Consider the following 54,992-nt stretch of genomic DNA (forward strand, 5'->3'; position numbering starts at 1 on the left):
GCGCGGCGGGGGGTGGGGGGGGGGGGGGGCGCGCCCCCGACGTCATAGCAGCGGGGGGGCCCCCCCCCCACGAGCCTCCGGGCGCCGCAAACCCGCGACGCCGGAGGCGGCGCCAATAACACAGCCTCAGAGCGCCGCAAACCCGCGACGACGAAGTCGGCGCCAAAAGACACAGCGCGCCGTACGCTTCCATCCGTGCAGAAGGTCCTCCGCCTCGACCTAGTCAGTCACGGTATGACCGAAGCGATGCGCAAAGCCCGATTCCCGGTGGATGAGCCGCTGACCGAGGCGGGCCGCCGGGCCGTCGCCGCATTCGGGCGATTACACGCGGCCCGCGTTCTCACCGCACCGGAACGACGGGCCGTAGAAACCGCGGCGCTGCTGGGACTGCTGGGCGATGAGGACGATCGGCTGCGCGACCTGGATGCCGGCGCCTGGCGCGGTGGGGAGTTGATGTCGGTGCCGCAGGACGAGCTCTACGCCTGGCTGACCGATCCGAAGTTCCGCGGCCACGGCGGCGAGGCGGTCGTCGATGTGGTCGAGCGGACCCGGGAATGGCTCGACGATATGGCCACCCAGGGCGTGCCGACCATCGCGGTCACCCATCCGGCGGTGATCCGCTCGGCACTGCTGGTGACCCTCGATGCGCCCTCGAAATCGTTCTGGCGCATCGATATTCCGCCGGTCAGCATCACCCGCCTGCACTATCGCGGGGAATGGACGCTGCACTTCCGGACATAGCCGACCGCACCAGCATGCCCACCGCCTCGGTGATCAGGCGCGCGGACAGCGACGGGTCGACCGCCCGCTGAATACCCAGTCCGAGCCCCGCGCTCAGCATCAGCGTGGCCGCGTCCTCGGCCGGTAGCGGCAGGTTCACCCCGAGATCGCCGGCGAGGGTGCCCAGCTGCGCGGCGACCATGCCCCGGACGAGGCCGAGGCTGGATACCAATTCGGTCTGCAGCGCCGGATCGTCGCGGGCGACGATGGCGAATTCGAATTCCAGCATCGTCCAGCCCACGTCGCCGAGGGTGCGCTCGGCCCAGCCCTCCAGCCGCGCGAGCCGTTCCTCCAGCGTGCCCGCGGGCCGCATCAGCTCGGTCACCTCACCGAACTTGGTCTCGTGGATGAGCGCCAGCACCTCGAGGCAGAGCTGCGATTTGGTGCGGAAGTTGGAGTAGACCGCGCCCTTGGAGTACCCGGCCTCCTCGGCGACCCGTTCCAGGCTGGTCCGGGCATAGCCCTCGGACAGGAACAGCTCGCGTGCGGTGTCGAGCAGTTCCGCGCGGGTGCGGGCCTGACTTTCGGATCGGGTCAGTCGTGCCATGCACGGATTCTATGTACGGCCGGATTTCGGATACCGGCGGTATTCGAACCCTGCTACTGTGCGAAACCATGAGTAACGGCAATGGGGCCATCCGGCGCGGGCTGGCGATCGGCTGCGGCGGCACCGTCGGCGGGGCGTGGATCGTCGCCGCGCTCGCCGGGGTGCGCGATGTGCTGGAGTGGGATCCGCGGCAGGCCGATGTCCTGATCGGCACCTCGGCCGGTGCGGAGCTGGTGACCATGCTCGGCAGCGGGATCGGCGTCGACGAGCTGATCGCGATGCAGCGCGGCACCGTCACCGATCCGGTGCTGCTGCGGCATCTGCGCGACGAGCCGGGCAGATTCCCGCCGTTGCCGCGCCCGCGCCTCGGCGCGCCGCGACAGTCCGTGCGCACGTTCGCCGCCGGCGGCATCCGGACCGGACAGCGGCTGCTCACCGCGGGCAGCGGACTGCTGCCGGAGGGCGGCGGCGATGCGGGCTGGCTGCAGCGGCTGGCCGACGGGGTCGCGCCGGGGCGCGACTGGGTGGCCCACCCCGCGACGTGGCTGGTGGCGATGGACTATGACACCGGCGAGCGGACGGCATTCGGATCGCCGGGCGCGCCCGGCGCGAGTCTCGGTGCGGCGCTGCGGGCCTCATGGGCCGTCCCGGGCTGGTACCCGCCGGTGACGATCGCGGGCCGCCGCTATGTCGACGGCGGTGCGGCCTCCACCGCCTCGGTGGATCTGCTGGCGTCGGCGGGGCTGGACGAGGTGGTGGTGCTCGCACCGATGGCCTCGACGGGACGGTTGCGGGCCGCCGGGCCGGGGCATCTGCTCGAGCGGCAGCTGCGCAATCGGATGAGCGCCCGCCTCGACAGCGAGATCGAGCGGTCGCGCGCCGCCGGAACCAAGGTGCTCCGAATCGACGCCACCGCAGCCGATCTCGCGGTCATGGGCCCGAACTTCATGGATGGCCGTCGCCGTCTGGACACCTTCGAACACAGTCTGCGCAGCACCCGCCGCGCGGTCGAGCAGGGAGCATTCGCGTGAGTATCTTCGGAAATGGTTATCCGGCCATCGATCTGGCGGGCAGTCGCGTATTGATCACCGGTGGCGGCCGCGGTATCGGCCAGGCGACGGCGGAGCTGTTCGCGCGCAAGGGTTCCGAGGTGGTCATCGCCGATGTCGATATCGACGCGGCGCGGGCGGTGGCGGTGGCCCTGAGCGGACGCGCCGTCGAACTCGATGTGCGGGCCCGCGATCAGTGGGACAGGGTCGTCGCGGATCTGGGCCGGGTCGACATCCTGGTCAACAATGCCGGGGTGATGCCCGCGGGCCCGTTCCTGGATGAGCCGGATGTGGTGGGGCACACCACGATCGATGTGAACGTCTGGGGCCTGATCCACGGTATGCGCGCGGTGGCGCCCGCGATGATCGAGCGCGGCCGCGGGCATGTGGTGAACGTCGCCTCTCTCGCGGGCAAGATCCCGGTCCCCGGGCTGGCGGTCTACAACGCGAGCAAGTTTGCCGCCGTGGGCCTTTCGGCGGCGACCCGCCTGGAATTCGCCGATCACGGCGTGAGCGTCAGCTGCGTGCTGCCCTCGGCGGTGCGTACCCGCCTGTCCTCAGGCCTGTCCCTCGGTCACGGCATGCCGACCGTCGACCCCGAGGACGTGGCCGCCGCCATCGTGAAGACCTGCTATACCCGCCGCGCCGAAATCGCCGTCCCCCGCTACCTCACCCCCGTCGACATGGCCCTGGCGGCCACACCCGAACCCGCGCTCCGCTTGTTCCGCCGCCTGCTCGATGGCGACCGAGCCCTCCACCCCTCCGACGAGAAAACCCGCGCCACCTACGAATCCCAGGTCCGAGCCATCAGCGAGCGCCTCGAACCCTGACCTCTTCCTTGTTCCTCGTCCCGGGCGCCCCAGCGCCCGGGACGAGGATCTCGCTCAGCCGAACTGAATCCCCTGGGCCAGAGGCAATTCGGAGGAGTAGTTGATCGTGTTGGTAGCCCGGCGCATATAGGCCTTCCATGAATCGGAGCCGGATTCCCGCCCGCCACCGGTCTGCTTCTCACCGCCGAAAGCACCGCCGATTTCGGCCCCGGAGGTGCCGATGTTGACGTTGGCGATGCCGCAGTCGGAGCCGTCGGCGGCCAGGAAGCGCTCGGCCTCGCGCTGATCGGTGGTGAACACGGCCGACGAGAGGCCTTGCGGCACACCGTTGTGCAGTTCGACGGCGGTGTCGAAATCGGAGTAGGTGAGCACGTAGAGAATGGGTGCGAAGGTCTCCTCGCGGACCACCTCGGTCTGCGCGGGCATCCGCACGATCGCCGGGCGCACATAGAAGGCATCCGGCCCGCCCGCCTCGACTCGCTCACCGCCGCAGATCAATTCGCCGCCGTCGGCGACCGCGCGAGCGATCGCCTTCTGCATGGCGTCGTAGGCGCGCTCGTTGATCAGCGGACCGACCAGCACCCCGTCGTCGAGCGGATTGCCCACGTTCAGTTGGCGATACGCCTTCTCGATGCGCTCCACCAGCGCGTCCACCACATCGGCATGCGCGATCACGCGCCGCAGCGATGTGCAGCGCTGTCCGGCGGTACCGGCGGCCGAGAAAACCACACCCCGCGTGGCCAATTCGAGATCCGCCGAGCGCGTCACGATCGCGGCGTTGTTACCGCCCAGCTCCAGCAGGCAGCGGCCGAACCGCGCGGCCACCCGCGGCGCGACGATCTGGCCCATCCGCACCGATCCGGTCGCGCTGACCAGCGCCACCCGCTCGTCGTCGACCAGCCGCGCACCGATATCGGCCGCGCCCTGCACGAGCTGATGGATTTCGGGATCGGCGCCCACCTCGGCCGCGGCCCGGCGCAGCAGCGTATGACAGGCCAGCGCGGTCAGCGGCGTGGTCTCCGAGGGCTTCCACACCACGGTGTCGCCGCATACCAGCGCCAGCGCGGTATTCCACGACCACACGGCCACCGGGAAGTTGAATGCCGACAGCACCCCGACCACCCCGAGCGGATGCCAGGTCTCCATCAGCCGATGGCCCGGCCGCTCCGAGGGCATGGTGTATCCGTACAGCTGACGCGACATCCCGACCGCGAATTCGCAGATGTCGATCATCTCCTGCACCTCGCCCCGGGCCTCCGGGCCGATCTTGCCCGCCTCCAGGGTCACCAATTCGCCCAGCTGGTCGAGGTGTTCGGTCAGCAGTTGGCCCAGCCGGCGCACGACCGCGGCACGCTGCGGCGCGGGCACCGTGCGCCAGCCGCGAAAGGCGTTGGCGGCCTTGGTGACAGCGGTATCGACCTCCTCGGCCGTACTCGGCGTCAGGGTCGCCAGCTCACCGCCGGTGATCGGCGTGCGGGCCGGCAGCGGTCCGGGCGCGGGCGGCTGCGCGCCGAGCTCGCGCAGAAGTTGCTCTGCGCGGGCGCGCAACTGGTCGGTGCGGGGTGCGGTCACTGCGGGTGTCATCCATTTCTCCATATGAGATTCGCAAGGTCCGAGGTGATGTTCCGGCCACGAGTTCGAGTCGCTGAGTTAGCCTTCGCTGATGGCGGATGCACCGGCGAAAGCCGCTCTGGACGAGATCGATCGACTGCTGATTCGTGAGCTGATGGCCGACGGGCGGGCCACGCTGTCGAATCTGGCGGAGAAGGCCAACCTGTCGGTGTCCGCCGTGCAATCCCGGGTTCGGCGACTCGAGGCGCGCGGGGTGATCCGAGGTTATACGGCGAAGGTCGATCCGGAGGCGCTGGGACAACTGCTGTCGGCATTCGTCGCCATCACTCCTCTCGACCCGTCCCAACCCGATGATGCCCCCGCCCTCCTACAGCACATCCCCGGCATCGAGGAATGCCACTCGGTAGCCGGCGACGAGAGCTACATGTTGTTGGTGCGGGTGGCCTCGCCGCGTCACCTCGAGCAACTGCTGCAGGAGATCCGTGCGACCGCCAACGTCCGAACACGCAGCACGATCATTCTCCAGACATTCTACGACAGATGAGCTCAGATCGTTACTTTTTACGGTCATACCGTAGCCAAGACGTAAATATTTGCGTATCGTCGTCTGTGTGACCCTCGAACTGGAGCGCCCGGGGGTAGTTGCAGAAGCGACGCCGGTCACCCCCACTCGCGTACACGAAATCCTGTCAGCGAACATCCTCGCCGACGGTTTCGACCTAGTGCTGGACCTGCGCAGATCGCGCGGCCGGCGGCTGGTCGACGCCCGTGACGGCACCACCTACCTCGATATGTTCGGCTTCTTCGCCTCCTCGGCGCTGGGTATGAACCACCCGGCCCTCACCGAGGACGAGGAGTTCCGATCCGAGCTGGCGACCGCGGCGATGAACAAGCCCAGCAACTCCGACGTTTACACCGTGGAGATGGCCCGCTTCGTCGATACCTTCGCGCGGGTGCTCGGCGATCCCGCGTTGCCGCATCTGTTCTTCATCGATGGCGGTGCGCTGGCGGTGGAGAACGCGCTCAAGGCCGCCTTCGACTGGAAGAGCCGGCATAACGAGATGCACGGCCGCCCAGCCGAACTCGGCACCAAGGTGCTGCATCTGACGGGCGCCTTCCACGGCCGCAGCGGCTATACGCTGTCGCTCACCAACACCGACGAGGTCAAGATCGCCCGCTTCCCGAAGTTCGAGTGGCCGCGGATCGATACCCCGTATCTGGCCGACGGTGTGGATATCGAGGAGGCCGAGCGCCGGGCGCTGGCGCAGGCGCGCGCGGCCTTCGACGAAAACCTGCACGATATCGCCTGTTTCATCGCCGAGCCGATTCAGGGCGAGGGCGGCGACCGGCACTTGCGACCGCAGTTCCTGCGGGCCATGCGAGAGCTGTGCCATGAGCACGACGCGCTGTTCGTCCTCGACGAGGTGCAGACCGGCGCCGGGATCACCGGCACCAACTGGGCCTTCCAGCAGCTGGACGTGCAGCCCGATATCGTGGCCTTCGGCAAGAAGACCCAGGTCTGCGGCATCATGGCGGGCGGTCGCCTCGACGAGGTGCCCGACAACGTCTTCGCGGTGAGCTCGCGACTGAATTCCACCTGGGGCGGCAATCTCGGCGATATGGTCCGGGCCCGCCGGATCTTCGAGGTGATCGAGCGCGACGAATTGGTCGCGCGCACTGCCGAACTCGGCACGTATCTCCTCGGTCGGCTCGAGGAGTTGGCCGCCAAGCATTCCGAGGTCAGCGAGCCGCGTGGGCGCGGGCTCATGTGCGCGATCACGCTGGAATCGGCCGAGCTGCGCGATGCGGTGATCACCGAACTGCGCGAGCGGGAGCGGGTGCTGATCCTGGGCACCGGCGAGCGTGGTCTGCGGTTCCGCCCGCCGCTCACCGTCACCACCGAGGAGCTCGACGAGGCGATCGCCGCGCTCGATCGGGTGCTGAGCTGATCGTCCGCCCTATTCGGGGATAACGGACATTCGCCGACGAATGGTTCGTTCTGCCTCGGCGTGTCGCGGGTTCCGGTTCGTCCTCGAGCCGGAACCCGGACTATTCACTTCAACCAGGCGATGACATAGCCGCGCGGTTGCTGTGAAAGCTGTTGTGGCGCACCTACGATCGCTGCCATGTCAACGTGCCCCTTCGACTCCCCGTGCGGGTGCGCCGCGTGAGCGCGCGCCGCGCACGTCTCGCAGTCGTCCTCGTCCTCGTTGTACTGACCGGTTGTGCCACGGGCGGTCCGGCCTCGAAGTCGCACCATGCCCCGGCCGGATCCTCGGTCGCCACGGCCTCGGGCGCACCCGAGCCGGTTGCGGCCAATGTGCTGCCCGGTATGCCGCCGCTGCTGTCGGCCACCGATGTCTACGCCGGCACGCGGGAGCTGAGTCCGGCCGTGGCCGACCATTTGCCCCTGGTTTACGTGCCCAACAGTGAATCGAATTCGGTCAGCGTGATCGACCCGGCCACCTTCCGGGTGGTCGACACCTATTCGTCCGAGGGGCGTGAGCCCCAGCACGTGGTCCCGTCCTACGACATGCGGACGCTGTATGTCACCAACGATCTGCCGCTCGGCAGCGGCAGCCTGCTGCCGATCGATCCCCGCACCGGCAAACCCGGCGATCCGCTGCCCGTGCGCGACCCCTACAACATGTACTTCACCCCGAACGGTAGGTACGCCCTGGTCGTCGCGGAGGCGGATAAGTCGATCGACCTCTACGACCCGCACACCTGGGAGCAGGTCGGCGCGATCGCGGTGCCCGACTGCGCGGGCGTCGACCATATGGATTTCACCGCCGACGGCCGATTCGCCATGGCCAGTTGCGAATTCGCGGGCGAGATGGCGGTGCTCGACATCGCCGGATCGCGGCTGGTGGAGATGGTGGATCTGCCGGGCACCCATCACGGCGCGGGCATGCCGCAGGATGTGAAGCTCTCCCCGGACGGATCGACCTTCTACGTCGCCGACATGATGGCCGACGGCATGTACACCTTCGACGCGAAGACCTTCGCCAGTACCGGCTACATCCCGACCGGTAAAGGGACCCACGGGCTCTATGTGACCCGCGATTCCCAGCAGATGATCATCACCAACCGCGGCGAGGGCACGCTGTCGGTCTGGGATTTCGCCGAGAAGAAGCTCGTGCGCAAGTGGGAGATCCCCGGCGGCGGCAGTCCGGATATGGGCAACATCTCCGCCGACGGCCGAGTTTTCTGGGTGTCGGGACGATACAACGGCGAGGTGTACGCAATCGACATCGTGGACTGGAAACTGTTGGCGCGCATACCGGTTGGAAGCGGACCGCATGGTTTGACGGTGTGGCCGCAACCGGGTCGCTACTCCACCGGACATACCGGTGTCATGCGCTGAAACTCTTGGTGCGCACCGGGTTTCACCAGGGGTTTTCTACCGGCGAGTAGCCGATGGCGGTACTCGCCGGTAGCCCCCACTGGAATTCTCACCGCGCCCGCGCACTGACTACACTCCGGGGCATGACGAGTGTCCAGCAGCAGCCTCAGCCGGGTTCGGCGGGCGCCCCCGACGTCCACACCACCGCTGGGAAGCTGGCCGATCTGCGCAACCGCATGGACGAGGCCAAGCACCCGATGGGTGAGGCCGCGGTCGACAAGGTCCATGCCAAGGGCAAGCTGACCGCGCGGGAGCGGATCCTCGCACTGCTGGACGAGGGCTCGTTCGTGGAGCTGGACGCGTTGGCCCGGCATCGCAGCGTCAACTTCGGTATGGAGAGCAACCGCCCGCTGGGCGACGGCGTGGTGACCGGTTACGGCACCATCGACGGCCGCGACGTCTGCATCTTCTCCCAGGACGCCACCGTATTCGGCGGCAGCCTCGGCGAGGTGTACGGCGAGAAGATCGTCAAGGTCATGGATCTGGCGGTCAAGACCGGCCGCCCGCTGATCGGCATCAACGACGGCGCGGGCGCACGCATCCAGGAGGGTGTGGTCTCGCTCGGCCTCTACGGCGAGATCTTCCACCGCAACATCCAGGCCTCCGGCGTGATCCCGCAGATCTCGCTGATCATGGGTGCGGCCGCGGGTGGGCACGTGTACTCCCCGGCGCTGACCGACTTCGTCATCATGGTCGACGAGACCAGCAAGATGTTCATCACCGGCCCGGACGTCATCAAGACCGTCACCGGTGAAGAGGTCACCATGGAGGAGCTGGGCGGCGCCCACACCCATATGGTGAAGTCGGGCACGGCCCACTACGTGGCCTCGGGTGAGCAGGACGCGCTGGACTACGTCAAGGATCTGCTGAGCTATCTCCCCAGCAACAACCGCGCCGAGCCGCCGCGCTTCCCGGCCACCGATCCGATCGAGGGTGCGATCGAGGAGTCGCTGACCGAGGAGGATCTCGAGCTCGATTCGATCGTCCCGGATTCGCCGAACCAGCCCTACGACATGCACGAGGTCATCCGCCGGCTGCTCGACGACGACGAATTCCTCGAGGTGCAGGCCGAGCGTGCGATGAACATCATCATCGGGTTCGGGCGTGTCGACGGCCGCAGCGTCGGCATCGTGGCCAATCAGCCGACCCAGTTCGCGGGCTGCCTCGACATCGACGCCTCGGAGAAGGCCGCGCGCTTCGTGCGGACCTGTGATGCGTTCAACGTCCCGATCATCACGCTGGTCGACGTGCCGGGCTTCCTTCCGGGCACCGGCCAGGAATACAACGGCATCATCCGCCGCGGTGCGAAGCTGCTCTACGCCTACGGCGAGGCCACGGTCGGCAAGATCACGATCATCACCCGCAAGGCCTACGGCGGCGCCTACGACGTGATGGGTTCCAAGCATATGGGCGCCGATGTGAACCTGGCCTGGCCGACCGCCCAGATCGCGGTCATGGGCGCCTCGGGCGCGGTCGGATTCGTCTATCGCAAGCAGCTGTCGCAGGCGGCCGCCGACGGCGCCGATGTCGACGCGCTGCGGCTGGAGCTGCAGAACGAATACGAGGACACCCTGGTCAACCCGTATGTGGCGGCCGAGCGCGGCTATGTGGACGCGGTCATTCCGCCCTCACATACCCGCGGGCAGATCGTGTCGGCACTGCGCCTGCTCGAGCGCAAGATGGTCACCCTGCCGCCGAAGAAGCACGGCAACATTCCGTTGTGATCCGACGATATGCGCGGTATGGGGGCACACTGCGATGTGAGGTGTTCAACACATCATGCCGCGCACTGAACTACTCATCCGAGTGAAGATGGAAGTAGGGGCGCCCGTAATCGAGCGCCGCAACGAATACTGTTTGCGGGATCTCCGCCGCGTTGCGGAGGCCGCGAACGCCGAACCTTCGAGAGGTTCGGCACCTGGACAGGAGGAGCTGGCGCTGTGACGGCTGTGGCTGATGAAGAAGTATTGCGCGCCGCCGAGCTGGATCTGTCGGTCGACGATCTCGTCGCGATGGAGCCGCTGGTCGCCGATACCGAATCGCATGCGGGACCCGTCGTCCGGATCCTGAAGGGCTCTCCCACCGACGACGAGATCGCCGCTCTGGTGTGTGTGCTGGCGGCGGCCGCCGCGAGCGCCGACGCGTCGGCACAGGATCAGGGCCCGGCGGACCTGTGGGGACGGCCCACATTCCTGCACCGCGGTGCGTCGCCGTTCTCGCCCTATTCCTTCCCGTACCTGTCGCATCTACGCGACTGACGTGACGGGATTCGTACTCGCCTCGGCCTCGCCCGCACGGCTTCAGGTGCTGCGCTCGGCCGGGCTGGATCCATTCGTCCGGATCTCCGATGTGGACGAGGACGCGGTCGCCGCGGCCCTGCCCGCCGGCACGTCTCATGAGGGCGTGGTGGTCGCGCTGGCCGTGGCCAAGGCCGAATCGGTGGCCGCCGCCCTGATCGCCGAGCGGGCCGATGTCATCGCCGATTGCGTTGTGGTCGGCTGTGATTCGATGCTGCTGGTCGATGATGTGCTGCAGGGCAAGCCGCTGACCGCCGAGGTCGCGCGGGCGCGCTGGGCCGTGCAGGCCGGGCGCAGCGCGGATCTGCTGACCGGGCATTGTGTGCTGCGGTTGCGGGACGGGCGGATCACGCGGATCGCGCACGACTGCAGTGGGACCCGGGTGCATTTCACCAAACCGCAGCCCGAGGAATTGGACGCCTATATCGCCACGGGCGAGCCGCTGCAGGTGGCGGGCGCATTCACCCTCGACGGCCGTGGGGGCTGGTTCGTCGACGGGCTGGAGGGCGATCCGTCGAGCGTGATCGGGATCGGGCTGCCGCTACTGCGTCGACTGCTTGGCGACGTGGGCCTCTCCGTTGCGCAGCTGTGGGTCCGCGGTGCGCAGCTGGGGAGCGACGCGACCGCCTGACGGTGTCGGGATCCGCGGTTCGCCCGTTTCGGGCGGCGTATCCGGCATGGTCGCGGGATCGGGCACCAGCATGCGCTGCAGGGCCTCGAGCCGCGCGACGCACAGTTCGGGCTCCACGAACGGATGCAGCCGCACATTCACCGCGTCCCGGCCGCCGTTGCGGTCGATCACCTCGCGCATCAGACCCAGATGAACGCCGCAGACGACCTCGGAGTGGGTGCGGGCCAATTCCCGCAGCGGGCAGGCGGTCATCCGGATCATGACCTGCTCGTCGGTCTCCGAGGAGGCGTCGCGTTCGGGGGCGAAGCCGAGTTCGGACATCATCGTCATGGTGACGTCCTTGGCATCGTCGAGCGAGGCGATCGGCTGTTCCATCGACTCGAGTTTGGCGCCCCAGGCCCGCCCGGCCGCGATGGCCGCATCCGAGCGGCGACGCGGATCGCTGCCGAGCTGATCGGCCAGCACCTGGGCCAGATCCTGATAGCCGACCGATCGCTGGACCGCGGTGTAGCCGATGCGCGGGCGGCCGCGACCGCGTGGCGGCTGCTGGAATTGGCGCACCAGCGATTCCCGGGTCAGCACATCGAGGTGGAAACGCACGGTGGTTACGTGCTGCCCGGTGACTCTGGCGAGCTCCTGGGCATCGAGAGGCTCGCTGGCGCCACGTAGGATCGCGAGCAGGCGCCGTCGTGGCCAAGAATCAGACATAGCTCACCCCTCCTCCCGGGAGACTTTATCGGATGGGGGTGCGACTTATTCGCTCTTCACCCGATTCGTGATGTGGAAGCGGTTGCTGTGCGGTTCCCCACCTACGATCGGTGTGGAACCGCCGACTCACAGTGAAGGACCGACCATAGTGCCAGTCGCCCCGGACCCTCATCAATCCTTTGACGCCCACGCATATCCTCACCGACTTGTAACCACAGAGTGGCTGTCGGCAAACATCGGCGCGCCGGGGCTCAAGATCGTGGAAGCGGACGAGGACATCCTCCTCTACGACATCGGCCACGTCCCCGGTGCCATCAAGATCGACTGGCGGGCCGAGCTTACCGACCCGAGCACCCGAGATGTGGTCGACGGCGCCCGTTTCGCCGAATTGATGCGAGCAAAGGGTATAGGGCGAGACGACACTGTGGTGATCTACGGAGACAAAGGCAACGGCACCGCCGCCGCCGCGCTCTGGGTATTCGATCTTTTCGGGCATCCCGACGTGCGATTACTCGATGGCGGACGCGATGCGTGGATCTCGGAAGAACGCGACACCACCTTCGAGGTGCCCGATATGGGCCTGGGTGAATATCCGATCATCGCGCGCGACGATCGCACGGCGCGGGCATTCCTCGACGAGATCCGCGAGCGGCTGCATTCGGGCGGCGAGGCGCTGTTGGATGTCCGTGTGGCCGAGGAGTATTCGGGCGAATTGGACAGAATTGCCGATCGACCGGAGGAACAGTCGTTGCGGGCCGGGCACATTCCCACGGCGGTGAACATTCCGTGGACCTACGCGGTGAGCGGTGACGGCCGGTTTCGGTCCCGGGCGGAATTGGATCGGATCTACGAGCAGTTCCGCGATGCCGGGGAAACGATCGTCTACTGCCGCATCGGTGAACGTGCGGCGCATACCTGGTTCGTGCTCACCGCTTTGCTGGGTCTCGGTAATGTCCGCAATTACGATGGTTCGTGGACCGAATGGGGCAATGCCGTCCGCACTCCGATCGTCAAGGGCGCTGAACCCGGCGAGGTGCCGGAACCGTCGCGTCCGGCGGCCAGCACCGCGTAAAGTGCGGAGCGCGAACGCGGGGGACATGTTGTCCGTAGCACTGGTCGGGACTACTGTTCAGTAGCCCCTAGCCCGTTTCGGAGTCTGTTGGCAGACTGCCTACACTCGCTCCAGACGAAACATGTCCACAGCACAGGAGGCTCAGTGCCCAGCCACGCCAGCGCGCAGATCACGAAGGTTCTGATTGCGAATCGGGGCGAGATCGCGGTGCGGGTGATCCGGGCCGCGAAGGATGCCGGTATCGCGAGTGTCGCGGTGTACGCCGAACCCGATGCGGATGCGCCCTTCGTGAAGCTTGCCGATGAGGCGTTCGCGCTCGGTGGTCAGACCTCGGCCGAGTCGTACCTGGTGTTCGACAAGATTCTGGATGCCGCGCGGCGTTCGGGCGCGGACTCGATTCATCCCGGGTACGGGTTCCTGTCGGAGAACGCCGATTTCGCGCAGGCCGTGATCGATGCCGGTCTGATCTGGATCGGGCCGAGCCCGCAGTCGATTCGGGATCTGGGTGACAAGGTGACCGCGCGGCATATCGCCGGGCGGGCCGAGGCGCCGATGGCGGCGGGCACGAAGGATCCGGTGAAGGATTCCTCCGAGGTCGTCGAGTTCGCGCGGAAATACGGTGTGCCGGTGGCGATCAAGGCCGCCTTCGGTGGCGGTGGCCGCGGTATGAAGGTCGCGCACACGATCGAGGAGATTCCGGAGCTGTTCGAGTCGGCCACGCGTGAGGCGACCGCGGCGTTCGGGCGGGGCGAATGCTTCGTGGAGCAGTATCTGGACAAGGCGCGGCACGTCGAGGCGCAGGTGCTGGCGGATCAGCACGGCAATGTGATCGTGGCCGGCACCCGTGACTGCTCGCTGCAGCGCCGGTTCCAGAAGTTGGTCGAGGAGGCGCCCGCGCCGTTCCTGAGTGATGCGGTGCGCGCCAAGATCCACGAGTCCGCCAAGCGGATCTGCCGTGAGGCCGGGTATTACGGTGCGGGCACCGTGGAGTATCTGGTGCAGGGCGAGACCGTGTCGTTCCTCGAGGTGAATACCCGCCTGCAGGTCGAACATCCGGTGACCGAGGAGACCTCGGGCCTGGACCTGGTGCGCTGGCAGTTCCGTATCGCCAATGGCGAGGAGCTGACCATTACCGAGGATCCCACGCCGCGTGGGCATTCCATCGAGTTCCGGATCAATGGTGAGGACGCGGGTCGTGGCTTCCTGCCCGCACCGGGCCCGGTGACGGTGTACAAGGAGCCGGCCGGTCCGGGCGTGCGCATGGATTCGGGTGTGGTCGAGGGCAGCGTGATCGGCGGGCAGTTCGACTCGATGCTGGCCAAGCTGATCGTGACCGGTGAGAACCGCACCCAGGCGCTGGAGCGCGCGTCGCGCGCGCTGGCCGAATACGAGATCGAGGGCTTGGCGACGGTGTTGCCGTTCCATCGGCATATCGTGACCAATCCGGCGTTCGTCGGCGATGGCACCAAGTTCGACGTCTACACCAAGTGGATCGAGAACGATTGGGACAACCCGATCGAGCCCTATACCGGTGGTCAGCCGATCGAGGACGAGGACGAGGCGCCGCGGCAGAAGGTCGTGGTCGAGGTCGGCGGCCGTCGCCTCGAGGTATCGCTGCCGGGTCAGTTCACCGTCGGTGCGGGCGCGGCCGGTGTGGCCGGGAACGGTGCCGGTGTGATCCGTAAGAAGCCCAAGCCGCGTAAGCGTGGTGGTGCGGCGGCGGGTGCGGCGTCGGGTGATGCGGTGACCGCGCCGATGCAGGGCACCGTGGTCAAGGTCGCGGTCGAGGAGGGCCAGGCCGTCGAGGCCGGTGATCTGATCGTGGTGCTCGAGGCCATGAAGATGGAGAATCCGGTCAACGCGCATAAGGCCGGTGTCGTCACGGGCCTGTCGGTACAGGCCGGGGCCGCCATCACGCAGGGCACCGTGCTCGCCGAAATCAAGTAAGCACAAGCGTTTTCGCTCCGGGGCCCGTCCGCGCATTCGAGCGGACGGGCCCTCGGCTTTCTATTCATCGTCCCCGCGATGGTGGCCGCGGTGCTCGCCGGGCTCCTCGTTCTCGCCCTTCCTCTCGCTCTCGCCCTTCTTCGTGATGCCGGGGATGCCGGGAATCTGGAACGGCGGGGTGCCGAAACCCGGCGGCACCGGAATGGTCAATCGCGGCAGGGTGGTGGGCGCGGTGGTCTCCGGCGGTTCCTCGGTGGTGGGTCCGACGACGGCGGGCGGGACGTGCGTCGTCGTCGGCCGGGTGCCGCCGCCCCGGGGCAGTAGCGCGGTACCGAAGGCTATGACCCCGAGCAGGACGACCGCGGCGGCCACGATCGCGGCCACTCGGGCGATCGGAAATCGTTGCGGTGCGGCCGTTGCGGGAGCCGCATCGCGTCGCGGCTCGGGGGTGGACATCACCCTGGTCGGCCGCGGCGCGGGGGCGTGCTGGGCGCGGGTGGGTCCGGCCGCCGATGCGCCGCGGACGGGCGTTGAGGTGCGCGTCGGCCCCGCCGCCGGTGCGCCATGGCCGGGCATCGGCAGGGCTCGGGTGGGACGTGGCCTCGGGGGCGGCGATTCGACGATCGTCCGCGATCGGATCGCACCGGCCGGTTGGGGGGATTCGAGCAGCGGTGGCGTGCGCGAAACCGGTTGGGCCATACCGATTGCCGCGCGGGCCGCGGCCGCCAGCTCGCCCGCGCTCTGATATCGGTCGTCGGCCTCCTTGGCCATGCCGCGGGCGATCACCTCGTCCAGCGCCTCGGGCACCTCGGGATCGACGGCCGTGGCGCGCGGCGGATCCACCCACAGGTGGGCGTGCAGCTGTTGTACCGGATCGGTATCGCCGAAAGGCCTGTTCGCGGTGAGACATTCGTAGAGCACGCAGGCCAGCGCGTAGACGTCGGAACGGGAATCGGCATGTCCGGCGAAGCGCTCCGGCGCCATATAGGCCAGCGTGCCGACCGTGAAACCCGTTGCGGTGATGGTGGTCTGGTTCGATGCGCGGGCGATCCCGAAATCGATCAGATAGGCAAACCCGCTGGCGTGCACGATGATGTTGGCGGGCTTGACATCTCGATGGATCAGCCCGGCCGCATGCGCGGCGTCGAGCGCCTCGGCGATCTGCGAGATCAGGTCCACCGCCGCGGGCGCGCCCATCGGCCCACCCCGCAGCCGCCCGGCCACATCGAGGCCCGGAATGTAGGCCATGGCCAGGAACAGCCGGCCGTCTTGTTCGCCGAAACCGTGGATCGGCACGATATGCGGATCGTCGAGTCCGGCCCCGATCCGCGCCTCCCGCTCGAATCGTCGTCGATAGTCCGGATCCTCGGCCGCGGTGATCGACAGGATCTTCAGGGCCACCGTGCGTCCGGTGTCGTCGTCGTGCGCGCGCCACACCTCGCCCACCGAACCGCGTCCGATGAGCCCGTCGAGCCGATATCTGCCGAACCGCCGTGCCACCACCCGACGACCCTAAACCGGCCACGTGCGGCGGAACCAGTGCGCGGTCGCTAGTCTCGATATATGGCTGATTCACCCGACGTCCGCATCGGCACCACCGAGCGCGAGGATGCCATGAAGCGGTTGTCGGATCATTTCGCCGCGGGCCGGCTGTCGGTCGCAGAATTCGACGAGCGCAGCGCGGTGGTCGCGAACGCGGTGACCCGCGGTGATCTGGTGCGGGTGTTCACCGATCTGCCCGAGCCGGTGACCGCGACCCCGGCTCCGCCGCCGGCACATCCGAAGGGCGACCGCCCGGAATTCGGCGGCCCGGTGATGGGTCTGATCGTGATCGTGGCGCTGGTGCTGTTCTTCACCACCCACACCTGGCTGTGGTTCCTGCTGATTCCGGCGTCGGGCGTCCTGTTCGGGGCCTCGCAGCAGCACAATCGCGACCAACGCCGCCGGGAGCGCCGGCAGCGCCGCCGGGGGGTGTAGATGGAACCGGTCGAGATCAACGCGGGCAGTTGGTATCTGCGCGCCCTGCGTGCCGATGAGCGCATCGACGATCGGCCCGCACTGGCCACCGGAGGCATCGACGATCCGGAGTATGTGGCGCGCCGCACCCGCGAATGGGCCGAGTCGACGCGATATTCGTGGGCGGTCTGCGAGCCCACCACCGCGGAACTGGTCGCCGAGATCGTGGTGACGCCGAATCCCGATGGCACGGCCGATCTTTCCGGCTGGGCGCGCGAGGGCTACGACGACGCACTGGAAATCGGACAGGCCGCGGTGCGGCGTTTCGTGGCCGGGGCGCTCGGGCTGCAACCCGTCTGAGTCGAATTCGATTGTCCTGATAGCACTTTCGAATACGTGCGTCAATTGATTTGATTCCGAACGGAAAATAAATCACTGTCGCCTGCGCATGGTCCGGCGTTACCGTGGAGACCTCCGAGCGCAGGGGAGGCGCATGATGTGGAAATGGAGTAGGACCGTCGCGGAAAGAGCCGCGGCGGCTACGTGGAACGGCTGGCAGCACCGCGAACTCGCGCCGACCGTGCTCGACCCGGAGTCGTGGCGCGAGCCGGCCAAGGACGATCCGCGCGAGGACGTCCTGTTCGTAGTGCGGACGCTGTCACTGGTCCGCTGAGGTCGGTAGTAGCCTGCGGTGGTGCATAGGCCACCTTTGGATGCCGAACGATTGCGACGCGCCGTCGCGGACTCACCGGATCTGTCGTTCTTCACCCGTCTCGACGTGGTGGAGTCCACCGGATCCACCAACGCCGATCTGATCGGGCACGCCGGCGATCCGGATTCGGATCGCCGGGTGCTGATCGCGGAGGCGCAGGAGCGCGGCCGCGGCCGGCACGAGCGCCCGTGGGTGAGCCCACCGCGGGCTCAGCTGTCGATGTCGATCCTGGTGCGGCTGGGCGGAATCGCCCCGGCCGCACTGGGCTGGCTGCCGCTGCTGACCGGTGTCGCGGTGGTCGACGGCGTGCGCGCCGCCAGCGGTCTGCAGGCAAATCTGAAGTGGCCCAACGATGTTCTGATCGACGGACGCAAGGCCGCGGGCATCCTCGCCGAGGTGGCCGCGAGCGGTGCGGCGCCCGCGGTGGTGATCGGAGTCGGACTCAATGTGAGCCTGGTCGAGTCCGAACTGCCTGTCCCACACGCCACCTCGCTGGCGCTGGCCGGTGCGCCCGATGTCGATCGGACCGAACTCGCGCTCTCGCTGCTGCGCGAATTCGCCCGGCACTTCACCGCATGGGAGACCGCCGGCTGGGAGGTCACCGGCCTGGCGCAGGAATACCGAAAGCGTTGCGGCACACTCGGAACCGAGGTTCGCGCGGAACTTCCGGGTGGCGAGGTGCTCACCGGGATCGCGACCGATGTGGACGACCACGGTCGCCTGCTGATCGGCGACCGGGCCGTATCGGCCGGTGATGTGACGCACCTGCGCGCCGGATATTGAGTTACAGCGAGGCCATTTCGCGCGCGGCCTCGCGGGCCAGCAGTCGATCGCGCTGCTCCTCGAACTTGACGACATCGCCCGCGAGCTTGTCCAGATAGGCGGCGAGCTGTTCGCGGGACCGTTCGCCCTCCGGGCCGAAGTCGTTGCGCTCGAAGATGTTCCAGATCTTGAGCACGGGCGCGATGACCTCTTCCAGATGCTGGCGCAGATCGTAGATGCCGTGCTTGGCCATCAGCACGCCGTTGCGGCGGAAGTTGGGCATGCCGTATCCGGGCATGGTGAAGTTGGTGACGATCTCGGTGATGGCCCGCAGGGCCTGATCCGGCGCCAGATCCAAGGCGGCGCCGCAGGTGGTGCGGTAGAAGATCATGTGCAGGTTCTCGTCGGCGGCGATGCGCTGCAGCATTCGGTCGGCGACCGGATCGTTGCAGACGCGGCCGGTGTTGCGATGGCTGACGCGGGTGGCCAGCTCCTGGAAGGTCACATAGGCCACCGAATGCATGAATCCGCCCCAGCCCTCTGGATGCTGGACGCCGTTGGTCATATGGATCATGCGTGCCTGTTCCAGGGCGACCGGATCGACACCACGGGTGACCGTGAGGTAATCGCGCATGACGATGCCGTGCCGGTTCTCCTCGGCGGTCCAGCGGCCGACCCAGGTGCCCCAGGCGCCCTCCTGGGAGAAGTTCTCCGCGATCTCGCGGTGATAGGAGGGCAGGTTGTCCTCGGTGAGCAGATTGGTGATCATCGAGACCTTCGCGACCTCGCTGAGCCGCGATTGCGTCGGATCCCAGTCCGCCCCGCCCATTGCGGCGAAGTTGCGGCCCTCGTCCCAGGGGACGTAGTCGTGCGGGTGCCACTCCTTGGCCATCGACAGATGGCGGTTCAGATTCTGTTCCGCCACCGGTTCGAGTTCGGTGAGGATTTGCAGCTGAGTCAGTTCCTTGGTCACGCATGCCTCCGCTCGATACGAATCGACAGGGAAATGCCTGGTCGGACTTGGTGTTGCGATGCTGCGGGAAAGCCGTGGCGATACGCCTGTGACCGGGAACCATGGCGTTCGCTGTGGTCATTGTCGCATCCGCGGACGGTAGGGTTCGCATATGGGCTATCCGGAGGAGCTGCTCGCGCCGGACGAGCAGTTGCTACTGCATCGTCATCCGCACTGGAAGATGTTGTTCTGGCCGGCGGTCACCTTCGTCGTCGCGAGCGCCCTCGCGGGTTTCGCCGGGGGGCTGTCGTGGAAACACATCGAGGGCAGCGCGCACAACGTCGTCCTGATCGCCATCGCGGTGGTCTGGGCGCTACTGGTCCTGTGGCGCTGTGCCGGACCCGTGATCCGTTGGAACTCAACACATTTCATCATCACCGACCGCCGTGTCCTGATCCGCCAGGGCGTGCTCACCCACACCGGCATCGATATCCCGATGAACCGCATCTCCAGCGTCCAGTTCCGCCACGGCCTGTTCGACCGCATGCTCGGCACGGGCACCCTGATCATCGACGCCGCGTCCGGCGACCCCCTCGAATACGACGACATCCCCCAGGTCCAGAAGGTCCACGCGCTCCTCTACCACGAGGTCTTCGACAACCAGCAGTCCTACGACCCCCGTCGAGAGAGTGGTCACCACAACCAGCCCGACCGCCGCTGACACCGCTCGATCAGGCCGGCCTGAGAGGTTTGCGGCGCGGGGGGGGGGGGGGGGGGGGGCGGGGCCCCCCCCCCCCCCCCCCCCCCCGGGGCCCCCCCAAACCCCGCGCCGACGCAGTCGGCGCCAATCAACACAGACATATCTCGCAGGTGCGTAACCTTGGGGCGTGACCGCCGTATTACTGGCCGAAGACGACGAGGCCATCGCCGCCCCGCTGTCCCGGGCACTGGGGCGCGAGGGTTATTCGGTAACCGTGGAGAGCTTCGGCCCCGCGGTGCTGCAGCGTGCGCTCGAGGGCGAACACGATCTGTTGATCCTCGATCTCGGGCTGCCCGGCATGGATGGGTTGGAGGTGTGCCGGCAGGTGCGGGCGCGCGGCGCCGATCTCGCGGTGCTGATGCTGACCGCGCGCACCGATGAGGTCGACTTCGTCGTCGGACTCGATGCCGGGGCCGATGACTATGTGGGCAAACCCTTTCGGCTCGCCGAGCTGCTGGCCCGGGTGCGAGCGCTGTTGCGGCGCAGCGGGATCGGTGACGAGACGGTCGATATCGGCGGCGTGCGACTGGAGCCGCAGGCCCGCCGGGTGCTGGTCAACGGGCACGAGGTGAACCTGGCCAACAAGGAATACGAGCTGCTCAAGGTCCTCATCGATCGGGCCGGGCAGGTGGTACCGCGCGAAACCATCCTGCGCGAGGTATGGGGCGACGCCGATCTGCGCGGCTCCAAGACCCTCGATATGCATATGTCCTGGCTGCGGCGGAAGATCGGCGACGAGGGCCCGGTGGCCGAGCGTCGCATCGTCACCGTGCGCGGCGTCGGCTTCCGGTTCAACACCGACTGACGGCATGCGGCGACGGATACTGCTGTCGATGCTGGCCGCGCTCACCTTCACCACGGTGGTGCTCGGCATCCCGCTGGCCTACACCGCCTGGCAGTGGGTGGCCGACATCACTCGAAACGACCTGCGCGCCAGGCTGGATCGGATGTCGGTGGAGATCGTCTCGCAGGAGCGCGAGGACGGTCTGGTGCACGGCACCCTGGATCTGCGTTCGGTGCGGCCGCTGATCCCGCCGGGCGGGCGGCTCACGATCATCTATCCGACACCCGAGGACGCCGCGCTGCGGGTCGATGCGGGCGTCTCCCATCTGAACGATCCGGTCATCGAATCGCTGGCGATGGGCACCTCGGGCTCGCTGCGCCTCGAGGTGCCGGCCGGGCCCATGCATTCCATGCAGCGCCAGGCCGTCGGCGCGGTCGCGCTGGTGGCGCTGGCCTCGCTGGCCGCGGGTGCGGCGGTGGCCGTGGTGACCGCTCGCCGGGTCGCCGATCCACTGCGCGATGTCGCCGCCCGCGCGGCCCGGCTGGCGACCGGCGATTTCCGATTGGATTCCACCCGGCACGGCATCACCGAACTGGACCGGGTCTCCGATGTGCTGGATTCGGCGGCCGTGGAGATCGCCGGGCGACTACAGCGCGAACATGCCCTGGTGGCCGATGTCTCCCATCAGTTGCGCAGCCGGTTGACCGCGGTGCGGCTGCGGCTGGACGAGCTGTCCACCCATACCGATCCGGCGGTCGTGCACGAGGCGGAAGAGGCGATGGCTCAGGTCGATCGGCTCACCGCGGCCATCGACGAATTGGTCCGCGCCTCGCGCGACGAGAACACCGCCGACCGCGATCCGGTGCCGGTGGTCGTCGAATTGCGCGGGGTCGTCACCGAATGGCGGCATCCGTTCGCCGAGGCCGGTCGCCGCCTGATCCTGTCCGGTGATCCGATGCTGCGCGCCCCGGTGAGCGGATCGCGGCTGCGGGAGGCGGTGGCGGTCCTGGTCGACAACGCCCTGATGCACGGCGGCGGCGACTGCACGATCTCGGTCCGCACGGTCTACGGCGGCCCCGACCGCGAGCCGCTGGTCGCGGTCGAGGTGGCCGACGAGGGCGAGGGTGTCAGCGACGATCTGGCCCCCCACATCTTCGACCGCGGCTTCTCCGGCGCGGGTTCGACAGGCGTCGGCCTAGCCCTGGCAAGAGCCCTGATCGAGGCCGACGGCGGCCGCCTGGAACTACAACGCCGTCGCCCGGCCCTGTTCGCGGTCTTCCTCGGCAACCCGTCCCCGAACCGATCCACCCTCAACACACCCACCACCACCGGCGAACCTCGCTGAATCCGCCAACCTGAGAGGTTTGCGGCGCGGGGGGGGGGGGGGGGGGGGCGGGGCGCCGCCCCCACGAGGGAGCCACCGGGGGGCCCGCCAGCTCGCACCGGGGGGCGGCTCGTCGTTCGGGTGCCGCTGCGCAAGCGACGAAGGAGCAAGCAGCGGTGCCCGAACGACGAGCCTCCGGGCGCCGCAAACCCGCGCCGACGAAGTCGGCGCCAAAAACTCAGCTGCGCTGTTCTTCCTCTTCGTAGAGTTCCCCTAATTCCCCGACCAGGGAATCGATCTCATCCGGAAATACCCAGCGGCGCATGGCCCAGAATCGGAACACCATCTGCAGGATGTTGCCGATGATGAAGGCGCTGAAGAAGTCGGCGAGGTTCTCGGCCAGCAGGCTGACATCGGGCACCTGCAGATGGAAGACGTAGCGCGACATCCACAGCGGCACATTGCTGAGGAGTACGCCGACGCCGCTGACGACGAAGAACAGCAGCGCCTCGTGATGGCGTTCGCGCCCGCCGCGACCCTTGAACGACCATTCCCGGTTCAGGATGTAGGACGCGATGACCGCGATCACGCCGGAAATGATCTTCGCGGTGATCGGCTTGGACGACAGAACCGTCAGTTTCAACAGGTAGAAGATGCCGCTGTCGACGATGAACGTGGACGCACCCACGATCGCGAACTTGATCAGTTCGTGATGGCGATATGCGAGGTCGCGTAGTGTTTTGGGCAGGACGCTGACCACGTCGTCGACAAATGACACGGACCGAGTCTACGTCGCTCGTTATCCGGGCAACCAACCCGCGTGCGTCCGCGAAGTCGAAGGCATGACAACATAGTGGCCCGTGACCACCCGTTTCTTCGATTTGTCGGGCATGCCGACTGTGACCATGATCGGTGGCGGACAGCTCGCTCGGATGACCCACCAGGCTGCCGTCGCATTGGGCCAGCGGCTGCGGGTGCTCGCCGAACGTCCCGATGATCCGGCCGCCCAGGTGACGCCCGAGGTCGTGCTCGGCGCGCATACCGATCTGGCCGCCCTGCGCAAGGCGGCCGTCGGCTCGCACGCGCTGACCTTCGATCACGAGCAGGTGCCCACCGAACACCTCGAGACCCTGGTGGCCGAGGGCGTGAACGTGCAGCCGCCGCCGCGGGCCCTGGTGTATGCCCAGGACAAGCTGGCCATGCGGCGCAAGCTGGCCGAACTCGGCGTGCCGGTGCCGCCCTTCGCCGCCGTCGAATCCGTCTCCGACGCGGTCGCATTCGCTGACGAGCACGGCTGGCCGTTCGTGCTCAAGGCCGTGCGCGGGGGCTACGACGGGCGCGGGGTCTGGATGATCGATGATCGCGCCGAGGCCGATACCGTCATGACCGATCAGCTGGCGCACGGCGTGGTCCTGATGGCCGAGCAGCGGGTGGATCTGAAGCGGGAGCTGTCGGCGATGGTCGCGCGCTCGCCGTTCGGTCAGGCCGCGGCCTGGCCGGTGGTGGAGACCGTACAGCGCGAGGGCCAGTGCGCGGTCGTCATCGCGCCCGCCCAGGATCTGCCGAAGGAGCGGGCCGTCGAGGCCAGCGGGCTGGCACTGCGGCTGGCGGCCGAACTCGGTGTCACGGGCGCGATGGCCGTGGAGCTGTTCGAAACCCACGCCGGCGAACTACTGGTCAACGAGCTCGCGATGCGTCCGCACAACTCCGGGCACTGGGGTATGGACGGCGCGGTCACCGGCCAGTTCGAACAGCATCTGCGGGCCGTACTCGACTATCCGCTCGGCGACACCAGCCCGCTGGCCCCGGTGACCGTGATGGCCAACATCCTCGGCGCCGACGCGGCCCCGGAGATGTCGATGGACGAGCGGCTGCATCATCTGTTCGCCCGCATGCCGCGCGCGCGGGTGCACCTGTACGGCAAGGGCGAGCGCCCGAAGCGCAAGATCGGGCATATCAACATCCTCGGCGACGATGTGACCGAGGTCCGCGAGCAGGCGGAGCGGGCGGCGCACTGGATGTCGCACGCGGTATGGACCGACGGATGGGATCACCATGAATGACAACACGACAGCGCGGGTCGGCCTGATCATGGGCAGCGACTCCGACTGGCCGACCATGGAGGCGGCCGCGGAGGCGTTGGCGGAGTTCGGGATTCGCTTCGAGGTCGGCGTCGTCTCCGCCCACCGCACCCCCCAGCGCATGCTCGACTACGCCCGCGAGGCCGCCGACCGCGGCATCCAGGTGATCATCGCGGGCGCGGGCGGCGCCGCCCATCTGCCCGGCATGGTCGCCTCGGCGACCCCCCTGCCGGTCATCGGCGTCCCGGTCCCCCTGAAGTACCTCGACGGCATGGACTCCCTGCTGTCCATCGTCCAGATGCCCGCCGGCGTCCCCGTCGCCACGGTCTCCATCGGCGGCGCCCGCAACGCGGGCCTCCTGGCCGTCCGCATCCTCGCCACCACCGACCCCGAACTCCGCTCGGCCATGCGACGTTTCCAATCCGACCTGGAGAAACTGGTCCTGGAAAAGGACAACGCCCTGCGCACCCGCTTACTCGGGTGAGCAGCCGCGCTGGGTGAGTTCGTCGTCGGCCGACCGGCTCGCGGTCTCGGGTCCTCGCTACGGTGGCATCGTGTCCCACGACGACTTGGTCAGTGCCCGTGTCAGTGCGGAGGCCGCCCGGTTCAAGTTGACCGTGGTGGATCATGCCCTGCGGTTGTTCGCCGAGCAGGGGTATGAGGCGACCACCGTCGACGAGATCGCCGAGGCGGCGGGGATCTCGCGGCGGACCTTCTTTCGGCAGTTTCGGTCGAAGGAGGATGTGGTGTTCGCCGATCATGAGGCGCAATTGGCGGCGGCTCGGGCGTATTTGGATGGGGTGCGCGGGGATCCGTGGGACGCGGTGTGTGCGGCCGTGCTGGGGGTGTTCGAAAGGTTCACGCAGACACGGGAATTGGCGGCGCGGCGGTATCGGGTGGTGCGGCAGGTGCCGGCGCTGCGGGATCGGGAGATCGTCACGGTGTTCCGGTACGAGCGGTTGTTCACCGACTATCTGCGCTCGCAGGTGGGCGATGCGGCGGATCTGGTGCTGATCCAGTTCACCGCGGCGGTGACGGCCACGCACAACTATCTGCTGCGGCGCATGGTGCGCGGGCAGTCGGAGGCGAGCGCGGCCGATCTGCGCGCGGCCCTGGCGGCGATCCCGCGGCCGGGCCGGGCGAGCGCGGATGAGCTGGTGGTCGCGGTCTTTCCGCGGAACATGCCGCCGCGGCAGATCGCCGATCTGCTCGCGCATCGGCTCGGTAATCTGTGAGCGGCATCACAATCTGCTAGTTGGCACTCAGTGCCAAGTGAAATGTCGGACATAGGCACATGTGGTCGCGATGCTGCGGCGTATACTTCCATAATGAATGGCACTGAGTGCCGACATGCCGGAGATTCGCGGTCCCTGCCGGGACCTGCTGATTGAAGCAACCGACGACCAGGAGTGGAACCCATGGCGGGCAACCCCGATTTCGACCTGTTCAAACTGGACGACATCCATCACGAACTGCGCGAGGCCATCCGCGGTCTGTCCGAGAAGGAGATCGCCCCGCACGCCAAGGACGTCGACGGCCAGGCCCGATTCCCGCAGGAGGCGCTCAACGCGCTCAACGCCGCGGGCTTCAACGCCGTGCACGTGCCCGAGGCCTACGGCGGCCAGGGCGCGGATTCGGTGGCCACCTGCATCGTGATCGAGGAGGTCGCCCGCGTCTGCGGTTCGTCCTCGCTGATCCCGGCGGTCAACAAGCTGGGCACCATGGGCCTGATCCTCAACGGCTCCGAGGAGCTCAAGCAGACGGTCCTCGCCGATATCGTCGACGGCAAGATGGCCTCCTACTGTCTGTCCGAGCGCGAGGCCGGTTCGGATGCCGCGAGCATGCGCACCCGCGCCCGCCGCGACGGCGACGACTGGATCATCAACGGCTCCAAGTGCTGGATCACCAACGGCGGCCAGTCCACCTGGTACACCGTGATGGCCGTGACCGATCCGGACAAGGGCGCCAACGGCATTTCGGCGTTCATGGTCCACTCCGATGACGAGGGCTTCGTCGTCGGCCCGCTCGAGCATAAGCTCGGCATCAAGGGTTCGCCGACCGCCGAGCTGTACTTCGAGAACTGCCGCGTCCCCGGCGACCGGATCATCGGCGCGGAGGGCACCGGCTTCAAGACCGCACTCCAGACTCTCGACCACACCCGCCCGACCATCGGCGCGCAGGCCGTCGGCCTGGCCCAGGGCGCGCTCGACGCCGCGATCGCCTATACCAAGGATCGCAAGCAGTTCGGCAAGGCCATCGCCGATTTCCAGAACACCCAATTCATGATCGCCGATATGGCGATGAAGGTGGAGGCCGCGCGCCTGATGGTCTACACCTCGGCCGCCCGCGCCGAGCGCGGCGAGAAGAACCTCGGTTTCATCTCCGCCGCGGCGAAATGCTTCGCCTCGGATGTGGCCATGGAGGTCACCACGAATGCCGTCCAGTTGTTCGGCGGCGCGGGTTACACCACCGACTTCCCGGTCGAGCGCATGATGCGCGACGCCAAGATCACGCAGATCTATGAGGGTACGAACCAGATCCAGCGGCTGGTCATGAGCCGCGCCCTGCTCAGGTGATATTTCGCGCGTAGGCGGGATGCTCGGGCAGGTCCGATTCCTCATCGTCAGGCCGTCCCCAGGCCGTCGAGGAGCACAGGCCGCCCGAGCACTCCGTCCACCGCAGTGCGCGCCCGGTCGTAGCTGTCCGGCACCAGGTGCGTGTAGATCTTCAGGGTGAAACCCGGATCGCTGTGCCCGAGGAATTCGGCCAGTTCCTTGATCGAACATCCGTTGGCCAGCAGCATCGACGCGAAGAAATGCCGCAGTGCGTGCATGCCATCGATCCGGTTCCGGTACTCCAATCCGGCGGATCGAAATGCGTTCTGCCACACCACCTTTGTGAAGGTATCTCCCCGGTACAGCCGTCCGCCGTCACCAGTCGCCAACAACCGAACCGTCACCGGCGGACCGTCCGGGCGACCCCACGGCAACGTCACCGGCACTGCGGGATACCGTTCGAGATGACCATCAACGGCCGTGATCATGCTGTCTGCCGCCGGAACCGCACGAGTCTTGCCGCCCTTGGGCAACGCGAACATCATCACGCCCTTCACGGTCTTGATCTGGCGCTCCACCCGGAATTCCTGTGCATCGCGATCGATGTCGTCGGGGGAGTAGCCCAGGATCTCGCCTTGCCGAAGTCCCGCACCCGCACCGAGTTTCGTGGCGATCCGAAACCGGCCCGGTAACGCCGATTCGACCGCACGCAACCGCGCCTCCGGCCAGACGACCACTTTCGGACTGCGGCTCACCGGCCGCGGCACCGACTTCACCTTGCACGGATTACGGCGAATAATCTTGTCGTCCACAGCCGAATCGCAGATCGAAGACACGATCGTGAAACACACTGTTTTGTAATTCTCCGACAGGCCAGCGTCCGCCAGCTTGCCGAGCCACTCCCGAATCGTGGCCGGTTGCTCGATCACAGTGAACGGCTTGTCGCCCAGCACCGGATAAATCTGCTGATCCAGGCGACTACGCAACGCCTCCCGGGTGGCCGGATCATCCGACTGCACCTTCAGCCACGTGTCACCCTGTTGCCGAAACGTCTTCTTCGCCGCGCGAGGATCGACGTAGGTGCCCTGCCGTTTATGCGATTCGACCTCGATCAGGAAATCGTCGGCCCGTTTCTTCTGCCGATCCGGGAACGACGTAGATCGTTCCGCACCATCCGGATCGACGTAACGCACGCGATAACGAAGCCCCTTGCCGTGCAACTCGGTTGGTTCCATCACCGGCTTGCCGCGACCATTCAGAACTACCTCATCGGTGGCCTTGTCGCGCTTGGCCCGATACCAGCGATCTTCGACGTGTCCCATCAGGCCGCCTCATCACCAGCGGCGAACCATGCCCGCAGCTTCACTGGGTCGTATCGCAGGTGACGGCCCACCTTCTTCACAGGCGGCCCCTCACCGAGCCATTTCCACTGGTAGAGAGTCTTCACCGGAACATCGAGGAAGTACGCAACCTCTTCCGGTGTCCACATCCGATTCTCGGGTAGATCCATCGTCGCCCCCCTACGCCGCATCTTGAGTTGCCGAACTTTCTTGCGCCCCAGCCGGATTGGCAGCCATCCGGGCTCTCAGATACTCCGCACGCCACACAGACCGGCGAGAGATCGCGCCCATGATCAGGTACTCACGCAGAGGGCGTTGCTTGTCCCCGGGCTCGACTGGAGTGACCTTCAGATGCGAGGTGTCCGGCTTGACGATGCCGACCGCGGCCAGCATCTGCCGAACAAACTCCACCCGATCGGCCCGGTGATCCGGAAGCGTCTTACCCGACCAACGCCGCGACACCAGCACACGGCGGCCGGGCAGGCCGAGAGTGTCGCGGCGATGGGCTTTGCCCTTGCAGCGGCCGGGGACGGTCTTGTCGCTGGCGCCGCGGGGCACGATGCCGTATTCCAGCCACACCGGACACTGCGGTGAACACGGCACATGCTGCAACGCGGCATGCAACCGGTCGTAATGCTCAGCAGCCCGGTCCGAGCGCGGTTCGACGATTTCGCTGATCGACTTCACCAGGTACTTGGTGACGTAGCCGATGGTCTTGCCGGCCTTCTCCGCGATCACGCCCTGAATGTGCTTGCGGTCCATCTGCTCCCCGAACCGCACCACATGTGCGGGTTGCCGCTGCGGGGCATCCAGCGCGGTATCCCAATCGGTGAGCGGTTCACCGGTTATCGGGTCCACGAACGCGGCTCTGCGCCTGTCCCACACCGGCTGATGGCCGCCGCCGTAGATACGGTTCTCTGGATCGAAGTACGGCCACCACACCTGGTGATACGTCGCCGCGGTCACCTGGCGAAGAATCTCCCGCGAGACCGCGCCACGAATCAGGATGTGCAGGTGCGGGGCACCGCGCAGCTGTGGTTCCACCGTCGCGAAATACTGCACGTCCCAGCCGACCGCGCGGCGCAGGTTCTGAATCCAGCGGTCCACCAGCTTGGAGAAGAACACGATGTCGCGTGCCTGTGTGGTGTAGTCGTAGCCGCCCGGGTTCACCGGCGACCCGTCCGAGCACGGCTTGCCCTTCTCGTCGGTGGCGCCGTCGGTGTTGATCCGCCCGTACGAGGGCATGGTGAGGGTGACGAACATGCTCGGCCGGTACAACTCCGCGAACACCTTGCCGAGCGTGCGACGCTCCACCTTGCGCCGGGGCAGATTCGGGGCGTCCTGCCGCCTGCGAGTCGAGCGCCGACGCCGATCTTTCGCGGTAGCGTCCACGGCCGGGAGACGACCACGCAGACCGGTTTCCCGCAACTCCCGGTCCAGATCCCGGATCACCTCCTCCCGGATAACAGTCGCCAACTCCTCATCCCCGTCAGCGACGGCCTGCCGGTACTCGGTGACCAGATCAGCACGGGCGGTGAGCAATTCGATTTGCTGCTCGGTCGGCTCCACCGTGTAGGGGACCGGTTCTTCCCCGATGTGCCAGCCCTCCCGGCACTGCGCGATCCGCAGCAGGCGATGAGCTTTCGCACACGCCGGGCACACCGATTGGATCGTGGACTTGCACGGTGCGCCCTCGTAGGTGACCGTGCCCGTCTTCGGGTCCTCCACCCGCATCGGGATCGGCCGCTGACACACATCGAACTTCTCCGCCGCCGCATGCGCGATATCGAGCAGGTCCGGCTGGGCACGACGTTCCGCGGCGGTCTGCCGGGCCGCAGCAGTGTCGTTGATCTCGGTCATCAAGCAGCGTCCTTCCGGTAGCCGTCGTTGAGGCGGGGCAGGGTGATGGTTTCGGCAAGCGAATCGGTCCGGCGCAGAACCAGTTCCATCAGGCCGGGGCCGACGATGGTGGCGCGGCATCCATGGGCGCCGAATGTGTGGGCGATCCGGTCGACACGGCTCTCGTAGTCGGCGGGGCATTGACCCTCCAGCATCCGCACCCGCACCCGATCCAGCGCGTCACCGATCCGCACTGTCACCAGCCGCGGCACCAACGTCGAATCCTCCCGGGTGACAGTGAGATTGCACGCGCGCAGGTATTGCGCCCAGCAGCGGCGGTAGCGCCACCAGGTGAGGAACCGGGCACGGGCCCGCGAGGTGATCCACCGCTCGAAGGTCTGCGGACTCCGCCCTCGCCACAGCACCATCACCGCGATGAACACCCCGACCACCACGACACCCAGCACCTTGCCCGCCAGCACCCACACGACCACCGCAGCAACGATCGGGACCGATACCATCGGGAACAACACCGCCCACCAGGCGACCACCCCTGCGGCGATCAGCAGGTACCAGACCAGGTGCAGCAGTGCCGAGGCGAACAGATCGAATACATCGAAGTTGTTGCGCTGACTGGTGTTTCGTGTCTGGTTCATGCTGCCACCGCCGGAACCTCGTGGCCGAGGGCTTCCGCGAGCGCGGACACCAAGTCCCGGGCGGCGGGCGGGGTGACCGCGTTACCGGCTTGGCGGACCCGTTCGCGCCGGTTGCCCAGGATCACGTATCCGGGGTCGAAAGCCATCGCGCGTGCGATCTCGGCGGGTTCGAGCATCCGGAACTCACAGTCATCCACCGCCGGCGCGAGCGTGGTCAATCCGTGATGGGTGCCCGCCGCTGCGATCGTGTCCAACGGTTCGGTGAGCAGCTTGGCTGTGTTGTGGTTGCGCAGCGGTACCACCATTGCGAACCGATCCCGGGTAGTGACCGTGCTCATCGGTGCCGTCACCGAAGACGCTGTACCCGTGCTGTAATACGGGACCAGCAGCGCGGTCTCGCTGCGCGTGGTGATCGTACGGACCGGCGAGACCACCGAACGAGCCTGCACGCCCGCACGGGCCTCCACCGGCACCAGCAGGGCATCGGATTCGGTCGTGGTGCGTGTCGGCATCGCCTCGGCCACGCTGTAGGCCCGATCACGGCGAGTGCCGCCCGTGGGCACCAACAGCCCGGGATCGGCGGCGAAGCGCGTCAGCCCGTCCTGAATACGGGCCCGGGTCTTGGCCTTCAACGGTTTACGGCGATCCCCGATCCGTTCCCCGCGCAGGGTCCAGTCGATCACCGAGGACGCGGGCAGCCACGCCGGTTCGACAATCCTGTTGCGGCACGACACGTTCGGGCAGCGCCACAAGTACTGGGTGCGGTAGCGGCCCCACCGGCGAGCCGGGTTCTTCCACCCCTGCACCGCGGTCACCTCACGGCTGCACACCGGGCACCACGCCTGCGGGCGGGTCCAGCGGTCCAGATCCGGGGCACGGTCACCCGCACGCCACGCCACCACATACAGCCGATCACGAGATTGCGGGGCCGGATCACCCGCCGCAGTGGCGTGCATGCTGTTCAGGTACACCACCCGATACCGGTAGCCCAGCAGTTCCAAGGCTTGGCACCAGGCCGGCCACATCACCCACTTCGCCGCATCCACGACGTTCTCCACAACGATGCCGCGGTACCGGTGATGCTCGGTGAACCGCACCACATCCCACATCGTTGCCCGTGACCGTTCGGCCGCCTCATCGGGCAGGATCTCCCCGAACAGGTCGGGCTGGCAGTCCGCATTCCGTTTACGGCCCCGGGCCACACTGTGGTTCGTGCAGCTCGGCGAGGCCCACAGCAGGTCCGTGCGGGGGAACAGGCGCGGATCGACCTGCGAGATGTCCGCGCACTTGTGATCGGTCGATTCGTGATTGGCCTGGTGGGTGTCCACCGCCAGCTGCCAATGGTTCGCGGCCATCCGCACCGCGATACCCGGCACCTCAGCCGCACCGGAACTGGAACCACCAGCCCCGCAGAACAAATCGGTCAGAGTGAGCATCATTTCGACTTTCTCGGAAGAGGGAACAAGGGCAACTGCTCTGGGTCCTTACACCCCCGGCGGGTGTTCTTGGCGACCGAGGCAGCAGCCTTACGGACGATCGGATTGACTTGTCGCGGTACCGGTTTCAGCGGCACCGGTTCGATCGGGGCGGGTTTCTTGCGTGTAGTCATGCCGCCCAATCCCCGCCGTCGTCGAGACCGGTATCCCAGCCGGGAACCTCACCGGTTTCGGCCCACAGGTGCACCGCCAAGCTGACCGGGTCCATCCCCGAGCGTTCGTAGTGGCAGCGCCGACGACCCCGGATATCGACCACCGCGTCTACCGCTTCAGCTTCGAGGCGGGCAGCGTTGGCGCGCTCGACCCGGCGAATGTTGTTGGTTCTCATGACCATTCCTCGATTTCGGTGTCGCAGATGCCGCACCGGGTGCAGGTGCGGGGACGGTTCTTCTCGCCCAGCGACCAGCGCCGGGATTCGGGAAAGGTGTGGCCCTGCTGCTCGCATCGAGCAGTGGCGATGCAGCCGTCACACAGGACGCGGTCACCGTTGTAGACCCAGCCGATACCCGCACCCCGGGCGGCGATGTAGGAGATCGCCTGGGCGATGGAGGTGAAACACAGACCCTCGTACCGGGGTTCGGTGTAGGTGTCGCCGCAGGAATCGCAGTAGACGACCACGTGTGCCTCGGTGACGAATCCAGTCCTCATGCCGCCGCCCCCATCGCGTCGTCGCCGCGGTCCTCGTCGCCGAGGTCATCAGGGTCGAAATCGCTGTAATCGGCCTGCGGAGCGAAGTCGGGCTGGTCGGGGGCGTACGCCCCGACGATCGCGTCGATGTCCTCGTTGGACACCCAGAACGCGCGCACCCGAACGAATTCGGCGGTGCCGTCCTCCCCGACGTAGCCGACACCCGGTGTGCTGTCCGGGATCTCGTCGCAGCGGGCACCTCGATCGCGGGCACCCTGGCCGTGCACCATCGCCGTCTGGGTCGGCTCGTCCAATCGCAAGCCGATGCGGACCGGGAACAGTTGCCGGTTGGGCATGGTCTCCTTGGACGGGTCCTGCAACGCGGCGATCACCGACACCCCGACCGCACGGCCCTGCGACAACAACAGACCCGTCAGCCGACGGAACTCCTCCTGCTGCTCACGAGTCGCATACGACGACAGGGCAGCAGCCTCGTCGATGATGATCAGGATCAGCGGCTCGTCGACGGTCGGAACGTGTTTGCGGACACCGGCTTCCATCAACCGGGCCGCCCGCTCCTGCATCACCGTGACTGCTTCGGTGAGCATGGCGATGATGCGGTCACCGTCGTATTCGAAACGGACCCACAACCGGCGGCCGCGGCCGAATTCCATGCCGCCCTTGGGATCTGCCATCCAGATATCGACGATCCCGGCTTTCACGGCCGGGCCGATACCGGCGATGATGGACCACAGCACCGAGCCTTTCCCGGACCCCATCGCGCCGGCGAGCAGGATATGGGCGTAGAGCACCTTCAGCAGCCATAGGAAGCCGTCTTCGCGGACACCGACCGGAACCGCCTCCAGGTCCACATCATTGGGGACCGCCACCGGCACCATTGCCGGGGCAGCGAGCGTGTCGTACACGCGCACCTGAAGACGGACCCAGCCCGGCTCGGGCGAGATCACGGTCACCCGAGCCACCCCCAAGTAGTGAGCGAGCTTGTCGCGGGTCTCGTCGTTGTTCCAGTCCTTGAACGACTGACCGCCCAGCATCTGGAACTCGACCACCAGGCCCTGCCGGTCGTAGTCGTAGAACTCCAGCCGCGGGAACCCGGTCGCCACCGCACCGAGCCCGACCGCCCGCAGCATCAACGCGGTATGCATCGGGTCGCACAACACCAACACCGCCGGACGCAACTCGGGCGGGGCCGCAGCGGCGATCTCCTGCGCGGTCTGCTCCCGCCGAGCACGGGGACGACCAGGCCACGGGAACAGCCACGCCAGGAAGGCCATGCCGCCCACCAGGGCGAACAGCCAGGGAATGAACGCGATCATTGTCAGGAGCTCCTTGTCAGGACACCGCGAGCGGCAGCGCCTGTTGCTGTGCCGGACGCGGAGGATGGATTGGACGCACCCGAGGCCGAACCGGCTGCACGAGTGCGGGATTGGGATGGGCAACCGGCGAAGACGGAACCGGTCGCGAGAAAGCAGGAGTAGTCGAATCAGGTTCGGGCACAGACGATTCCGAGATCAGAATCGATTCCGGAGCCGGTTCGACAGCGGGCGTCGACTCGACACGGGCGAGGCGGAACAGCATCACCAGTCCGTGCGTGTCCACCAGCAAGCCGATCGGAGCGATAGCCGCGACCAGGGCGCACAACGGGCCGGGCAGTTCGTGACCACCTGTGATGGCATGCAAGCTGTTACCGGCCACCGAGACCACCGCACCCGCGACCAGCACCCAGGTGAACCAGCGGCGGGCCTTGGCAGTGTTCGCCAGCACCAGCACGCCCGCGGTGGCCTGAAGGATGGTGCCGTCCACGATCAGCGGGAACAGCCACGCATCCGAGACCGGAATATGCGCCAGCACCGCGAGGTCCCGCAAGGTGGCGAAGGACAGGCGGAACGCGGCAGCGCCGACGCCCACGATCACCAGGACCGCGAACACCCGCGCTACCAGCATCCAGCGCTCACGAATGAGCATCACGCCGCCGCCTTCACCGGCACGGCAGCATCGGTGACGTACTCCGCGTACTCGTGTTCAGCCAGCGCATTCGGCAGCGCGTCCGCCAAGGCGCGAGCGTCCTCGATGGTCAACACCAGCCGGACATCACCGAGCCTCACGTAGACATAGGCCGGGATACGCCTCTCGGAGCGACCCTCCGGGCCGTAGTGCTCCACCCGCTCAGGCCAGTACTCGGCCGATTCGAATACGAAATGCGTTGTGGCAGTGACGAAAGACGACATCACGCAGCCGCCTTCCCACCGGCCGGACGCGACGCACCCGGATCAGCCGGAGGCTGCTTGGCCCCGGAGTTATCGCCCTTGATCCCGGTCGCCCGGTACTGATAGCCCAGGTACTTGTACTCGCCTTGACCCATCACCTTCGGCTCAGCGGTCAAGCCCTCCAGCTCGATCCACCACAGGTCAGTACCCGGAGCAACCTGCTCACCGGCTGGGATCGGCTGATGCTGCGCAACGAACGTGATCTCGAACGACGCCCGCTTGCCCTTGCCGTCGCTGGCCTCGTGCGGATCGGTCACCGTCGCCTTCCACAACGGCAGACCCGACCCCTCCCCGGTCTTCGGGTCGAAGTCGAACATCTGCTCCTGCAACGCATTCCGGTCCGGGTTGTACTTGATCGCCGGAACAATCGCCGTCATCAGCATCAACCGCTGCGGGAACGCTTTACCGTGGTCGATCGGGAACTGGTGGCCCTTGGGGATTGCCATGTTGACCTCCGATTTCTAGACCTGAAGCCTGCTCCCCAGGCTCCCTAGGTAACTTTCAATCTAGACCACCTCCCTAGGAAGGTCAAGGCTTTCCCGGGTGTCCTAGGTAGATCGTCTAAGCTGGTGGAATGGACGCACTCGACCCCGATGACCCGCGCCCGCCGTCGCAGCAAATCGCGAACATCCTGCGAGCGGCGATCTTGACGCGGAAACTCGCCCCGGGCGACAAGCTTCCGTCGCAACCGGATCTCGCCAAGCGCTACAACGTGGCAAAGGCGACCGTCGAGAATGCCATTCGTGCGCTACGTGACGAGGGTCTTGTCATCTCCCGAAAGGGCAGCGGTGTCTACGTACGCGAGCGCACCGAACGCCCGGTCGGACTCCGGCCATACATCGAGCGTGCCTTCCAGGCCAAGACTGTCACGCTGGACTTCTCCGGGTTCTCCGGCGAGACCTTGCACGGCGCCATCGCCGAACCGCTTGACCGAATCCGCGAAGGTCGCCTCCGGCCCGATTCCCTCACGGTCCGGATGCTCGTACCCGATCCCTCGCGTCCGTGGTCGCTGCCAGCACGGACTGATGATCTATCCGACAGCCCAGCATTCCGTCAGCGAGCAACCCGCATCATGGAACGCCACGCTCTCGCCGTAGTCGATGAAGTGACGGAGCTGGCTCGGCTCGGACTCGTCTCGGTAGCTACAGCGCAGGTCTGGATATATCCCGCAGTGCCGTTGTTCAAGCTGTACATCCTCAACAGTGAGGATGTGTTCTTCGGCTACTACCCGGTCCGGGAGCACAAGCTTGAGCTTGGCGGCGAATCGACGGCTATTTGGGACCTCATGGGCAAGGATGCCGAGTTATTCCACTTCGCCAAGGACACCGAACCGGAGAGTATGAGCAGCCAGTTCGTCAGCCAGTCACAAATGTGGTTCGACAGCATCTGGACCACTGTCGCAAGGGAATATCGCACGTGACCGATGTGACCGCTCTTCTCCGCGAGCGGCCATGCCTGCTACTGGATTTCGACGGCCCTATCTGCGCCGTATTCTCGGGCCTGTCGAATCGCTCTGCGGCTCTTCAACTAATCGATGCCACCGGAGTAACCCCGCCGACCGAAGTGGCATCGACCAGTGACCCGTTCGACGTACTCAACTTCGCTGCAAGCGCGCTCGGTGAACCAACCGTCACCCGAGTTGAGGAGTGCTTCACCAATGCCGAACTTGAGGCCGTGCGTACCGCCAGGCCAACCCCTCATGCTGACGCCGTAATCCGTTCGGGCGCAGTGCCTTTCCGCAGGGTTGCCGTCGTCAGCAACAACTCATCCGCCGCCGTCTCTGCCTATCTGGCTGCCCACGGGCTGCGGCCGTACATCGCTGGCATCTTCGCACGGACCTCCTCGAACGTAGCCAGGCTCAAGCCCGCGCCCGACCTCCTAAAGGAGGCGATGGCGAGCCTCAAGCTCCCGCCCGAGAGGTGCTCATTCGTTGGAGATTCGGTTACCGACATCCAAGCTGCGCATGCTGCTGACATTCCGGCTATCGCCTTCGCCAACAAGCCGGGCAAGGCTGAGCGGCTTGCCGAGTACCAGCCAGAAGCGATCATCACCAGCATGTCGGAACTCTTACCCGCGCTCAGCTAAGAACCGACGTCCTGAAGGGGGCCCAGCGGCCGACATACACCAATAGTGCAGCACAACGTTGTAGTATTGGTGCTGTCACGCGAGTGATGCTGGCGGTGGGACGCCGTGCAACCGACGCCTCACCTGGTGGGTTACCTAATCCGCCGCAACCAGCGGACCAGGACGCAAGCCCCGGCGATCACGGCAGCTGCTACCAACACCTTGCCGTAGTCGACCGGGGCTTCACTCTTTTCCCGGCGATGCTTCGCCATACCCACCACCTCCCTCCTGGGCGCGAGTGTGGACCAGGTCCACTCGCCCCTCGGACGGAGGTGACCGTCACCCTACGCCGGACCACCGACCGAAACCGTTGAAACGCAACCGGTTCCGAGTGTTCGGCCGCATTCGTCCGATTGGCACTCAATCTTTGGTTGATCCTGCCGTCCGCGGCTTCCCGAGGCCCCCACGACTGATTCGGACCACTGCCGAATTCAGCCATACAGGATCAAGAGCGCCGCCTGCGGCGGCGGCGCGTGCGCGCCGCCGCCGCGCGGCGACACGCAACCGCTGCTGATGGGACGTCGCCGCGGCGCGTCGGCACGTCGGCCCCACGCACGCGCCACACCGCAGGAAAACGCACTCGATCTCTGATCACTGACTTCTCCAACGGTCCGAGCGGTGCTGGGCACGACTACAGCCGTACCCGACTTGCCTCCCGCAGCCGATCCCGAAACGGCCCGGCACTCTGCTCAGTCCACCGGCTGTGGTCACCGCACACCACGTCGTTCTCACCGGGCCATTGCATCCGGGTGGCAATGGTGTGGTTGGGGCAGAACAGGTGTCGACCGCACGGAGACCGGGGGAGCGGTCACCAGCCCCCTTCCCGGTGACGAACGATCTGCCGAAGGCATACCACCCAGCTGGGGCACTCCAAAGGGCGCTTCGCGTCACTACGTGATGGGCATCCGCCCACCCTTTTCCGCGCCCCAGCTGGGTGGTCTGGGCAAGCCCAGATCGATCGCCACCGGGAAGGAGCCCCACCATGACCACCGACACCACCACCTGCGCAATCCCCAAGTGCGACAGCCCCGCCACCCACCACCTCTACCTCAGCGATGAACGTGGCGGACTCGCCCACAGAGTGCTCTGCCGCGAGTGCTACATCGCCCTCACCACGCCCGACCGGTAACCGCCCAGGGGCTTCGGCCCCTCCTCCGGGCCACTGGCAACGACGCCGGACGCGAGTCGCCACCGCCGCCGACTCCAGGCCCGGACACCGGACAGCCCGCTATCCGATGCGGCCCAACTCCTTCCCGGACCGCACCGGATAGCGAGGCACCCGAACTGGGGAGGCCTTGCGAAGTATGTCAAGCCTAAAACTCAAGGCCTCCGTCATCGTGGCGGGAAGCTCCCCTTCTTCCTCATGACCCAATCGTCTCGCTCCAGCCGACCGAGTCAAGGACCACCTCCGGTGTCCGCTACGCGGTGCCCAAGGGCATCCTTGACACGCCCGACTTCCGCTGAGGGCGGCCAGTATGAGGAAGCAGGGGAAGAGCAGTCATGCGGCGGGAGGATGCCCGGTTTGTCCGATGGTATGAAATCCATTGGGAGACTTGCCCCACGCGACAGTAAGCTGCCCGCTCATGAAGGTAGGCGATTCGATCCGCTTGGCGATCGACGACTTCGGCCGCGGCGAGACTGAAGCCGCGATGCTCCATGCCTGCAACGCCGTCGACGGCACCGCCAAGAAGATACATCCCACGGGGCAAGTCGGTGACCGATTCACCGCGCTGATTCGCGACAACTACGACATCTTCGGGCTCATGGCTATGAGGGGGGTGAACACTGCGGAGACCCGGTGGCCGGTACCGATCAAGTCGACACTCGGGAGAAATGTGTGGCCCGACACCGCGGACCTCATCTACTTCCAGCACCGATGCGCCCATGGCCACGGCGACGAACTGCCCGGGGACATTGCCCTGGTGGACGATTACATCGGAATCGCGAGTGAGTTGCTCGTCGAACAGGGCAAGGTCCGACTCCCGTGGAACACGATCTTCGGGCTGATCGCCATCGCAGTCGTCGAGGCTGTGAACATCGACCAGCGAGTCGCGGACGGCCAGCACCTGGAGTGGGGCGATCCAAAGATCCACTTCGAGATCAACGACTGGTGGGGCCGGAAGGTCGATTTTCGCGCGCAGCTGGCTACCCAACACACTCCGCTGATCAAACTGGATTGGGCGGAGTGGACTGCGAATCCGCCCTTCTAGCCTGGCAGGGGTGAGCCAGGCCGTCCCCAGGCCGTCGAAGGTCGGAAACGGCCCGGAACCAGCGAGAAGCGGTGAGTGTGAAGTTCCCAGGTCACAAGCCGGTTTCAGTTGATCTCCGCAGCTCGCTCGGAACCGCCGCAAGATCACGCAGATCTATGAGGGTACGAACCAGATCCAGCGCCTGGTCATGTCGCGCGCGTTGCTGCGCTGACCTGCCCGAGAAGCTCGAAACCGAAGCCCCGGTAGGGGTTCCGCCGATAGTGAAAGGCGGGGCCGGTACCGGGGCTTCGTGACGTTTTCGGTTCTGTTCTTGCAGATGCACATTCAGTCGCAATCGGGCGAATTCAGGACTATCCGTGTGGGCGCGAGCGGAGCACTATTGAGGCATGGCCGGAGTCGAGATCAACGACAGGTTCGTCCGGCGGACATTGGACAACGGGCGGATCGAAGAGGTGCTGTGGCAGGAGCTTTCGGAGGTTCGGATCATCACCACTGCCGATGGGCCGTTCGCCGACGATGTGTTCTTTGTATTGATAGGTGCGAAGGGAAACGGTTGCGTGGTTCCGCATTCAGCGGCCGATACCCGCTTCCTCGCGCGTTTGCAGAAACTGCCGGGTTTCGACAACGAGAAGGTGATCGAGGCGATGGGTAGCGTCCAGGATCGTCAGTTCCTGGTGTGGCGCCGCCGCAATTAGGCGACCAGCTCCGCGTATTCGCTGTGCTGTTCGATGAACTTCTCGACGTACCAGCAGGTCGGTACCACCGAGAAGCCGGCCTCGCGCGCGTCGCGCAATCCGAATTCGACGACCAGTCCGGCGACCCCGCGGCCGCGGAATTCGGGGAACGTCAGGGTGTGCTGGAAATCGCGGGCCTTCCGGTCGCCGACCACCCGGTCGCTGTAGTCGGCGTACCCGGCGAGGGTGTCGTCGAGGTAGATCTCGTACCGGGTGGCCTCGACATTGTGCTCGAGCCTGGTGGTCATGATCGGTGCAACTCCTCCGTCGGTCGGATGTAGGAATTACAACACCGCTCCGGGGTTGAGTATGCCGTTCGGATCGAGCGCGTCCTTGATGCGGCGTGTCAGGGCCATCACATCCGGGCCGAGCTGATCGGGCAGCCATGCCTTCTTGAGGCGGCCGACGCCGTGCTCGCCGGTGATCGTGCCGCCCAGGCCGATCGCCAGCGCCATGATCTCACCGAAGGCCTGATGGGCCCGCGCGGTCTCGTCCGGATCGTTGCGATCGTGCACGATCAGCGGGTGGGTGTTGCCGTCGCCCGCGTGCGCGATCACCGAGACCAGCACATCGTGGCGCCGGGCGATCTCGGCGACGCCGGTGATCAGCTCACCCAGGCGCGGCAGCGGAACGCCGACGTCCTCGAGTAAGAGCGTCCCTTTGCGTTCCACGGCCGGGATGGCGAAACGCCGTGCGGCACAGAAGGCCTCGCCCTCCTCGGGATCCTCGGTGCTGAAAACCTCCGTGGCTCCGGCCTTTTCGCAGGCCCGAAGCATGATCTCCGCCTCGCGGACGGCGTATTCGCCCGGCGCGTCGGAGCGGGCGACGAGCATGGCCGCCGCCTCGCGGTCCAGGCCCATGCGCAGCTCGTCCTCGACGGCGTTGATCGAGACCGCGTCCATGAACTCGAGCATCGAGGGCCGCAGCTGCCCGGTGATCTCGAGGATCGCCTCGATCGCGGCGGTGAGGGTGGAAAACGTTGCCACGACGGTGCTCTGGGGCGGTTGTGCGGGCAGCAGGCGCAGGGTGAGTTCGGTGATGATGCCGAGCGTGCCCTCGCTGCCGACGAACAGCTTGGTCAGCGACAGGCCCGCCGAATCCTTCAGCCGCGGCCCGCCCAGGCGCACGACGGTGCCATCGGCCAGCGCGACCTCCATGCCGAGCACGTAATCGGTGGTGACGCCGTACTTCACGCAGCACAGCCCGCCCGCGTTGGTGGCGGCGTTACCGCCGATCGAGCAGATCTCGAACGAGGACGGGTCTGGCGGATACCACAGCCCATGCTCCGCGGCGGCCCGCTTCACCTCCGCGTTCAACAGGCCGGGCTGGACCATGGCCGTGCGGGTGACGGGGTCGACGGTGATCGCGCGCATCCGCTCGGTGCTCAACAGCAACGCGCCGTCCTGCGCGGTCGCGCCGCCGGACAGACCGGTGCCCGCGCCGCGCGGAACGACCGGGACGCGATGGTCGTGGGCCCAAGTCAGGACGGTCGCGACCTGATCGGTGCCGGTAGGCCGGACCAGCGCCAGCGGCATACCGGCATCGGGATCCAGCGCGCGGTCCTGCCGATATCCGGCCAGGATGTCCGGATCGGTGACGAGTGTCCCGTCGGGCAGCAGCGCGGCAAGGGTGTGCACATGCTCCCCGGCCTCTCCGGATTTCAGGCCATACACCTCAGGTGCCTCTCGTCGTGGTCACAGGTCCTGCGTACGAACCTACGTCGAGATATCCCGGCCGGATAGACTGCCTCGGTGTCCGATGCCAAGCTAGAGATCCAGATGTTGCACGACCGGGTCATGGTGCGGGTGTCCCAGGAATCCGGTGAACGGCGCAGCAGCGGGGGCATTCTCATTCCGGCCACCGCGCAGGTGGCCAAGCGCCTGTCCTGGGGCGAGGTGTGCGGGGTCGGCTCGCATGTGCGCAGCGTGAGCGTGGGGGATCGGGTGTTGTTCAGCGCCGACGACCAGTTCGAGGTCGAGGTGCAGGGGAGCGCGTATCTGGTCATGCGGGAGCGGGATCTACATGCGGTCGCCAGCGAGCGGATAGAGCACGGCACGGGGCTGTATCTATAGGAAGAAACCTCCCGCCGGGACAGCGGGAGGTTTCTCCGGTTCGGGTAGCGTTCAGCGCGCCTTGCGCGGCAGCGCGAGGGCCGCGGCCAGGACGACCGCGAGCACCACCACCGCGCCGAGCCCCGCGGCCCGCATGGCGTTCACGTAATCGCCCGTGGCGGTGGCGGATCCGAGCGCCGAGAAGAAGATCACGCCGAGAACCGTTGCGCCGATGGCATTTCCGAACTGCTGCGCGGTCGTCAGCACGCCCGCGGCCATACCCGCCTGTCGCGCGGGAATGCCCGAGGACAGGACCGCGCCGATCACCGACGGGATGGTCAAACCGTTGCCGGTTCCGACGATCATCATGCCGGGGATCAGGGCGAGCGCGGTGACCTGCGGACCGAACCAGCTCAGCACGCCGAGCGTGATGAACAAACCGATCAGGCTCGTCGCGGTGCCGACCACCATGACGCGGTTGCCGATGCGGTTCGCCACCCGGGGCGCGAGGAAGAACGAACTCGCGGCGAAGCAGACGCCCAGCGGTGCGAACGCCAATCCCGCACGCAGCGGCGACATCCCGAGCCCGTTCTGCAGCATCAGGGTCAGGCACAGCATGAAGCCGGCGAAGAAGGTGAGATAGCCGCCCGCGATGACCAGCCCGAGGCCGAAGCTGCGCTCGCGCACCATCGTGGTGTCGAGCACCGGCTCGCCGCCGCGTCGGGCCAGCATGTTCTCGTAGCGCAGGGTGAGCAGCAGCACCGGCGCCGATGCCGCGATACTGACCCAGGTCCACAGCGGCCAGCCCGCCGAGCGGCCCAGCGTGACCGGCACCAGCAGTAGCGCCAGTGCCGCCGAGATACCCAGCGCGCCAATAGGATCCATCCGTGGACGGCGATTCGCCTCGTGCCGGGGCAGCCAGCGCGCCGCCAGCGCCGCGGCGGCCAGGCCGATGGGCACGTTGATGTAGAAGATGGTGCGCCAGCCCCAGCCGAACAGGTTCGCGTCCAGCAGCACGCCGCCGAGCACCTGGCCGGAGACCGCGCCGATACCCACGGTCGCGCCGAATGCGGCCATGGCCCTGGGCCTTTCCTGGATCGGGAACATCGTGTTGATGAGCGCGAGCATCTGCGGCACCATCAGCGCCGCCGTGCCGCCCTGCAGCATCCGGAAGGCGACCAGCACCCACGCGTTCGGGGCCAGCCCGCACAGCAGTGAGGCGACGGTGAAGGCCAGCATGCCGATCACGAACAGTTTGCGATGGCCGTGCAGGTCGCCGAGCCGGCCGCCGGTGATCAGCCCGGAGGCGTAGGCGAAGCCGTAGCCGCCGACGATCAGTTCCAGCGCCGCCTCTCCGGCATGCAGATCGTGCTGCAGCGACGAGGCCGCGACATTGACCACGAACCAGTCGAACATCGCCATGAACATGGCGCTCAGCACGACCGGCAGCACCCTCCAGCGCGTCGGATATGCCTCGGATGTCAGGGAAATCGTTGGGGCGGAGCGTGTTTCGAGCATGGACACGGGTGTGCTCCCGAGAATCGCAGGGACTGAATCGGCGCGACGCTGCACCGGACGGGAGTGAGGGCGAACCTCACGAGAGCTGCAACTAACTGGTTGGTTATTAATATTCCAAGTGGTCCGCGGCTTGTCAACCAGTTAGTTGGTTACTATCGGAGGATGGCTCCCAGAGATCCCGAGGCGACCAAGGCCCGCATCTTCGAGGCGGCCACCAGCGAGTTCGCCGCCTATGGGATCGCCGGCGCCCGCGTCGATCGCATCGCGCGCAACGCGCAGGCCAATAAGCAGCTGATCTACGCCTACTTCGGCGATAAGGAGCAGCTGTTCCATCAGGTGCTCGAGCGGGCCATGGTGGACGCCGCCTCGGCCGTGATCACCGATATCGACGATGTCGATCTGTGGATCGATCAGCACATCGACTATCACCGCGACCATCCGGAGTTCCTGCGGCTCATGCTCTGGGAGGCCCTGGAGCTGGGGCCCGACGGCGCCTCGGGCGGCGAGGCCCGGATCGGCCGCTACGCGCAGAAGCAGGCCAAGGTCGCGGATGCGCAGGGCCGCGGCCTGATCCGCGCCGATATGCCGCCACCGGTCGTGCTGATGCTGATGCTGAGCATGATCAACTATCCGCGCGCGGTACCGCAGGTGGTCCGCTTCCTGTTCAGCGATGGATCCGATCCCGAATCGCTGCGCGAATGGTTCAAGGATGCGGTGCGGCGGGTGGTGGCCCCGGTCGATCCCGTATGAGGACGTCGAGGCGATCGCCGTCGACCACGACCGCATCGTCATCGGTGAGCGCCCAATGCGCGACACCCTCGGCGCGAAAGCGCTCCGCGATCCGCGTGCAGACGCCGTCCGGATCGGTCCCGGGGGAGTCGACGTGCGGGACGATGCGGTGATCGACCAGACCCAATCCGTCCCACCGCGGTTCGATGCCGCATGCGGGCCCGACCTCGGCCGGATCGTCGGCCGCCTCGATGCCGTGCAGATCCGGGGTCATCACGCAGGCGCCCGCGCTGTATCCGGCGTAGGCCAGCACGTCCTGGGCCAGCAGCGCGGGCAGGACGAGATCGGCGCCGCTGCGCGCGAACTGGGCCCGTAGCACGAAGGTATTGCCGCCGCGCACCCATACCAGCGGATATCGGCGCAGCATCCGCTCCAATTCGGCCGCGCGCCCGGCATATTCGCGTAGGTCCACGACCTCGGGGTGGAATCCCAACCGGCGCAACGGGGTCCGATCGCTGATGACCGCGCCGCGCCAGGCCTTGGGCCAGGCATCGCAGGCGTTCGGGATCAGCGCGACCGGGCCCGGCTCGCCGACCAGCGCGGCGAAGCGGTCGTAATGTGCCCCGAATCGATAGCTGGACAGGAACAGTCGCACCGCGGCTCAGATCGTGAAGGCGAGGTTGTCGACGAGTCGCTGTGCCAACTCCGGGTCGCCGGAGAACTCGATCCGCTCGGCATGTTCGCGCGCGGTCGTGCGGCCGCCGCACAGCCGCGCGAACAGACCCGAATCCGTACGGATCACCGCATCGGCCGGACGATCCAGTGCCGCAACGAGTTCGGCGCGTCCGTCCACCTGGACGTGGTCGGCGCGCACCACGGGCCCGGTCAGCTCGATGGTGAGTTCGGCGCGATCCAGGGTCTCGGTCATGCTCGGGTATCTCTCTCCTCGGTGTCGAGCCGATCCAGTCCGGCGCGGATGGCCGCGGCCGTGAGATCGCTCTCGTGCGGTCGGCGCAGCAGAAATCCCTTGGCGAAGGCCAGTCGATCGCCGTGCCGGCGGGGTACCACATGCAGATGGACGTGATGCACGGTCTGGAAGGCCGCCTTACCGTCGTTGAGCAGCAGATTCGCCCCGTCGGCGGCCAATTCGCTGCGTCGCACGGCCTTGGCGAGGCGGTGGCCGAGGGTGAAGATCGCCGCGCCGAGCGCCGGATCGAGATCATCGAGGTTGGTGGCGTGCTGTTTGGGGATGATCAGGGTATGGCCGCGCGTGATGGGCCGGATGTCGAGGAATGCGCACAGCGTGTCGTCCTCGTAGACCCGAGTCGACGGCGCGTCGCCCGCGACGATGCGGCAGAAGATGCAGCCACTCACCCCGCAGACGATACGGGCCATTCGACGGAATTTCATCGACGTATGTGATGTTGATCTCGGCTACGCTCACCGTCGACCAGGTATTCTCACGAACCTACTAGACAGTAAGTTTCTCGATCGCCGCTCGAGTTAGGAAGTAGACCAGTGGAGACAACGCATAGCGCAGACGCGGACGCGCCGCGCGGGACGCGTGTCGGAGTCGTCCGGGAAACCAATGCGGACGAGCGACGCGTCGCGTTGGTGCCCAAGATCATCCCGAGCCTGACCCGTCAGGGGGTTCGGGTGATCGTGGAGGCCGGGGCGGGGGCCGGGGCGCTGATCCCCGACGAGGCCTATACCGAGGCCGGCGCCGCGATCGGCGATCCATGGTCGGCCGAGGTGATCGTGAAGGTCGCCCCGCCGAACGATGCCGAGGTGGCCAAGCTGTCCGCCGGGCAGACCCTGATCGGATTCCTCGCCCCCCGCAACGCCGATAACAAGATCGGCGCGCTGAAGTCCGCGGGCGTGCAAGCCTTTGCGGTGGAAGCGATTCCGCGAATCTCGCGCGCACAGGTGATGGATGCGCTGTCCTCGCAGGCGAATGTCGCCGGATACAAGGCCGTGTTACTGGCGGCGTCGGAATCGACGCGCTTCTTCCCGATGTTGACCACCGCGGCGGGCACGGTGAAGCCCGCGACCGTGCTCGTGCTCGGCGTCGGCGTGGCGGGGCTGCAGGCGTTGGCGACCGCCAAGCGGCTGGGCGGCCGCACCACCGGTTATGACGTGCGGCCCGAGGTGGCCGATCAGGTGCGCTCGGTGGGCTCGCAGTGGCTCGATCTGGGCATCGACGCCGCTGGCGAGGGTGGGTATGCGCGCGAGCTGACCGATGAGGAAAAGGCAAGGCAGCAGCAGGCTTTGGAGGATGCCATCAAGGGCTTCGACGTGGTGATCACCACCGCGCTGGTGCCCGGGCGGCCCGCGCCGCGGCTGGTGACCGCCGCCGCCGTGGAGGGTATGAAGCCGGGCAGCGTGATCGTCGACCTGGCCGGTGAGACCGGCGGCAACTGCGAGCTGACCGAACCCGGTAAGACCGTCGTCAAACATGACGTCACGATCGCCTCGCCGCTGAACCTGCCCGCGACCATGCCCGAACATGCCAGCGAGCTGTACTCGAAAAACGTTGCGGCACTGCTGGAACTGATGCTGAAAGAGGGGCGTCTCGAGCCCGACTTCGGCGATCAGGTGCTGGCCGATTCCTGCGTGACCCGCACGGCGGAGGAGAGCTGATGTACACCGAACTGCTGGCGAATATCGCGATCCTGGTGCTGTCCGGGTTCGTCGGCTTCGCCGTCATCTCCAAGGTTCCCAATACCCTGCATACGCCACTCATGTCGGGTACCAACGCCATTCACGGCATCGTGGTGCTCGGCGCGCTGGTGGTATTCGGCCGGGTCGAACATCCGTCGGTGATCACGCAGATCATCCTGTTCGTGGCGGTCGTGTTCGGAACCCTCAATGTCATCGGTGGTTTCGTGGTGACCGACCGGATGCTGGGCATGTTCAAGGGCAAGAAGCCCGGTGCGCCCGCCAAGGCGGAGAAGGCGGGTAAGTAGCCATGGACAATCTCGTCAACATTCTCTACATCATCGCGTTCGCGCTGTTCATCTACGGCCTGATGGGCCTGACCGGACCCAAGACGGCGGTGCGCGGCAACTGGATCGCCGCATCCGGTATGGGCCTGGCGGTCATCGCGACCTTCATCTCCATCCGCCACACCACCAACTGGATCGTCATCGTGGCGGGCCTGGTCGTCGGTGTGGCCCTGGGTGTTCCGCCCGCACGGTTCACCAAGATGACCGCCATGCCGCAGCTGGTGGCCGCGTTCAACGGCGTCGGCGGCGGCACCGTCGCGCTGATCTCGCTCTCGGAATTCCTGAACACCCAAGGGTTTTCGCGGATTCCGGAGCAGCCCAGCGTGCATATCGTGATCGCCTCGCTGTTCGCGGCGATCATCGGCTCGATCTCGTTCTGGGGCTCGCTGATCGCGTTCGGCAAGCTGCAGGAGATCCTGCCGGGCCGCCCGCTCGGCCTCGGAAAAGCACAGCAGCCGTTGAACATTCTGTTGTTCGTCGGCGCGATCGCCGCGGCCGTGGTGATCGGCCTGGGTGCGACCGGGGACGGCGCGGGGACCTGGTGGATGGTGCTGGTGCTGGTGCTGGCGGCGGTGCTCGGACTGATGGTGGTGCTGCCGATCGGTGGCGCCGATATGCCGGTGGTCATCTCGCTGCTCAACGCGCTGACCGGATTGTCCGCCGCCGCAGCGGGTCTCGCGCTGAACAACACCGCGATGATCGTCGCGGGCATGATCGTCGGTGCGTCCGGCACGATCCTGACCAACCTGATGGCCAAGGCGATGAACAGGTCGATTCCGGCCATCGTCGCGGGCGGATTCGGCGGCGGCGGCGCGATCGCCGCGAGCGGTAGCGGGGAGCAGAAGCAGGCCAAGGCCACCTCCGCCGCGGACGCCGCGATCCAGATGGCCTACGCCAATCAGGTCATCGTGGTGCCCGGCTACGGTATGGCCGTCGCGCAGGCGCAGCATGCGGTCAAGGAGATGGCCTCGCTGCTCGAGGCCAAGGGGGTGGAGGTCAAATACGCCATCCATCCGGTGGCCGGCCGGATGCCCGGTCATATGAACGTGCTGCTGGCCGAGGCCGAGGTGCCCTACGACGCGCTCAAGGAAATGGACGATATCAACGGCGAATTCGCCCGCACCGACGTGGCTCTGGTGATCGGCGCGAACGATGTCACCAATCCGGCCGCCCGCGAGGACGCGTCGAGCCCGATCTACGGCATGCCGGTGCTCAACGTCGATCAGGCCCGATCGGTGATCGTGCTGAAGCGCTCGATGAACTCCGGATTCGCCGGTATCGATAATCCGCTGTTCTACGCCGACCACACCAGCATGCTGTTCGGCGATGCGAAGAAGTCGGTCGGCGCGGTCACCGAGGAACTCAAGGCCCTCTAGATCAGACGGCGAACAGGACGGTGGTCGGCGAGCCGGTTTCCAGCAAACCGGCCACCCCCTGTGGCAGTCCCGTGATCGGGTCGAGGTCCAGCCAGGTCACCGCATTCGACTTCTGGTCGGCCGCATAGAGTCTGCGGCCGCTCGGATCGAGGGTGAGGTCACGCGGGAAGACACCGCCGCACGGCGTAGTGGTCAGCGGTATCAGGGCGTCGGCCACCACGGCGAAGGTCGCGATGTTGTCGTGGCCGCGGTTGGCCACGTACAGGAAGCGGCCGTCACGCGACACTACCGGCTCCGACGGGTAGTTGCGCGGATCGCCGCCCCGCGTATCGGCCGCAATGGTCTGTCCCGCAACGAGTTCGCCGGTCTCGGCGCGCCAACGGCACACCGTCACAGTGGAATTCAGCTCGTTGGTCAGATATGCCCGCTGCCCGTCGGGATGGAAGCGCAGATGTCGTGGACCGCTGCCCGGCGCCATCGCGATCCGGGCCTGCTGGTTCAGCTTTCCGTCGGCGAGCCGGTAGACATACACCGCGTCCACGCCGAGGTCGACCACCAGCACCCAGCGGCCCGACGGATCGAACAGCACCTGATGGGCGTGCGGACCCTCCTGCCGTTCCGGATCCGGGCCAGAGCCGGTGTGCTGGGCGATATCGGTCACCGCGCCCAGCCGCCCGTCCTCGGCCACGGACACCACACTCACGCTGCCCGATTCGTAGTTCGCGGTGAGCACCGCGCGTCCGTCCGGTGCGACGCACAGATGGGTGGGCCCATTGCCCTGTACCGCAACGGAATTCAGAACCCGCGCGGCGTGCGGATCGACGGCGGTGACCGTGCCGGGCCCGGAGCCCTCGTTCACCGCGTACAGGCGGCCGCCGTCGGGCGAGAGCGCCAGGAACGACGGATCGGGCACCTCGATCACCGTATCGACGACGAGTCGTCCGCTGACGGAATCCACTGTGGCGACTCCGATTCCGCGTCCGGTCGCCTCGCCGGAGGTGTAGCAGCCGAGATAGGCGCGGTCGCCGGTGGCCGCCTGCGCCCGGGCCGCAGAGGCGGCGATCCCCACTCCCGCAACGGATCCCAGTACCACGAGGAAATGTCGTCGATCCAGTTTGCCGGTGGCCACCGGTATCTCCTTCCGCCCGAATGCACGTTCGCGACAGGATGACGTACCTCACACCCATTGCGCAATAGGTGCAATTCCGATTGCGCAGCACGCAATTGAAGCCGACTGGTTGTCTCACTCCTGAATAGCATCGGGCCGGGAAACTCGCGGCGCGGACACGCCCGCGCGGATAAGCTTTCGGGCGTGACGCTTCGTGAACGGTTCGATCAGCCCGCGCGAGCCGATGATTCGCTCATCTACGGCGCCCCGCACGAAACGGCCGACGGCGCGACGGTCATCACGGTCGCGCGGTCCGGCGGCTGGCTGCGGCCAGGGCCGCGGGCGCTGGGCATCTTCGTCGTTCACGGCGAAAACGTCAGCTGGACACCGGCAATGGATGCGGAGCGGATCGCATTCGTCGGCGTGCTGACCGGCCTGCTGGCCGCCGTCATCGCTACCCTGGCCGTGCTGCGCCGCCCGCCGTGGCCGGATATGCACGGCACCTTCACTATCCAGCAGTGACCGGCGGTTACTGCATCCGGTCCGGCCGGAGTTCGCGGGTGGCCTCGAAGTCGTCCACCATGCGGTTGTTCAGGCTCGCCAGCAGGCGCAGATCCTCGGGCGTCCAGTCCGACAGCGCGTCGTGGATGGATTGGCGGATGACCTTGCAGATGGCGTCGACCGCGTCGTAACCGGCCGGGGTCAGGCGTACCCGCTGGGCGCGGCGATCGTCGGGGTCGAGCACGCGGGTGACCATCCCGGTGCGTTCGAGCCGCTGTACCTGCCTGGTCACATGCGGGGCCTCGACGTCGAGCAGGCAGGCGAGTTCGCCCAGGCGTAGCGGTTCGAGGGCGTCGGCCAGCAGCCGCAGCAGCGGCACATTCGCGCGGTCCACATTCACCCCGGCCCTGGCGACCGTCTTGCCGTGCCGGCGGGCCCGGGTGAGCAGATGCGAAATCCGGGTGATGGCCCGTTCCAACTCCACGATGGCCTCGGCATCGCTCTCGGTCCTGGGCGGCGAGGTGGCTTCGGAGGGCGACATGCGGCTATTGTACGGCTTAACTTACTTACGTTAGTTAAGTAAGAAGATGAGGAATAGGTAGTAGATGACTTCGACCGTTGCCGGACGGTCCAGCGGCACTGCCGCGGTGACCCCTGCGCCGGCCCACCTCGGCATGACCCTGCTCGCCCTCAGTGCGGCGGGTCTGGTCGTATCCCTGCAGCAGACGGTCGTGATCCCGCTGCTGCCCCGGCTGCTGGTTCAGCTGCATACCGATGTCGCCGGGGTGACGTGGTTGTTCACCGCCGCGCTGCTCACCGGAGCCGTTGCCACACCGCTGCTTTCGCGCTTCGGCGATATGTACGGCAAGAAGCGCATGGTGATGCTGTGCATGGGTCTGCTGATCGTGGGCTCGGTGGTGTGCGCCCTGGCCACCTCGCTGGGCGTCTACATCATCGGGCGGGCGCTGCAGGGCACCTCCGCGGCCATGATTCCCCTGGCGATCGGCATCATTCGCGACAGCTTCCCGCGGGAGCGGCTGACCACGGCGATCGGCGTGGTCAGCGGCACCATGGGTGTGGGCGGCACCGTCGGCATGCTCGCGACCGGTGTGATCGCCGAACAGACCACCAATCCGCATCCGGTGTTCTGGATGACCGCCGCCTGTGCGGTGGTCGCGACCGTGCTGGTTGCCGTGAGCGCCAAGGACACCGGCGTGCGGCACGGCGGACAGCCCGACTATCTGGGCGCGATTCTGCTCGCGGGACTGCTGATCTGCCTGCTGCTGGGGATCAGTGAGGGACCGCGCTGGGGCTGGCGTGCGGGCAGTGTGATCGGGCTGTTCGTCGCGGCGGTGGTGCTGGCCGCGGTCTGGGTGTTGGTGGAGCTCAGGGTGAAGCAGCCGCTGGTGCGGTTGCCGTTACTGGTGGGCCCGCGCTCGCTGTCGGCCAACGCCGCCTCGGCGCTGCTGGGCTTCGCGCTGTTCGGATCCTTCACGCTCATCTCGAATTTCGTGCAGACCCCGGCCGATAAGGTCGGCTACGGCCTGTCGGGTTCGGTGCTGGCGGTGGGTCTGTACGGCATTCCCAGTTCGGTCTTGATGACGTTCTTCTCGTTCCGCACCGGCCGCATCGTGGGCCGCATCGGCCCGGCCAAGACGCTGGCCATCGGGGCGTTCTTCGCCGGCTGTGCGACCGGATGGCTGGCGCTGTTCCACGACCACGGCTACCACATGATCATCGCGAACATCCTGCAGGGCACCGGATTCGGCATCGGCTATGCCGCACTGGGCACCCTGGCCGTAGCGCATGTGCCGATGAGCGAGAGCGGAATCGCCAGCGGGATCAACTCGCTGGTGCGCACCGCGGGCGGCAGCATCGCCGGCGCCATCACGGCCTCGGTGCTCAGTGCGTACACCATCGGCCACACCGGCGTGCCGTCGCTGCACGCCTATGTGCTCAGCTTCACGATCCTGAGCATCGGCGCCTTCGGTGCCGCCGCGGTCGCCCTCGGAAACGGGCTGCGGCATAAGCACGTTCAGTAATCGAGCGCGGCTCAGACCGTCTTGATGGTGCCGCCGTCGATGACGTGATCGGAGCCGATGATGTTGGCGGCCCGCTCCGAGACGAGGAAGGTGACCAGCGCCGCGACCTCCTCGGGCTCGGTGATCCGGCCCGAGGTGATCTGAAACTGCTCCGGGACGCCCGCCAGCAACTGCTCCAGCGAAACATCCAGGCGTTCGGCCACTTTCGCGCCGATACCGGCCGGGCCACGCCACAGCGGACTGCCCACGACGCCGGGGGAGACGGTGTTCACCCGCACGCCGCGCGGGCCGAACTCCTCGGCCAGGCGCTTGCCGAGGGCGGTCAGCGCGGCCTTGGCCTCGCTGTAGCCGACCCCGCCGGTCGCGGGCCAGCGGGCGTTGATCGAGGAGATGTTGATCAACGCCCCGCGGCGCTCCAGCAGGCTGGGCAGGGCCGCGCGGGATGACCAGATCGCGCTGAACAGGTTGAGATCCAACATATTTCGCCACTGCTCGTCCGAGACATCGAGGAAGCCGCCGAGATCGAAACTCTCCGGATCCCCGCCGCCGACGTTGTTGACCAGGATGTCGATGCCGCCCAGTTCGGTCAGGGCCGCGGCGATCACGGCCTCGACGCCCTCGCGGGTGCTCAGATCGGCGGAAATCGCCGCGACGGAGGACTTTTCGAGCTCGGGTGTGATAGTGCGGGCCGCGCCGACCACGCGCACGCCCTCCTCGGTCAATGCCCGGGCGACGGCCAGGCCGATGCCGCGGCTCGCGCCGGTGACGACGGCGGTCTTGCCGCTCAGGTCGAGATCCATGGGATTGCCTTTCGTGCTGATCAGAGAGTGGTCACAGCGGTGTCGATGATGCGGTGCAGCGTCGGCGCGTCGTGGGCCTTGGCCAGCACGCGCAGGCCCGCGATGGTGTTGAGCAGGAACTCCGCCATCGCCTGCGGATCCACCTCGGCGCGCACATCGCCGTCGCGGCGGCCCTGTTCGATGCGCGCCCGCAGCGCTGCCGCGGTATGTTCCAGCATGCCGCGCACGGTCCGGGTGATCTCGGGATCGTGCCCGGCGAATTCGGTGGCCGTGTTCACCACCAGGCAGCCGCGCCGATCCGGTTGCGCCAGATCGGAATCCACGAGCAGGCGCAGGAAGGCGCCGATGCGCTCGCGGGTGGAGCCGGGCTGGGACAGGAACCCCTCGGCCAGGGCGGTTCCCATGATGTCGTAGCGGGCCAGGGCCCGTTCGAACAGCTCGCGCTTGCTGCCGAAGGCGTTGTACAGGCTGCCTTTCGCGATTCCGGTCGCCTCGGCCAGTTGTGCCGGAGAGGTATTGGCGTAGCCATGGGTCCAGAACGTCTCCATGGCCTGCTCCACAACGGAATCCGCCTCGAAGGCGCGCGGTCTGCCCATGGCTTGGACTGTAGGTGTTTTAGACCTAGAGGTCAAGAATTAGTGCGCACGATGCGAGCGAACCAGGCGCACAACAGAACTGCCGCCAGCGGGACGAGCAGGGCCGCGGTCAGCGAGGTGGGTTTGGAGATCCACCCGATCACCGACGGCCCGGCCAGCAGCCCCAGATATCCGAGGCTGAACACCCGCGACATATCGGTGGCCGCGGTCGCCGTGCCGAGATTGCCCGCGGCCGTGAAGATCTGGGGGATACCGCCCGACAGTCCGATGCCCATCAGTCCCCAGCCGATCAGCGTCAGCGGCACCCAGATCGACGAGATGATCAGCACCAGCCCCGCCGCCGCCAGCAGCGCGCCGCACCGCACCACCGCGACCGGCCCGAACCGTGCGCTGATCCGATCGGCCGCGAACCGCCCGGCGGTCATGGTCGTGGAGAAGGCGGCGAACGCCAGCGCGGCCGTTGCCTGGCTGGCTCCGAGATGCTCGCGCACCTGCAGCGCACTCCAGTCGTTGGCGACGCCCTCGGTCATGAGGAAGGCGAAGGCGATGGCCGCCAGCGCGAAAACCTTGCGCTGCACGGACTTGCGCGCGGCCCGCTCGGCCTCGGTCGCGGTCTTGTGCCCCGGGGTCCTTCGTCCCGCCGGGTGCGGCAGGTCCATCGCATCGTTCGCGGTATCGGTTCGGGCCGTGCGCGGCAGCATCTTCGGTACCCACAATGCGACAAGCATGATGCCGATGACCGCCGCGAGTGCCAGGGTGAACCGCAGATCCCAGCCGACATGCAGGGCGGCGGCGCCGGCCAGCGACCCGATCAGGCCGCCACAGGAGAACAGGGCATGGAAGGCGCCCATGATGGGGCGCGGGTATTCGCGCTCGACATGGACCGCCTGGGCGTTCATCGACACGTCCAGGGCGCCGTTGCCGAAGCCGAACAGCATCAGGGCAATCGCCAGCGAGACCGGACCGGCGGCGAGGCCGGGGCCGATCACGGTGAACGAGAGCCACCCCGCCGCCGCGGCGACCAGGGCTCGACTGCCGAAGCGGTCCGCCAATGGCCCCGCGGCCTGCATGCCGACGATGGCGCTGGCGGCCATCAGCAGAATCAACATGCCCAGGGTGGCGTTGGATACCCCCGTACGCTCGGTCACCGCGGGGATGTGGACCACCCACATGGCGCCCAGAAACCCGTTGAGACCGAACACCGCGAATACCGCGGCCCGTGCGATC

At 66.9% G+C, this 54,992-nt stretch carries 62 protein-coding genes and 1 pseudogene (1 of these 63 running past the window's edge); 35 read left to right on the forward strand and 28 right to left on the reverse strand.

Annotated features, from left to right (window positions below; translation table 11 throughout):
- The first annotated feature begins 195 nt into the window (after window positions 1-195).
- A complete protein-coding gene (locus ACIA76_RS09555) occupies window positions 196-741 on the forward strand; it encodes a histidine phosphatase family protein (RefSeq protein WP_397150416.1) in 546 nt (181 codons plus the stop codon).
- Here ACIA76_RS09555 and ACIA76_RS09560 read toward each other — a convergent pair.
- Window positions 692-1,327, reverse strand: a complete 636-nt coding sequence (locus ACIA76_RS09560; protein ID WP_397150418.1) for a TetR/AcrR family transcriptional regulator — start codon at window positions 1,325-1,327, stop codon at window positions 692-694. The two genes, ACIA76_RS09555 and ACIA76_RS09560, sit on opposite strands and share 50 nt — an antisense overlap.
- 68 nt (window positions 1,328-1,395) lie before the next feature.
- Here ACIA76_RS09560 and ACIA76_RS09565 point away from each other — a divergent pair, with 68 nt between their 5' ends.
- Together ACIA76_RS09565 and ACIA76_RS09570 are read left to right on the forward strand one after the other, a co-directional pair.
- Window positions 1,396-2,358: a patatin-like phospholipase family protein gene (locus ACIA76_RS09565; protein WP_397150420.1), complete on the forward strand. Its 963-nt coding sequence runs from the start codon at window positions 1,396-1,398 to the stop codon at window positions 2,356-2,358.
- Window positions 2,355-3,206: an SDR family oxidoreductase gene (locus tag ACIA76_RS09570; protein WP_397150422.1), complete on the forward strand. Its 852-nt coding sequence runs from the start codon at window positions 2,355-2,357 to the stop codon at window positions 3,204-3,206. Before ACIA76_RS09565 ends, ACIA76_RS09570 begins: the two co-directional genes overlap by 4 nt.
- A 54-nt stretch (window positions 3,207-3,260) precedes the next feature.
- Here ACIA76_RS09570 and ACIA76_RS09575 read toward each other — a convergent pair whose 3' ends face one another.
- The gene (locus ACIA76_RS09575) at window positions 3,261-4,790 is read right to left on the reverse strand and encodes an aldehyde dehydrogenase family protein (protein ID WP_397150424.1); all 1,530 of its coding nucleotides are present in this window, start codon (window positions 4,788-4,790) and stop codon (window positions 3,261-3,263) included.
- A gap of 79 nt (window positions 4,791-4,869) precedes the next feature.
- Here ACIA76_RS09575 and ACIA76_RS09580 point away from each other — a divergent pair, with 79 nt between their 5' ends.
- The 6 genes from ACIA76_RS09580 (at window position 4,870) to ACIA76_RS09605 (ending at window position 11,112) form a co-directional block, all read left to right on the forward strand.
- On the forward strand, window positions 4,870-5,322 hold the full coding sequence (locus ACIA76_RS09580) for an Lrp/AsnC family transcriptional regulator (protein WP_397150426.1): 453 nt from the start codon (window positions 4,870-4,872) through the stop codon (window positions 5,320-5,322).
- Between the two features lie 67 nt (window positions 5,323-5,389).
- On the forward strand, window positions 5,390-6,727 hold the full coding sequence (gene lat, locus ACIA76_RS09585) for an L-lysine 6-transaminase (protein WP_397150428.1): 1,338 nt from the start codon (window positions 5,390-5,392) through the stop codon (window positions 6,725-6,727).
- 185 nt (window positions 6,728-6,912) lie between these two features.
- Window positions 6,913-8,145: a beta-propeller fold lactonase family protein gene (locus tag ACIA76_RS09590; protein ID WP_397150430.1), complete on the forward strand. Its 1,233-nt coding sequence runs from the start codon at window positions 6,913-6,915 to the stop codon at window positions 8,143-8,145.
- Window positions 8,146-8,267: 122 nt separating this feature from the next.
- The gene (locus ACIA76_RS09595; protein ID WP_397150432.1) at window positions 8,268-9,908 is read left to right on the forward strand and encodes an acyl-CoA carboxylase subunit beta; all 1,641 of its coding nucleotides are present in this window, start codon (window positions 8,268-8,270) and stop codon (window positions 9,906-9,908) included.
- 216 nt (window positions 9,909-10,124) lie between these two features.
- Complete coding sequence (locus tag ACIA76_RS09600; RefSeq protein ID WP_397150434.1) at window positions 10,125-10,442, forward strand: acyl-CoA carboxylase subunit epsilon; 318 nt, start codon at window positions 10,125-10,127, stop codon at window positions 10,440-10,442.
- Between the two features lies 1 nt (window position 10,443).
- A complete protein-coding gene (locus ACIA76_RS09605; protein ID WP_397150436.1) occupies window positions 10,444-11,112 on the forward strand; it encodes a Maf family protein in 669 nt (222 codons plus the stop codon).
- Here ACIA76_RS09605 and ACIA76_RS09610 read toward each other — a convergent pair.
- Window positions 11,023-11,820 carry a helix-turn-helix transcriptional regulator gene (locus ACIA76_RS09610; RefSeq protein WP_397150438.1) on the reverse strand — a complete coding sequence of 266 codons (798 nt, stop codon included), beginning with the start codon at window positions 11,818-11,820 and terminating at the stop codon, window positions 11,023-11,025. The two genes, ACIA76_RS09605 and ACIA76_RS09610, sit on opposite strands and share 90 nt — an antisense overlap.
- Window positions 11,821-11,968: 148 nt before the next feature.
- Between ACIA76_RS09610 and ACIA76_RS09615 the strand changes: the two genes are divergently transcribed.
- The gene (locus tag ACIA76_RS09615) at window positions 11,969-12,892 is read left to right on the forward strand and encodes a sulfurtransferase (RefSeq protein ID WP_397150441.1); all 924 of its coding nucleotides are present in this window, start codon (window positions 11,969-11,971) and stop codon (window positions 12,890-12,892) included.
- 144 nt (window positions 12,893-13,036) lie between these two features.
- Window positions 13,037-14,839, forward strand: a complete 1,803-nt coding sequence (locus tag ACIA76_RS09620; protein ID WP_397150444.1) for a biotin carboxylase N-terminal domain-containing protein — start codon at window positions 13,037-13,039, stop codon at window positions 14,837-14,839.
- A 60-nt stretch (window positions 14,840-14,899) separates the two neighbouring features.
- On the opposite strand, the gene ACIA76_RS09625 is transcribed toward ACIA76_RS09620, so the two are convergent.
- Window positions 14,900-16,342: a protein kinase gene (locus ACIA76_RS09625; RefSeq protein WP_397150447.1), complete on the reverse strand. Its 1,443-nt coding sequence runs from the start codon at window positions 16,340-16,342 to the stop codon at window positions 14,900-14,902.
- A 60-nt stretch (window positions 16,343-16,402) separates the two neighbouring features.
- On the opposite strand from ACIA76_RS09625, the gene ACIA76_RS09630 reads away from it, so the two are divergent.
- From ACIA76_RS09630 to ACIA76_RS09645, 4 genes are all read left to right on the forward strand, one after another.
- On the forward strand, window positions 16,403-16,816 hold the full coding sequence (locus ACIA76_RS09630; RefSeq protein ID WP_397150449.1) for a DUF1707 domain-containing protein: 414 nt from the start codon (window positions 16,403-16,405) through the stop codon (window positions 16,814-16,816).
- Entirely contained in the window at window positions 16,817-17,155 is a 339-nt protein-coding gene (locus tag ACIA76_RS09635; RefSeq protein ID WP_397150451.1) for a hypothetical protein, read from the forward strand.
- A gap of 133 nt (window positions 17,156-17,288) precedes the next feature.
- Window positions 17,289-17,468 (forward strand): hypothetical protein, encoded by a 180-nt coding sequence (locus ACIA76_RS09640; RefSeq protein ID WP_397150453.1) that lies wholly within the window; start codon window positions 17,289-17,291, stop codon window positions 17,466-17,468.
- A 21-nt stretch (window positions 17,469-17,489) separates the two neighbouring features.
- A complete protein-coding gene (locus tag ACIA76_RS09645) occupies window positions 17,490-18,290 on the forward strand; it encodes a biotin--[acetyl-CoA-carboxylase] ligase (RefSeq protein WP_397150455.1) in 801 nt (266 codons plus the stop codon).
- Window position 18,291: 1 nt separating this feature from the next.
- Here ACIA76_RS09645 and ACIA76_RS09650 read toward each other — a convergent pair whose 3' ends face one another.
- Window positions 18,292-19,242, reverse strand: a complete 951-nt coding sequence (locus ACIA76_RS09650; protein ID WP_397150457.1) for an acyl-ACP desaturase — start codon at window positions 19,240-19,242, stop codon at window positions 18,292-18,294.
- A gap of 151 nt (window positions 19,243-19,393) precedes the next feature.
- Here ACIA76_RS09650 and ACIA76_RS09655 point away from each other — a divergent pair, with 151 nt between their 5' ends.
- From ACIA76_RS09655 to ACIA76_RS09665, 3 genes are all read left to right on the forward strand, one after another.
- Entirely contained in the window at window positions 19,394-19,942 is a 549-nt protein-coding gene (locus ACIA76_RS09655; RefSeq protein ID WP_397150459.1) for a PH domain-containing protein, read from the forward strand.
- A gap of 166 nt (window positions 19,943-20,108) precedes the next feature.
- Window positions 20,109-20,786 (forward strand): response regulator transcription factor, encoded by a 678-nt coding sequence (locus ACIA76_RS09660; RefSeq protein ID WP_397150461.1) that lies wholly within the window; start codon window positions 20,109-20,111, stop codon window positions 20,784-20,786.
- 4 nt (window positions 20,787-20,790) lie between these two features.
- The gene (locus ACIA76_RS09665; protein ID WP_397150463.1) at window positions 20,791-22,110 is read left to right on the forward strand and encodes a sensor histidine kinase; all 1,320 of its coding nucleotides are present in this window, start codon (window positions 20,791-20,793) and stop codon (window positions 22,108-22,110) included.
- A gap of 217 nt (window positions 22,111-22,327) precedes the next feature.
- Here ACIA76_RS09665 and ACIA76_RS09670 read toward each other — a convergent pair whose 3' ends face one another.
- Window positions 22,328-22,867, reverse strand: a complete 540-nt coding sequence (locus ACIA76_RS09670) for a GtrA family protein (RefSeq protein ID WP_397150466.1) — start codon at window positions 22,865-22,867, stop codon at window positions 22,328-22,330.
- A gap of 112 nt (window positions 22,868-22,979) precedes the next feature.
- Between ACIA76_RS09670 and ACIA76_RS09675 the strand changes: the two genes are divergently transcribed.
- The 4 genes from ACIA76_RS09675 to ACIA76_RS09690 all read left to right on the forward strand — a co-directional run bounded on the left by ACIA76_RS09675 (window position 22,980) and on the right by ACIA76_RS09690 (window position 26,746).
- On the forward strand, window positions 22,980-24,152 hold the full coding sequence (locus tag ACIA76_RS09675; RefSeq protein ID WP_397150714.1) for a 5-(carboxyamino)imidazole ribonucleotide synthase: 1,173 nt from the start codon (window positions 22,980-22,982) through the stop codon (window positions 24,150-24,152).
- Window positions 24,145-24,654, forward strand: coding sequence for a 5-(carboxyamino)imidazole ribonucleotide mutase (gene purE, locus ACIA76_RS09680; protein WP_397150468.1), 510 nt, complete (start codon window positions 24,145-24,147; stop codon window positions 24,652-24,654). The genes ACIA76_RS09675 and purE overlap by 8 nt, the downstream gene beginning before the upstream one ends.
- Window positions 24,655-24,724: 70 nt before the next feature.
- On the forward strand, window positions 24,725-25,405 hold the full coding sequence (locus ACIA76_RS09685; protein WP_397150470.1) for a TetR family transcriptional regulator: 681 nt from the start codon (window positions 24,725-24,727) through the stop codon (window positions 25,403-25,405).
- A gap of 183 nt (window positions 25,406-25,588) precedes the next feature.
- The gene (locus ACIA76_RS09690) at window positions 25,589-26,746 is read left to right on the forward strand and encodes an acyl-CoA dehydrogenase (RefSeq protein WP_397150472.1); all 1,158 of its coding nucleotides are present in this window, start codon (window positions 25,589-25,591) and stop codon (window positions 26,744-26,746) included.
- A 47-nt stretch (window positions 26,747-26,793) separates the two neighbouring features.
- Here ACIA76_RS09690 and xerC read toward each other — a convergent pair whose 3' ends face one another.
- From xerC to ACIA76_RS09745, 11 genes are all read right to left on the reverse strand, one after another.
- The gene (gene xerC / locus ACIA76_RS09695; protein WP_397150474.1) at window positions 26,794-28,047 is read right to left on the reverse strand and encodes a tyrosine recombinase XerC; all 1,254 of its coding nucleotides are present in this window, start codon (window positions 28,045-28,047) and stop codon (window positions 26,794-26,796) included.
- Entirely contained in the window at window positions 28,047-28,235 is a 189-nt protein-coding gene (locus ACIA76_RS09700; RefSeq protein WP_397150476.1) for a helix-turn-helix transcriptional regulator, read from the reverse strand. The genes xerC and ACIA76_RS09700 overlap by 1 nt, the downstream gene beginning before the upstream one ends.
- 10 nt (window positions 28,236-28,245) lie before the next feature.
- Window positions 28,246-29,925 carry a replication initiator gene (locus ACIA76_RS09705; RefSeq protein ID WP_397150478.1) on the reverse strand — a complete coding sequence of 560 codons (1,680 nt, stop codon included), beginning with the start codon at window positions 29,923-29,925 and terminating at the stop codon, window positions 28,246-28,248.
- Window positions 29,925-30,560: a hypothetical protein gene (locus ACIA76_RS09710; protein WP_397150480.1), complete on the reverse strand. Its 636-nt coding sequence runs from the start codon at window positions 30,558-30,560 to the stop codon at window positions 29,925-29,927. The genes ACIA76_RS09705 and ACIA76_RS09710 overlap by 1 nt, the downstream gene beginning before the upstream one ends.
- Window positions 30,557-31,999: a DNA cytosine methyltransferase gene (locus ACIA76_RS09715; RefSeq protein WP_397150482.1), complete on the reverse strand. Its 1,443-nt coding sequence runs from the start codon at window positions 31,997-31,999 to the stop codon at window positions 30,557-30,559. Before ACIA76_RS09715 ends, ACIA76_RS09710 begins: the two co-directional genes overlap by 4 nt.
- A 166-nt stretch (window positions 32,000-32,165) precedes the next feature.
- Complete coding sequence (locus tag ACIA76_RS09720) at window positions 32,166-32,384, reverse strand: hypothetical protein (protein WP_397150484.1); 219 nt, start codon at window positions 32,382-32,384, stop codon at window positions 32,166-32,168.
- The gene (locus ACIA76_RS09725; protein ID WP_397150486.1) at window positions 32,381-32,704 is read right to left on the reverse strand and encodes a hypothetical protein; all 324 of its coding nucleotides are present in this window, start codon (window positions 32,702-32,704) and stop codon (window positions 32,381-32,383) included. The genes ACIA76_RS09720 and ACIA76_RS09725 overlap by 4 nt, the downstream gene beginning before the upstream one ends.
- A complete protein-coding gene (locus ACIA76_RS09730; protein WP_397150488.1) occupies window positions 32,701-34,020 on the reverse strand; it encodes an FtsK/SpoIIIE domain-containing protein in 1,320 nt (439 codons plus the stop codon). Before ACIA76_RS09730 ends, ACIA76_RS09725 begins: the two co-directional genes overlap by 4 nt.
- Before the next feature lie 16 nt (window positions 34,021-34,036).
- Window positions 34,037-34,669, reverse strand: a complete 633-nt coding sequence (locus ACIA76_RS09735; RefSeq protein WP_397150716.1) for a DUF2637 domain-containing protein — start codon at window positions 34,667-34,669, stop codon at window positions 34,037-34,039.
- Window positions 34,669-34,935, reverse strand: coding sequence for a hypothetical protein (locus ACIA76_RS09740; RefSeq protein ID WP_397150490.1), 267 nt, complete (start codon window positions 34,933-34,935; stop codon window positions 34,669-34,671). The genes ACIA76_RS09735 and ACIA76_RS09740 overlap by 1 nt, the downstream gene beginning before the upstream one ends.
- Window positions 34,932-35,417, reverse strand: coding sequence for a hypothetical protein (locus ACIA76_RS09745; protein WP_397150492.1), 486 nt, complete (start codon window positions 35,415-35,417; stop codon window positions 34,932-34,934). Before ACIA76_RS09745 ends, ACIA76_RS09740 begins: the two co-directional genes overlap by 4 nt.
- A gap of 128 nt (window positions 35,418-35,545) precedes the next feature.
- Between ACIA76_RS09745 and ACIA76_RS09750 the strand changes: the two genes are divergently transcribed.
- The 6 genes and pseudogenes from ACIA76_RS09750 (at window position 35,546) to ACIA76_RS09775 (ending at window position 40,000) form a co-directional block, all read left to right on the forward strand.
- Window positions 35,546-36,391 (forward strand): GntR family transcriptional regulator, encoded by an 846-nt coding sequence (locus ACIA76_RS09750; protein ID WP_397150494.1) that lies wholly within the window; start codon window positions 35,546-35,548, stop codon window positions 36,389-36,391.
- Window positions 36,388-37,056, forward strand: a complete 669-nt coding sequence (locus tag ACIA76_RS09755; RefSeq protein WP_397150496.1) for an HAD family hydrolase — start codon at window positions 36,388-36,390, stop codon at window positions 37,054-37,056. The genes ACIA76_RS09750 and ACIA76_RS09755 overlap by 4 nt, the downstream gene beginning before the upstream one ends.
- Window positions 37,057-38,077: 1,021 nt before the next feature.
- Window positions 38,078-38,224, forward strand: coding sequence for a hypothetical protein (locus ACIA76_RS09760; RefSeq protein WP_397150498.1), 147 nt, complete (start codon window positions 38,078-38,080; stop codon window positions 38,222-38,224).
- Between the two features lie 454 nt (window positions 38,225-38,678).
- On the forward strand, window positions 38,679-39,305 hold the full coding sequence (locus ACIA76_RS09765; protein WP_397150500.1) for a hypothetical protein: 627 nt from the start codon (window positions 38,679-38,681) through the stop codon (window positions 39,303-39,305).
- Window positions 39,306-39,444: 139 nt separating this feature from the next.
- Window positions 39,445-39,516, forward strand: a pseudogene (locus ACIA76_RS09770) (hypothetical protein); the annotation flags it as partial.
- 175 nt (window positions 39,517-39,691) lie between these two features.
- The gene (locus ACIA76_RS09775) at window positions 39,692-40,000 is read left to right on the forward strand and encodes a hypothetical protein (RefSeq protein WP_062504703.1); all 309 of its coding nucleotides are present in this window, start codon (window positions 39,692-39,694) and stop codon (window positions 39,998-40,000) included.
- Here ACIA76_RS09775 and ACIA76_RS09780 read toward each other — a convergent pair.
- Window positions 39,997-40,287 carry a GNAT family N-acetyltransferase gene (locus tag ACIA76_RS09780; RefSeq protein WP_397150503.1) on the reverse strand — a complete coding sequence of 97 codons (291 nt, stop codon included), beginning with the start codon at window positions 40,285-40,287 and terminating at the stop codon, window positions 39,997-39,999. The two genes, ACIA76_RS09775 and ACIA76_RS09780, sit on opposite strands and share 4 nt — an antisense overlap.
- Before the next feature lie 36 nt (window positions 40,288-40,323).
- Complete coding sequence (locus tag ACIA76_RS09785) at window positions 40,324-41,703, reverse strand: FAD-binding oxidoreductase (RefSeq protein ID WP_397150719.1); 1,380 nt, start codon at window positions 41,701-41,703, stop codon at window positions 40,324-40,326.
- An 87-nt stretch (window positions 41,704-41,790) separates the two neighbouring features.
- On the opposite strand from ACIA76_RS09785, the gene ACIA76_RS09790 reads away from it, so the two are divergent.
- Window positions 41,791-42,111, forward strand: coding sequence for a GroES family chaperonin (locus tag ACIA76_RS09790; RefSeq protein WP_397150505.1), 321 nt, complete (start codon window positions 41,791-41,793; stop codon window positions 42,109-42,111).
- A 51-nt stretch (window positions 42,112-42,162) separates the two neighbouring features.
- On the opposite strand, the gene ACIA76_RS09795 is transcribed toward ACIA76_RS09790, so the two are convergent.
- Window positions 42,163-43,608: an MFS transporter gene (locus tag ACIA76_RS09795; RefSeq protein WP_397150507.1), complete on the reverse strand. Its 1,446-nt coding sequence runs from the start codon at window positions 43,606-43,608 to the stop codon at window positions 42,163-42,165.
- Window positions 43,609-43,770: 162 nt separating this feature from the next.
- Here ACIA76_RS09795 and ACIA76_RS09800 point away from each other — a divergent pair, with 162 nt between their 5' ends.
- Complete coding sequence (locus ACIA76_RS09800) at window positions 43,771-44,358, forward strand: TetR family transcriptional regulator (protein WP_397150509.1); 588 nt, start codon at window positions 43,771-43,773, stop codon at window positions 44,356-44,358.
- On the opposite strand, the gene ACIA76_RS09805 is transcribed toward ACIA76_RS09800, so the two are convergent.
- Genes ACIA76_RS09805 through ACIA76_RS09815 form a run of 3 tightly spaced genes read right to left on the reverse strand, consistent with a single transcriptional unit; the run spans window position 44,312 to window position 45,711 of the window.
- On the reverse strand, window positions 44,312-44,992 hold the full coding sequence (locus ACIA76_RS09805; RefSeq protein ID WP_397150511.1) for a Type 1 glutamine amidotransferase-like domain-containing protein: 681 nt from the start codon (window positions 44,990-44,992) through the stop codon (window positions 44,312-44,314). The genes ACIA76_RS09800 and ACIA76_RS09805 overlap by 47 nt on opposite strands.
- Before the next feature lie 6 nt (window positions 44,993-44,998).
- Window positions 44,999-45,265, reverse strand: a complete 267-nt coding sequence (locus tag ACIA76_RS09810) for a hypothetical protein (protein WP_397150513.1) — start codon at window positions 45,263-45,265, stop codon at window positions 44,999-45,001.
- Window positions 45,262-45,711, reverse strand: coding sequence for an HIT family protein (locus ACIA76_RS09815; RefSeq protein WP_397150721.1), 450 nt, complete (start codon window positions 45,709-45,711; stop codon window positions 45,262-45,264). Before ACIA76_RS09815 ends, ACIA76_RS09810 begins: the two co-directional genes overlap by 4 nt.
- Before the next feature lie 144 nt (window positions 45,712-45,855).
- Between ACIA76_RS09815 and ACIA76_RS09820 the strand changes: the two genes are divergently transcribed.
- From ACIA76_RS09820 to ACIA76_RS09830, 3 genes are read left to right on the forward strand one after another with little or no spacing between them, the layout of a single operon-like run.
- A complete protein-coding gene (locus ACIA76_RS09820) occupies window positions 45,856-46,977 on the forward strand; it encodes a Re/Si-specific NAD(P)(+) transhydrogenase subunit alpha (RefSeq protein ID WP_397150515.1) in 1,122 nt (373 codons plus the stop codon).
- A complete protein-coding gene (locus tag ACIA76_RS09825; RefSeq protein WP_397150517.1) occupies window positions 46,977-47,303 on the forward strand; it encodes an NAD(P) transhydrogenase subunit alpha in 327 nt (108 codons plus the stop codon). Before ACIA76_RS09820 ends, ACIA76_RS09825 begins: the two co-directional genes overlap by 1 nt.
- Before the next feature lie 2 nt (window positions 47,304-47,305).
- Window positions 47,306-48,718 carry an NAD(P)(+) transhydrogenase (Re/Si-specific) subunit beta gene (locus ACIA76_RS09830; RefSeq protein ID WP_397150519.1) on the forward strand — a complete coding sequence of 471 codons (1,413 nt, stop codon included), beginning with the start codon at window positions 47,306-47,308 and terminating at the stop codon, window positions 48,716-48,718.
- Window position 48,719: 1 nt separating this feature from the next.
- On the opposite strand, the gene ACIA76_RS09835 is transcribed toward ACIA76_RS09830, so the two are convergent.
- Window positions 48,720-49,847 (reverse strand): lactonase family protein, encoded by a 1,128-nt coding sequence (locus tag ACIA76_RS09835; RefSeq protein ID WP_397150521.1) that lies wholly within the window; start codon window positions 49,845-49,847, stop codon window positions 48,720-48,722.
- 183 nt (window positions 49,848-50,030) lie between these two features.
- Here ACIA76_RS09835 and ACIA76_RS09840 point away from each other — a divergent pair, with 183 nt between their 5' ends.
- A complete protein-coding gene (locus ACIA76_RS09840; RefSeq protein ID WP_397150523.1) occupies window positions 50,031-50,348 on the forward strand; it encodes a hypothetical protein in 318 nt (105 codons plus the stop codon).
- Between the two features lie 7 nt (window positions 50,349-50,355).
- Here ACIA76_RS09840 and ACIA76_RS09845 read toward each other — a convergent pair whose 3' ends face one another.
- Entirely contained in the window at window positions 50,356-50,868 is a 513-nt protein-coding gene (locus tag ACIA76_RS09845; RefSeq protein ID WP_397150525.1) for a MarR family winged helix-turn-helix transcriptional regulator, read from the reverse strand.
- Window positions 50,869-50,932: 64 nt separating this feature from the next.
- On the opposite strand from ACIA76_RS09845, the gene ACIA76_RS09850 reads away from it, so the two are divergent.
- On the forward strand, window positions 50,933-52,369 hold the full coding sequence (locus ACIA76_RS09850) for an MFS transporter (protein ID WP_397150527.1): 1,437 nt from the start codon (window positions 50,933-50,935) through the stop codon (window positions 52,367-52,369).
- 11 nt (window positions 52,370-52,380) lie between these two features.
- On the opposite strand, the gene ACIA76_RS09855 is transcribed toward ACIA76_RS09850, so the two are convergent.
- The 3 genes in view from ACIA76_RS09855 to ACIA76_RS09865 are tightly spaced (at most 32 nt apart) and all read right to left on the reverse strand, a layout consistent with a single transcriptional unit that may run on beyond the window.
- Window positions 52,381-53,169, reverse strand: coding sequence for an oxidoreductase (locus ACIA76_RS09855; RefSeq protein WP_397150529.1), 789 nt, complete (start codon window positions 53,167-53,169; stop codon window positions 52,381-52,383).
- Between the two features lie 20 nt (window positions 53,170-53,189).
- On the reverse strand, window positions 53,190-53,765 hold the full coding sequence (locus ACIA76_RS09860) for a TetR/AcrR family transcriptional regulator (RefSeq protein WP_397150531.1): 576 nt from the start codon (window positions 53,763-53,765) through the stop codon (window positions 53,190-53,192).
- A 32-nt stretch (window positions 53,766-53,797) separates the two neighbouring features.
- Window positions 53,798-54,992, reverse strand: partial view of an MFS transporter gene (locus tag ACIA76_RS09865; protein WP_397150533.1) — the 3' portion only. 32 nt of this gene lie beyond the right edge of the window; 1,195 of the gene's 1,227 nt are visible here — the last part of the coding sequence; its start codon lies off the right edge, out of view — the gene reads right to left on this strand; it ends in the stop codon at window positions 53,798-53,800.

Origin of the sequence: Nocardia sp. NPDC051570 (assembly GCF_044454005.1) — a bacterium.
GTDB lineage: Bacteria > Actinomycetota > Actinomycetes > Mycobacteriales > Mycobacteriaceae > Nocardia.

Coding starts and splice junctions, on each gene's coding strand:
- ACIA76_RS09825 (WP_397150517.1), top strand. CDS start 46,977: ATGTACACCGAACTGCTGGCGAATATCGCGATCCTGGTGCTGTCCGGG.
- ACIA76_RS09630 (WP_397150449.1), top strand. CDS start 16,403: ATGGCTGATTCACCCGACGTCCGCATCGGCACCACCGAGCGCGAGGAT.
- ACIA76_RS09760 (WP_397150498.1), top strand. CDS start 38,078: ATGACCACCGACACCACCACCTGCGCAATCCCCAAGTGCGACAGCCCC.
- ACIA76_RS09565 (WP_397150420.1), top strand. CDS start 1,396: ATGAGTAACGGCAATGGGGCCATCCGGCGCGGGCTGGCGATCGGCTGC.
- ACIA76_RS09710 (WP_397150480.1), bottom strand. CDS start 30,560: ATGAACCAGACACGAAACACCAGTCAGCGCAACAACTTCGATGTATTC.
- ACIA76_RS09635 (WP_397150451.1), top strand. CDS start 16,817: ATGGAACCGGTCGAGATCAACGCGGGCAGTTGGTATCTGCGCGCCCTG.
- ACIA76_RS09640 (WP_397150453.1), top strand. CDS start 17,289: ATGATGTGGAAATGGAGTAGGACCGTCGCGGAAAGAGCCGCGGCGGCT.
- ACIA76_RS09575 (WP_397150424.1), bottom strand. CDS start 4,790: ATGACACCCGCAGTGACCGCACCCCGCACCGACCAGTTGCGCGCCCGC.
- ACIA76_RS09700 (WP_397150476.1), bottom strand. CDS start 28,235: ATGGATCTACCCGAGAATCGGATGTGGACACCGGAAGAGGTTGCGTAC.
- ACIA76_RS09665 (WP_397150463.1), top strand. CDS start 20,791: ATGCGGCGACGGATACTGCTGTCGATGCTGGCCGCGCTCACCTTCACC.
- ACIA76_RS09850 (WP_397150527.1), top strand. CDS start 50,933: ATGACTTCGACCGTTGCCGGACGGTCCAGCGGCACTGCCGCGGTGACC.
- ACIA76_RS09610 (WP_397150438.1), bottom strand. CDS start 11,820: ATGTCTGATTCTTGGCCACGACGGCGCCTGCTCGCGATCCTACGTGGC.
- ACIA76_RS09715 (WP_397150482.1), bottom strand. CDS start 31,999: ATGATGCTCACTCTGACCGATTTGTTCTGCGGGGCTGGTGGTTCCAGT.
- ACIA76_RS09735 (WP_397150716.1), bottom strand. CDS start 34,669: ATGCTCATTCGTGAGCGCTGGATGCTGGTAGCGCGGGTGTTCGCGGTC.
- xerC (WP_397150474.1), bottom strand. CDS start 28,047: ATGGGACACGTCGAAGATCGCTGGTATCGGGCCAAGCGCGACAAGGCC.
- ACIA76_RS09860 (WP_397150531.1), bottom strand. CDS start 53,765: ATGGGCAGACCGCGCGCCTTCGAGGCGGATTCCGTTGTGGAGCAGGCC.
- ACIA76_RS09655 (WP_397150459.1), top strand. CDS start 19,394: ATGGGCTATCCGGAGGAGCTGCTCGCGCCGGACGAGCAGTTGCTACTG.
- purE (WP_397150468.1), top strand. CDS start 24,145: ATGAATGACAACACGACAGCGCGGGTCGGCCTGATCATGGGCAGCGAC.
- ACIA76_RS09800 (WP_397150509.1), top strand. CDS start 43,771: ATGGCTCCCAGAGATCCCGAGGCGACCAAGGCCCGCATCTTCGAGGCG.
- ACIA76_RS09560 (WP_397150418.1), bottom strand. CDS start 1,327: ATGGCACGACTGACCCGATCCGAAAGTCAGGCCCGCACCCGCGCGGAA.
- ACIA76_RS09725 (WP_397150486.1), bottom strand. CDS start 32,704: ATGAGGACTGGATTCGTCACCGAGGCACACGTGGTCGTCTACTGCGAT.
- ACIA76_RS09720 (WP_397150484.1), bottom strand. CDS start 32,384: ATGAGAACCAACAACATTCGCCGGGTCGAGCGCGCCAACGCTGCCCGC.
- ACIA76_RS09580 (WP_397150426.1), top strand. CDS start 4,870: ATGGCGGATGCACCGGCGAAAGCCGCTCTGGACGAGATCGATCGACTG.
- ACIA76_RS09830 (WP_397150519.1), top strand. CDS start 47,306: ATGGACAATCTCGTCAACATTCTCTACATCATCGCGTTCGCGCTGTTC.
- ACIA76_RS09750 (WP_397150494.1), top strand. CDS start 35,546: ATGGACGCACTCGACCCCGATGACCCGCGCCCGCCGTCGCAGCAAATC.
- ACIA76_RS09780 (WP_397150503.1), bottom strand. CDS start 40,287: ATGACCACCAGGCTCGAGCACAATGTCGAGGCCACCCGGTACGAGATC.
- ACIA76_RS09765 (WP_397150500.1), top strand. CDS start 38,679: ATGAAGGTAGGCGATTCGATCCGCTTGGCGATCGACGACTTCGGCCGC.
- ACIA76_RS09690 (WP_397150472.1), top strand. CDS start 25,589: ATGGCGGGCAACCCCGATTTCGACCTGTTCAAACTGGACGACATCCAT.
- ACIA76_RS09845 (WP_397150525.1), bottom strand. CDS start 50,868: ATGTCGCCCTCCGAAGCCACCTCGCCGCCCAGGACCGAGAGCGATGCC.
- ACIA76_RS09595 (WP_397150432.1), top strand. CDS start 8,268: ATGACGAGTGTCCAGCAGCAGCCTCAGCCGGGTTCGGCGGGCGCCCCC.
- ACIA76_RS09745 (WP_397150492.1), bottom strand. CDS start 35,417: ATGGCAATCCCCAAGGGCCACCAGTTCCCGATCGACCACGGTAAAGCG.
- ACIA76_RS09675 (WP_397150714.1), top strand. CDS start 22,980: ATGCCGACTGTGACCATGATCGGTGGCGGACAGCTCGCTCGGATGACC.
- ACIA76_RS09705 (WP_397150478.1), bottom strand. CDS start 29,925: ATGACCGAGATCAACGACACTGCTGCGGCCCGGCAGACCGCCGCGGAA.
- ACIA76_RS09795 (WP_397150507.1), bottom strand. CDS start 43,608: ATGCTCGAAACACGCTCCGCCCCAACGATTTCCCTGACATCCGAGGCA.
- ACIA76_RS09855 (WP_397150529.1), bottom strand. CDS start 53,169: ATGGATCTCGACCTGAGCGGCAAGACCGCCGTCGTCACCGGCGCGAGC.
- ACIA76_RS09775 (WP_062504703.1), top strand. CDS start 39,692: ATGGCCGGAGTCGAGATCAACGACAGGTTCGTCCGGCGGACATTGGAC.
- ACIA76_RS09730 (WP_397150488.1), bottom strand. CDS start 34,020: ATGATCGCGTTCATTCCCTGGCTGTTCGCCCTGGTGGGCGGCATGGCC.
- ACIA76_RS09810 (WP_397150513.1), bottom strand. CDS start 45,265: ATGACCGAGACCCTGGATCGCGCCGAACTCACCATCGAGCTGACCGGG.